Source organism: Paenibacillus sp. FSL P4-0081, assembly GCF_000758565.1.
GTDB classification, from domain to species: domain Bacteria; phylum Bacillota; class Bacilli; order Paenibacillales; family Paenibacillaceae; genus Paenibacillus_AQ; species Paenibacillus_AQ phytohabitans.
Window position 1 is genome coordinate 2,249,188 of record NZ_CP009280.1, and the last position, 57,671, is coordinate 2,306,858.

Annotated in this window: 46 protein-coding genes, 1 pseudogene and 1 other annotated feature (2 of these 48 only partly in view); of the genes and pseudogenes, 37 read left to right on the forward strand and 10 right to left on the reverse strand. The window is 51.9% G+C overall.

The annotated features are described in order from the left end of the window. The 5 genes from P40081_RS36270 to P40081_RS09555 all read right to left on the reverse strand — a co-directional run. Positions 1 to 1,035: the 5' portion of a diguanylate cyclase domain-containing protein gene (locus P40081_RS36270; protein WP_052421739.1), read on the reverse strand. It extends 570 nt beyond the left edge of the window; the window shows 1,035 of its 1,605 coding nt (coding positions 1-1,035); it begins with the start codon at positions 1,033 to 1,035; the stop codon falls past the left edge of the window. 564 nt (positions 1,036 to 1,599) lie between these two features. Continuing rightward, positions 1,600 to 2,772 carry an ABC transporter permease gene (locus tag P40081_RS09540; protein WP_042135038.1) on the reverse strand — a complete coding sequence of 391 codons (1,173 nt, stop codon included), beginning with the start codon at positions 2,770 to 2,772 and terminating at the stop codon, positions 1,600 to 1,602. Next, on the reverse strand, positions 2,769 to 3,470 hold the full coding sequence (locus P40081_RS09545) for an ABC transporter ATP-binding protein (protein WP_042135040.1): 702 nt from the start codon (positions 3,468 to 3,470) through the stop codon (positions 2,769 to 2,771). The genes P40081_RS09540 and P40081_RS09545 overlap by 4 nt, the downstream gene beginning before the upstream one ends. Next, the gene (locus P40081_RS39750; protein WP_042135041.1) at positions 3,467 to 4,978 is read right to left on the reverse strand and encodes an efflux RND transporter periplasmic adaptor subunit; all 1,512 of its coding nucleotides are present in this window, start codon (positions 4,976 to 4,978) and stop codon (positions 3,467 to 3,469) included. The genes P40081_RS09545 and P40081_RS39750 overlap by 4 nt, the downstream gene beginning before the upstream one ends. Before the next feature lie 54 nt (positions 4,979 to 5,032). Next, positions 5,033 to 7,681, reverse strand: a complete 2,649-nt coding sequence (locus tag P40081_RS09555) for a hypothetical protein (protein ID WP_052421740.1) — start codon at positions 7,679 to 7,681, stop codon at positions 5,033 to 5,035. 271 nt (positions 7,682 to 7,952) lie between these two features. After that, positions 7,953 to 8,240: a binding site (T-box leader), on the forward strand. Between the two features lie 58 nt (positions 8,241 to 8,298). Between P40081_RS09555 and pheS the strand changes: the two genes are divergently transcribed. The 9 genes and pseudogenes from pheS to P40081_RS09605 all read left to right on the forward strand — a co-directional run bounded on the left by pheS (position 8,299) and on the right by P40081_RS09605 (position 24,066). Then, a complete protein-coding gene (pheS, locus tag P40081_RS09560) occupies positions 8,299 to 9,333 on the forward strand; it encodes a phenylalanine--tRNA ligase subunit alpha (protein WP_042135043.1) in 1,035 nt (344 codons plus the stop codon). Positions 9,334 to 9,668: 335 nt separating this feature from the next. Next, complete coding sequence (gene pheT / locus P40081_RS09565; protein WP_042135045.1) at positions 9,669 to 12,113, forward strand: phenylalanine--tRNA ligase subunit beta; 2,445 nt, start codon at positions 9,669 to 9,671, stop codon at positions 12,111 to 12,113. Positions 12,114 to 12,316: 203 nt separating this feature from the next. After that, a complete protein-coding gene (locus P40081_RS09570) occupies positions 12,317 to 14,482 on the forward strand; it encodes a cell division protein ZapA (RefSeq protein WP_331281730.1) in 2,166 nt (721 codons plus the stop codon). A gap of 1,461 nt (positions 14,483 to 15,943) precedes the next feature. Further along, on the forward strand, positions 15,944 to 16,936 hold the full coding sequence (locus P40081_RS09575; RefSeq protein ID WP_042140900.1) for a sugar-binding protein: 993 nt from the start codon (positions 15,944 to 15,946) through the stop codon (positions 16,934 to 16,936). Beyond that, positions 16,933 to 18,366 carry a sensor histidine kinase gene (locus P40081_RS09580; protein ID WP_042135048.1) on the forward strand — a complete coding sequence of 478 codons (1,434 nt, stop codon included), beginning with the start codon at positions 16,933 to 16,935 and terminating at the stop codon, positions 18,364 to 18,366. The genes P40081_RS09575 and P40081_RS09580 overlap by 4 nt, the downstream gene beginning before the upstream one ends. 30 nt (positions 18,367 to 18,396) lie before the next feature. Continuing rightward, positions 18,397 to 19,977, forward strand: coding sequence for a helix-turn-helix domain-containing protein (locus tag P40081_RS09585; RefSeq protein WP_042135050.1), 1,581 nt, complete (start codon positions 18,397 to 18,399; stop codon positions 19,975 to 19,977). A 238-nt stretch (positions 19,978 to 20,215) separates the two neighbouring features. Then, the gene (xylF, locus tag P40081_RS09595; RefSeq protein ID WP_042140901.1) at positions 20,216 to 21,271 is read left to right on the forward strand and encodes a D-xylose ABC transporter substrate-binding protein; all 1,056 of its coding nucleotides are present in this window, start codon (positions 20,216 to 20,218) and stop codon (positions 21,269 to 21,271) included. 88 nt (positions 21,272 to 21,359) lie between these two features. After that, positions 21,360 to 22,871, forward strand: a complete 1,512-nt coding sequence (locus P40081_RS09600; RefSeq protein ID WP_042135054.1) for a xylose ABC transporter ATP-binding protein — start codon at positions 21,360 to 21,362, stop codon at positions 22,869 to 22,871. A 2-nt stretch (positions 22,872 to 22,873) separates the two neighbouring features. Next, positions 22,874 to 24,066 (forward strand): annotated as a pseudogene (locus tag P40081_RS09605) (sugar ABC transporter permease). Positions 24,067 to 24,183: 117 nt separating this feature from the next. Here P40081_RS09605 and P40081_RS09610 read toward each other — a convergent pair. Then, positions 24,184 to 24,576 (reverse strand): cupredoxin domain-containing protein, encoded by a 393-nt coding sequence (locus tag P40081_RS09610; protein WP_042135057.1) that lies wholly within the window; start codon positions 24,574 to 24,576, stop codon positions 24,184 to 24,186. A gap of 311 nt (positions 24,577 to 24,887) precedes the next feature. Here P40081_RS09610 and P40081_RS36275 point away from each other — a divergent pair, with 311 nt between their 5' ends. Then, positions 24,888 to 25,943, forward strand: a complete 1,056-nt coding sequence (locus tag P40081_RS36275) for a GGDEF domain-containing protein (protein WP_052421741.1) — start codon at positions 24,888 to 24,890, stop codon at positions 25,941 to 25,943. 120 nt (positions 25,944 to 26,063) lie between these two features. Here P40081_RS36275 and P40081_RS09620 read toward each other — a convergent pair whose 3' ends face one another. Further along, positions 26,064 to 26,411, reverse strand: a complete 348-nt coding sequence (locus P40081_RS09620) for a phage holin family protein (protein ID WP_039308415.1) — start codon at positions 26,409 to 26,411, stop codon at positions 26,064 to 26,066. A 152-nt stretch (positions 26,412 to 26,563) separates the two neighbouring features. Here P40081_RS09620 and P40081_RS09625 point away from each other — a divergent pair, with 152 nt between their 5' ends. The 7 genes from P40081_RS09625 (at position 26,564) to P40081_RS09655 (ending at position 34,838) form a co-directional block, all read left to right on the forward strand. Further along, the gene (locus tag P40081_RS09625; protein ID WP_042135061.1) at positions 26,564 to 28,930 is read left to right on the forward strand and encodes an endonuclease MutS2; all 2,367 of its coding nucleotides are present in this window, start codon (positions 26,564 to 26,566) and stop codon (positions 28,928 to 28,930) included. 24 nt (positions 28,931 to 28,954) lie between these two features. Continuing rightward, a complete protein-coding gene (locus P40081_RS09630) occupies positions 28,955 to 29,374 on the forward strand; it encodes a DUF350 domain-containing protein (RefSeq protein WP_039308413.1) in 420 nt (139 codons plus the stop codon). Positions 29,375 to 29,511: 137 nt separating this feature from the next. Next, positions 29,512 to 30,060 carry a hypothetical protein gene (locus tag P40081_RS09635; RefSeq protein WP_042135063.1) on the forward strand — a complete coding sequence of 183 codons (549 nt, stop codon included), beginning with the start codon at positions 29,512 to 29,514 and terminating at the stop codon, positions 30,058 to 30,060. 78 nt (positions 30,061 to 30,138) lie between these two features. Further along, positions 30,139 to 31,356 (forward strand): MFS transporter, encoded by a 1,218-nt coding sequence (locus P40081_RS09640; RefSeq protein WP_042135065.1) that lies wholly within the window; start codon positions 30,139 to 30,141, stop codon positions 31,354 to 31,356. A 265-nt stretch (positions 31,357 to 31,621) separates the two neighbouring features. Beyond that, positions 31,622 to 31,876, forward strand: a complete 255-nt coding sequence (locus P40081_RS09645) for a DUF7660 family protein (RefSeq protein WP_042135067.1) — start codon at positions 31,622 to 31,624, stop codon at positions 31,874 to 31,876. 575 nt (positions 31,877 to 32,451) lie between these two features. Next, positions 32,452 to 34,119: a DcuS/MalK family sensor histidine kinase gene (dcuS, locus tag P40081_RS09650; protein ID WP_081969894.1), complete on the forward strand. Its 1,668-nt coding sequence runs from the start codon at positions 32,452 to 32,454 to the stop codon at positions 34,117 to 34,119. Then, the gene (locus P40081_RS09655; protein WP_042135068.1) at positions 34,116 to 34,838 is read left to right on the forward strand and encodes a response regulator; all 723 of its coding nucleotides are present in this window, start codon (positions 34,116 to 34,118) and stop codon (positions 34,836 to 34,838) included. Before dcuS ends, P40081_RS09655 begins: the two co-directional genes overlap by 4 nt. A gap of 52 nt (positions 34,839 to 34,890) precedes the next feature. Here P40081_RS09655 and P40081_RS09660 read toward each other — a convergent pair whose 3' ends face one another. Further along, positions 34,891 to 35,724, reverse strand: a complete 834-nt coding sequence (locus tag P40081_RS09660; RefSeq protein WP_042135070.1) for a MurR/RpiR family transcriptional regulator — start codon at positions 35,722 to 35,724, stop codon at positions 34,891 to 34,893. A gap of 178 nt (positions 35,725 to 35,902) precedes the next feature. On the opposite strand from P40081_RS09660, the gene P40081_RS09665 reads away from it, so the two are divergent. The 4 genes from P40081_RS09665 to P40081_RS09680 are packed head-to-tail and all read left to right on the forward strand — an operon-like array spanning position 35,903 to position 40,171. Next, on the forward strand, positions 35,903 to 36,781 hold the full coding sequence (locus tag P40081_RS09665) for a DUF8171 family membrane protein (protein WP_042135072.1): 879 nt from the start codon (positions 35,903 to 35,905) through the stop codon (positions 36,779 to 36,781). Then, a complete protein-coding gene (locus tag P40081_RS09670) occupies positions 36,774 to 38,522 on the forward strand; it encodes an ABC transporter ATP-binding protein (protein WP_042135073.1) in 1,749 nt (582 codons plus the stop codon). Before P40081_RS09665 ends, P40081_RS09670 begins: the two co-directional genes overlap by 8 nt. Beyond that, on the forward strand, positions 38,509 to 39,342 hold the full coding sequence (locus P40081_RS09675; RefSeq protein ID WP_042135075.1) for an energy-coupling factor transporter transmembrane component T family protein: 834 nt from the start codon (positions 38,509 to 38,511) through the stop codon (positions 39,340 to 39,342). The genes P40081_RS09670 and P40081_RS09675 overlap by 14 nt, the downstream gene beginning before the upstream one ends. A gap of 34 nt (positions 39,343 to 39,376) precedes the next feature. Beyond that, positions 39,377 to 40,171: a PHP domain-containing protein gene (locus tag P40081_RS09680; protein WP_042135077.1), complete on the forward strand. Its 795-nt coding sequence runs from the start codon at positions 39,377 to 39,379 to the stop codon at positions 40,169 to 40,171. A gap of 106 nt (positions 40,172 to 40,277) precedes the next feature. Here the strand turns inward: P40081_RS09680 and P40081_RS09685 are convergent, their stop codons facing one another. Continuing rightward, a complete protein-coding gene (locus P40081_RS09685) occupies positions 40,278 to 40,736 on the reverse strand; it encodes a hypothetical protein (RefSeq protein ID WP_042135079.1) in 459 nt (152 codons plus the stop codon). A gap of 179 nt (positions 40,737 to 40,915) precedes the next feature. On the opposite strand from P40081_RS09685, the gene P40081_RS09690 reads away from it, so the two are divergent. Continuing rightward, positions 40,916 to 42,475 carry a flavocytochrome c gene (locus P40081_RS09690; protein ID WP_042135081.1) on the forward strand — a complete coding sequence of 520 codons (1,560 nt, stop codon included), beginning with the start codon at positions 40,916 to 40,918 and terminating at the stop codon, positions 42,473 to 42,475. Between the two features lie 135 nt (positions 42,476 to 42,610). Here the strand turns inward: P40081_RS09690 and P40081_RS09695 are convergent, their stop codons facing one another. Beyond that, complete coding sequence (locus P40081_RS09695; protein WP_042135084.1) at positions 42,611 to 43,849, reverse strand: NAD(P)/FAD-dependent oxidoreductase; 1,239 nt, start codon at positions 43,847 to 43,849, stop codon at positions 42,611 to 42,613. A gap of 187 nt (positions 43,850 to 44,036) precedes the next feature. On the opposite strand from P40081_RS09695, the gene P40081_RS09700 reads away from it, so the two are divergent. The 15 genes from P40081_RS09700 to P40081_RS36280 all read left to right on the forward strand — a co-directional run. Further along, on the forward strand, positions 44,037 to 44,270 hold the full coding sequence (locus P40081_RS09700) for a hypothetical protein (protein ID WP_039308384.1): 234 nt from the start codon (positions 44,037 to 44,039) through the stop codon (positions 44,268 to 44,270). A gap of 68 nt (positions 44,271 to 44,338) precedes the next feature. Next, positions 44,339 to 44,734, forward strand: a complete 396-nt coding sequence (locus P40081_RS09705; protein WP_042135086.1) for a spore coat protein — start codon at positions 44,339 to 44,341, stop codon at positions 44,732 to 44,734. A gap of 206 nt (positions 44,735 to 44,940) precedes the next feature. Continuing rightward, complete coding sequence (locus P40081_RS09710) at positions 44,941 to 45,441, forward strand: Lrp/AsnC family transcriptional regulator (RefSeq protein WP_039308379.1); 501 nt, start codon at positions 44,941 to 44,943, stop codon at positions 45,439 to 45,441. Positions 45,442 to 45,454: 13 nt separating this feature from the next. Next, positions 45,455 to 46,645, forward strand: a complete 1,191-nt coding sequence (locus P40081_RS09715; RefSeq protein ID WP_042135087.1) for an aminotransferase class I/II-fold pyridoxal phosphate-dependent enzyme — start codon at positions 45,455 to 45,457, stop codon at positions 46,643 to 46,645. A 254-nt stretch (positions 46,646 to 46,899) separates the two neighbouring features. Then, positions 46,900 to 47,094 (forward strand): aspartyl-phosphate phosphatase Spo0E family protein, encoded by a 195-nt coding sequence (locus tag P40081_RS09720; RefSeq protein WP_052422177.1) that lies wholly within the window; start codon positions 46,900 to 46,902, stop codon positions 47,092 to 47,094. 88 nt (positions 47,095 to 47,182) lie between these two features. Next, a complete protein-coding gene (locus tag P40081_RS09725) occupies positions 47,183 to 47,779 on the forward strand; it encodes a hypothetical protein (protein ID WP_042135091.1) in 597 nt (198 codons plus the stop codon). Positions 47,780 to 48,064: 285 nt separating this feature from the next. After that, positions 48,065 to 48,754 carry a TetR/AcrR family transcriptional regulator gene (locus P40081_RS09730; protein ID WP_052421742.1) on the forward strand — a complete coding sequence of 230 codons (690 nt, stop codon included), beginning with the start codon at positions 48,065 to 48,067 and terminating at the stop codon, positions 48,752 to 48,754. Positions 48,755 to 48,786: 32 nt separating this feature from the next. Then, entirely contained in the window at positions 48,787 to 49,683 is an 897-nt protein-coding gene (locus P40081_RS09735) for an alpha/beta fold hydrolase (RefSeq protein ID WP_042135092.1), read from the forward strand. Then, a complete protein-coding gene (locus P40081_RS09740; protein ID WP_042135094.1) occupies positions 49,680 to 50,627 on the forward strand; it encodes a phosphotransferase enzyme family protein in 948 nt (315 codons plus the stop codon). The genes P40081_RS09735 and P40081_RS09740 overlap by 4 nt, the downstream gene beginning before the upstream one ends. A 141-nt stretch (positions 50,628 to 50,768) precedes the next feature. Then, complete coding sequence (locus P40081_RS09745; RefSeq protein WP_063779827.1) at positions 50,769 to 51,533, forward strand: class I SAM-dependent methyltransferase; 765 nt, start codon at positions 50,769 to 50,771, stop codon at positions 51,531 to 51,533. 140 nt (positions 51,534 to 51,673) lie between these two features. Then, positions 51,674 to 52,240 carry a cob(I)yrinic acid a,c-diamide adenosyltransferase gene (locus tag P40081_RS09750; RefSeq protein ID WP_042135096.1) on the forward strand — a complete coding sequence of 189 codons (567 nt, stop codon included), beginning with the start codon at positions 51,674 to 51,676 and terminating at the stop codon, positions 52,238 to 52,240. Further along, positions 52,237 to 53,343: an RluA family pseudouridine synthase gene (locus P40081_RS09755; protein ID WP_042135098.1), complete on the forward strand. Its 1,107-nt coding sequence runs from the start codon at positions 52,237 to 52,239 to the stop codon at positions 53,341 to 53,343. The genes P40081_RS09750 and P40081_RS09755 overlap by 4 nt, the downstream gene beginning before the upstream one ends. A 430-nt stretch (positions 53,344 to 53,773) precedes the next feature. Continuing rightward, positions 53,774 to 54,139 (forward strand): arsenate reductase family protein, encoded by a 366-nt coding sequence (locus P40081_RS09760; protein ID WP_042135100.1) that lies wholly within the window; start codon positions 53,774 to 53,776, stop codon positions 54,137 to 54,139. Between the two features lie 798 nt (positions 54,140 to 54,937). Beyond that, positions 54,938 to 55,411, forward strand: coding sequence for a chemotaxis protein CheW (locus P40081_RS09765; protein ID WP_197074344.1), 474 nt, complete (start codon positions 54,938 to 54,940; stop codon positions 55,409 to 55,411). A 144-nt stretch (positions 55,412 to 55,555) separates the two neighbouring features. Continuing rightward, positions 55,556 to 57,671, forward strand: the 5' portion of a protein-coding gene (locus P40081_RS36280; RefSeq protein WP_081969896.1) for a response regulator. The gene runs 1,106 nt beyond the window's last position; the window shows 2,116 of its 3,222 coding nt (coding positions 1-2,116); the start codon lies at positions 55,556 to 55,558; the stop codon falls past the right edge of the window.

Genomic DNA, 57,671 nt, shown 5'->3' on the forward strand with positions numbered 1-57,671 from the left:
AATCTCACGCGATACCAGCATGAATTGTGCAGGGAAAGCCCGGCTTCCCGGAATAGGTGTGACTTTGGTCTCCAGCCATACCCAGTGCCCTTCTGCCGAACGCATACGCAGCTCGGAAATCCGCGGTGAAGCCTGAACGACACTCTTCAGCTTGGCCCAGGAGATCTCGGCTTCGCGGATATAATTGGAGAGAGGGGCGCCCTTGCTTGGAACATACCCAAGTACACTTGAATGTGATGGGGATGCGTACAGGATCAGGCCATTGTGATCGGTCAAAATAATGAAATCGGACATGGTTTCGCCGATCAGCTGGTATAGTGATTTCTCTTCCAGCATTTCATTCTGCAATGAGATGAGTCTGCGGCAGAGATAAATAATAACCAGGACCAGCAGGAACAGGAATACTGAATAGACGGCAAACAGCGAGCTTTTCAGATTCTTGAACTCGAGAATAACCTGCCGGGCATAGCTGTCAATCAGACCCTCGGCGGTATCCAGCGTCCCCCTTACCTGGGTGAGCTGGGTATGAACGGCCAGCGGGGAGTAGGCCGCGGGGTTCCAATCACTCTGGACCCGCTGCGAGATCAGTTCCCTTCCGCTATCCTTCCAGAGCTCTAGTGAGGTCTCGAACTGCTCCAGCTCACTTCTCAGCTCACCCAGCAGCAACTCACTCTGCTTCATTCCATTGTATGGACTCTCTACAGAATCCAGATTATAACGGGCAGTACTGACCCGCTGCTGCGCCTGGGCATTATTGTCCTCGAACTCCTGCGAGAGCACACTGCGCTGCGCATCGGTTATATTGCCGCTGAGCGAAGTCTGAAGCGCGATGGCAGACTGATGCAGATCACGGTCGGCATTCAGCACGAGCTCGGAGTTCTGGTATACATCACTGTATAAGGAATCCGATAGTTTATTCATCGTATAATTCAGATATAACAGGGAGGCAACGCTGACGCCAACCAAAAGAACGGAGATGGATGTGAATAATAGGATTAATCTGCGTGTACTTGTGATTTCGGAAAAAACTGCCACTGTCATCCTCTCCCCGCATAGAACTTTGCGAATCTCATTGGTGTACCTTGGGTGCATGCGGAATTTATCCTTATGCGGCAAATGGCTGTTTGCTGGCATGATAAAGAGAGTTTATGTTAGCGAGTCCTAAAAGCAGGGGAAGAAGGAGGGAAATGAAAGAAAAAATCCCGGTTTAACCGCGGTTTCTTTTCACCAGTATATAGGACTACCTTCATGCAGAGCAATTGCTGAAAAAAATAATAAGCCTCATCATCTCCTGCTGCCGGGTTTACGGGTCGTCAAGCGAACCGGGAAACCGGGAAGGAAATTGCTTGAGACATATAACGTGCTACTTATACGAAGATTTATGTATAACTGACTACTATAAGTATTCTACCCTTGAGACCTATTACCCACATTTATTGCAAACGATACCCTCCCGGGATCAATTAAAAGTTAATTTTGCTGAAACAGCTCCAGTTTACCCGGAGGGGTTGGATGGAACAGGAAAATCCGCCAGCCTCAACCAAATGTGAGACGGACGGATGGAGTAAATAAGATATAAGGCTCGTTAATACAGGAATGCTAATCGTTTCGCAGCGCGTAGATAGGCCGCATTCTGGCTGCCTTGTTAGCAGGGATCATTCCGAAGATAACTCCGATGATCAGGGAGAATGTGAAGGAGATCAGGACCATGTTCCAGGATGTCGCCACATTCATGGTTGTATATTTCCCCACGGCCCAGCTGGCACCAAGCCCCAGCCCGACTCCGATCAGGCCCCCTGTTCCGCTTAAGACTACAGACTCAATCATGAATTGCATCATGATGTTGATTTTTTTGGCCCCGATTGCCTTGCGGATTCCGATCTCCCGCGTCCGCTCGTTAACGGAGACAATCATGATATTCATGATTCCTATGCCGCCGACGAACAGGGAAATGCCGGCAATGCCGCCAAGTGCCATAGAGAGCGTATCACTGGTCTCGTTTACCGTTTCCAGCATTTCCTGAGAATCGAAGACAGAGTAGGAGTTCTCCGCACCGCTGAATTTGGCATCGAGCGTAGACTCCAGCTCGGTTTTTACATCCTCCACATTATCGTTGGAAGTAGTTGTGATGGTAATCGAGCGGACCCCCTTACTCTGCAGGAACCGTTCAGCGGTTGAAATAGGAATCAGAATCTTCTCGTCGCTGGAGCCGCCGCTGGTTGAGCCTTTGCTCTCCAGCAGACCGACGATTTTGAAGCTGCTTCCGTTGAGCTGTACCTTTTGGCCCACAGGGTCATCCGTGCCGAACAGATCCTCAGCCGTATCTGTTCCGATCAAGGCTACCTTTTGACGGTAATCTGTATCAATCTCCAGCAGAAACCGTCCGGATTGCACATGGAAATCCTGGACTTCCTCATAGGCAGGTGTTATCCCTTCAACGGATACTGAAACGTTCTCGGTCCCATTCTTGGCGGTAACATTCCCCGTGATTACGGGAGATACATTCTCCACCCCTTCAATCTCTCCAAGTGCCAGAGCTTCCTCGTAGGTTAAGGAAGTCGTTGCCCCGCGTCCCATAATGTTAACCGTCAGCTGGTTGGTTCCAAGAGAGCTTAAGGATTCCGTAATCTGCGAAGTCGTACCCTGTCCTACCGAGACGAGGGCGATTACGGAGGATACACCGATAATGATGCCCAGCATTGTGAGGAAGGCTCTGATTTTACTGCTGAGAATACTTTTAAAAGCCATTTTCATGCTTTGATACAACATCATGAGTGGGACACCTTCCGATCCTCAACGAGATCCCCGTCCTGAATCCGGATAATCCGTTTGGCCTGCTGGGCGATTTCAAGGTCATGCGTGATTAGAATAATAGTATGTCCCTGTTCATTAAGCGCCTTGATCATCTCCAGAACTTCCTTGCCTGTCTTGGAATCAAGCGCACCAGTCGGTTCATCGGCAAGCAGGATAGGGGGAGTGCCGGCAAGGGCGCGGGCGATTGCCACACGCTGCTGCTGACCCCCGGACAGCTCGGACGGACGATGATCAATTCTGCTCTCCAGGCCTACCCTGACCAGAGCATTGCGGGCAACCTCTCGGCGTTCCCGGTGAGACATTCCCCGGTAGATAAGGGGCAGCTCCACATTCTCTACTGCCGATAATTTCGGCAGCAGATTGAAGTTTTGAAAGATAAAGCCGATTTTCTCGTTGCGGATCTGGGCCAGCTTGTTGTCTGACAGCTTGCGGATTTCCTGGCCGTCCAGGAAATAATCACCTTCATTAGCAACATCCAGGCATCCCAGCATGTTCATTAGGGTCGACTTGCCCGAGCCTGAGGGTCCGATGATCGCAACAAACTCACCATAATCGATGTTGAAGGTCAGGCCCTTGAGTATCGCCATTGATTCTCCGGCCATTGTATAGCTGTGCTGCATGTTCTGAACCCGGATTAACGGTTCGGAGGTGCTCATCGTCCGCCACCGCCTCCGGAGAAGCCGCCTCCGCCGCCCGTCATTCCGCCCCCAGCACCGCCGCCAGTGAAGCCGCCGGTCATTCCGCCGCCGCCGAAGCCGCCGCCCATACCGCCTTGCATCTGTGTCTGCTGGGTGGAAGTGTTGCCTGTAGAGATCACAGTTGGAATGATCACTTCATCACCTTCATTTAAGCCGCTCACGATTTCGATGCTGCTCTCATTGTGGATGCCTACCTCTACGGCAACCCGTTTCTGGCCGGATGCTAAGCTTGCCGCGGTTCTGCCGCCGGATGCGCCACCCGGGAACTCGCCTCCGCCGTAGCCGCCACCACCACCGCCGCCGTAACCGCCGCTGCGCATGCCCCGGCCGCCGGTCTGGCCTTCTCCGCCTTGCCATTCACCGCTTGGAGGGCCGCCTGCCACATCACCGCTCGGAGCCTGACCGCCCGCCGCATCACCGCTAGGAGCTTGCCCGCCTGCCGCATCACCGCCCGGAGCCTGACCGCCCGCCGCATCGCCGCCCGGAATCTGGCCGCCCGCCGCACCGCTGTCCGTTGCCGCAGATTCTCCGCCTTCGGTCACAGGTACATTCACGTAGTATTTGCCGTTCACTTCGGATACCGCCTCGATCGGCACGGTCAGAATATCATTTTTCTCTTCAATGGTAATCGCCACTTCTGCGGACATGCCGACCAGTACTCCCTCAGAGTTATTCAAGCCTACAGTGACATTGAACAGGGAGACGCCGTTTGAGGAGGTTCCTTCCTTGGCGATATCAATAACCTTGCCGGCAAACTCTTTATCCTCAAGCGCATCCAGCGTAATCGTTGACACCTGATCCAGCTTGATCTGAGGAATATCCAGTTCATCCACCTGTACAGTTACGCTCAAATTAACGTAGTCAGTCATGGTGAACAGCTCTGTACCATTCTGAGCCTGTTCGCCGTCCGTAATATTTACAGCTGTAATCGTTCCGTCGATAGGAGCCGTTAACGGATCTGGCGGAACCATATCCTCATAGATGGCAGCAATGGAATCCTGTTGATCGGCAATATCGCTTTTGGCTTTATCAATAGCTGTTTTTGCCGATTCCAGCTCTTCATCTGTAGCATTATTCATCGCGATCGTTTTGTAGTTTTCCTGCTTGTTCGTAAGCTCGGTTTTGAGGTTCTCCAGCGATTTGTTGGCTTCCTTCAGCTTGTCGTCGAAATCGCCCGCCACAAAGGTAATCAGCACATCGCCTTTTTTGACGACATCGCCTTTTTTAACCATGACTGTATCCACTTCACCGGCTTCTTTGGTGCGGATGCTCTCACTGTTGATTGCCGAAACGGAACCAGAGCCGGAGACACCAACGAGGATATTTCCCTTGGTCACCGTTGAGGTGTTCATGGGAGCGGCATTGACCTGCGGGTTCTGATCCGGCCATAATACATAGCCCAGAATACCTGCAATAGCAATAACAACAACGGCTGAGGCGATAATCATTTTCTTCTTCTTTTTCATTCCGATCCTCCATCTTACTCAAATAATATAAGGGGCCAGGTGTACCTGAGAATCCTAAGAACCGCTTGCTTCGGTGCTGCCATTGCCTGCGGCCGCTGTAGTGCCGGTATCCGTAGTTGAAGCTGCTTTGGTCACAACATCGACGGAGTAGACCTGTCCGCCAAGCTCTGTCCGCTGGCCTTGGAATTCGTCGTACAGAGTGAGCTTGTAAGTGCCTCCGCTTAAGTTCTTGAACAGTGAGTTGGTAATGGTCGTTGTGTAGGAGCCATAAGTTCCTACTGCCAAATCCGTTCCAAGGGACAGCGTTTTCTCGAAATATTGTCCATACGGGTCAGTAATGTGCAGAATCAGCTTATGGTCGAATGCTCCCATCTGGTAAGTTGTATCACGCGAGAGATTGTAGTTAAATGCCAATGCAAGACTGGTAGTGCCTGATGTAATGGTGCCTGTAGAATTTGATATGGCCAGCGTGTAAGGATACAGGGACACAGAAGTCAGGTTACCAGCAGGCGTAGGCACCACAGGAGCCAGTGTCAGTGCTGATGTATTCACATAAGCTGTAGCCGCGGTTCCGGCTGAAGTCAGCTTACCGTCTGCAATCTCCTGGCTGACATACAGCTGGAGGCCGTTTGTGTCCACGGCAGCCGGTATATTAGCCCAGAAGTTAACCAGAGTCTTGCCTGCCGGACTTGTGGAACTCTCCGACTGGATCGCAGTTGCCTCGAAATACTGTCCGTCTGCGGTTTTGAATTGTCCATACAGCCGGGAGAGGTCAGTCTGCCGGGTTTCTTCACTGTTCATTTCTACTTCACTGTATATGAGGTTATTGCTGGTTCCGCTGTATACAAGGGTTGAACGTTCCTTCACACTGGCTTTTTTGCCGGTCGATGTAATCTTGAACGATTCACCCACAGCCAGAGGCGTAATACCGCTGCTAAGCCCATCCGTTGTGCCAAGGGAGAGGAACTGGGTAGTGCTGGTGCCGGAAGTTTCTTGAAGAATGATCTGGGCCTGGCTGAAATCGAGCGTATAAGGCACGCGGGCAAGAACCGAGACTTGCGTGCTGGCTCCAGGAGCAAGAACCGTGCTGGTACTCTCCGTATATAGCTGTGAGGACGAGCTCAAATCCGTCAGGTCCACTTTCAGCACACCGGTAAGTGCAGGCAGAGTAATTGTTTTGGAGGAATGATTGCTGATGGTGACCTTAGCCTGTACGATATCTTCGCTGCCCCACGGCAGACGCTGCAGGGAATTCAGTGTGACGCCGAAGGTGCCGTAGCTGTTGGTAATGCTGTTCTCTGTAGTGATATGAGTGTTGCCCGCCAGGGAATAAGGGATTTTGAAATAGGCTACAGGCAGTATTACTTTACTTGAACTGGTGCTGGTCTCACTGCTGCCATTGCTGCTGTTGCTGCCGGTGCTACTGGTGTTACTGGTGCTGCTGCCCGCAGGGGCAACCATTTGCAGTTCGAGCGTATCCTGAGCCAGCTCAAGCGGAACGCTGGCGGTTAGTTCAATCAGCTTTTCTTCCAGCGGCTTCAAGGTAAGGGAGCTGAACGCAGTCGTTGTTACCGGGAAGGTATAACCTTCAGCGGATTTGACAGCAAGCTCATACGCAGGCAAAGTCACTGCTTTGGTGCCGGCATTTTTAAGGGTGAGCTGATAACTCCATACGGCATTGCCATTGTCTGCATGCACACTTGCGTCCGCGAGCTTCATGTCTACAATATTGCTGTCGATGGAGATCTTCTTGGTATAGCCGGCCGCCACGGTGAAATCAGCTGTACCCGCAGCAGGAAGGGAATAGGAGGAGACCGGAAGATAGAGCTTCAGCCCTTCATCCAGCTTGGCGATCTGCAGTGTCATCTTGGTGACGTTCATGTAGGAGGGAATCTCAGTCATATAGTAGAGCGTCTTCTTCTCCTGGGGCTGAACCTTGTATTCAGAGCTGCTGTCATCCAGCGCTAGCGTGAAGGTAGAGCCGCCCGAGGATTTCAGGTACAGGCTGTAGCCAGGGTCTGTGAGTACTTTGGTGCCCAGATTCGTTATACTGAGTCCAACCTTGGCATAGACCTTGCCGTTATATTTGTAGATTTGTGCAGACTCAGCTTTGGTGTTGACCGGTATGCTGCCAAGTTCAACTTTGCGGGTCTCACCCGTAAGGGCGGACAGCGAGTAGTTAGAAGGAACGGTAAAAGTGCCTATGCGCTGTTCATAATTGGCGGCACTGAAGTTCCAGCCGTACATGTTTACTTTAAGCCCTTTGGCCGAGGCGGCTGTTCCAATATTCGCATAATATGTAATGCTGGTGCTCTGCTTAGCAGCGATCTTTTTGACAGCACTGTCTGCGCTGACCGGGATTCCCTTAATGATGCTGCCGCCGGCAGTCACGATTTTGGAGAAATAATTGACCATATTGACGCTGCTGCTTGCATTGTTAGTATAGGTGAGTGTATAAGTAAGAATATTTCCGCCGGTTTGGCTCTGAATGCCTACATTGCCCAGCTTCACACTAAGCGTGGTGCCGAGCTTGATTGCGCTGAGGCCTGTAAGACTGGAGACTTCCGTTACTGTGGCAGCTGTTTTGGCAGTGGTTGTACTGGCCGAGGCAGCAAACGCCGTGGTTCCCGCGCTCCCCGCGAGTTGACTTGCAGCAAATGTACTGAGTAACAGCAGAACAAATGCTTTTCTTCGTTTAAGCATGAATTTCCCTCCCTGTATAAAAGCCGATACTATCCAAAAGCCGCCCTGTTCTAATGAGGACAGCCAGGCTTATCTCAAAAGGGAAAATATCAAATTCGGCTGAACGTTCGCTGAAAAAAAGCCCCCAAAACCGCGCTGAAGCTTAAAGGAAGCTTAAAGGAAGATAAAAATTAACCTAAAATTGTGCAACTTGTCAAAAGCGCCGTTATTGCATATAATAAATAGACATATCTTCCGAACTGGAAGATCGAATGTATTTGACACAATCCGCATAAATGCATTGATGGAGAAGAGTACGCAGTGCCTGGCTTACAGGGAGGAAGCGCCGCAGATTGAGAGCGTTTCTAAGAGAGCAGAGCTGCCGAAGTTCACTCCGGAGCAGTTCCCTGAATTCCATTCAAGGCTTCCTTGAGGGACACAGTAGGGGATACCGGCCGCAGACCGTTATTTCTGTTAAAGTGAGACAGGTCTCCGCCGGTCCGAAAGAGGGAATATTGCTCTTAAGGGAAGCGTCGCAGCCGTCTAACAAGGGTGGTACCACGGTCTTTTCGTCCCTTTACCGGGAGGAAAGGCCTTTTTTTGTTGACAATACGAGATTTAAGGGGGCAGTACAAAGCATGAAAGAGAAATTGGAAGCATTGAAGGCCGAGGCATTGGCTAAGCTGCAGGAGGTAACCGATCCGCAGATTCTGAATGATTTGCGCGTCAAATACCTTGGCAAAAAAGGTGAGCTTACGGAGGTTCTGCGCGGTATGGGCGGACTCAGCGCGGAAGAACGCCCGGTGATCGGCCAGGTGGCCAATCTGGTGCGCAGTGCCATTGAAGAGGTAATCGGCTCTAAGCAGGAAATCTTCCAGCAGCAGGAGACACAGAACCGCCTGAATGCGGAGAAGGTCGATGTGTCGCTGCCGGGCCGCGGCCTGCCGCAAGGCGGTATTCATCCGCTGAACCGCGTAATTCAGGAGATTGAGGATATTTTCATCGGCATGGGCTACCGGATTGAAGAAGGTCCGGAAGTAGAGACAGACTACTATAACTTCGAGGCTCTGAATCTGCCGAAGAACCATCCGGCCCGCGATATGCAGGATTCCTTCTATTTAACAGAAGATCTTCTGATGCGCACACAGACTTCTCCGGTGCAGGTCCGCACCATGCAGGCTATGAAGGGCGAAACTCCGGTCAAAATCATCTGTCCGGGCAAAGTATTCCGCCGCGATGACGACGATGCGACCCACTCCTTCCAGTTCCATCAGATTGAAGGCCTGGTTATTGGCCGCAATATCCGCATGAGCGACCTGAAGGGCACCCTGCTGCAGTTCATGAAGGAGATGTTCGGTCCTACAGCAGGCATCCGCCTGCGTCCGAGCTTCTTCCCGTTCACCGAGCCGAGTGTTGAGGTAGACGTGAGCTGCTTCAAATGCGGCGGCGAAGGCTGCCGTCTCTGCAAGCAGAGCGGCTGGCTGGAAATCCTCGGTGCCGGCATGGTACATCCGAATGTGCTGCGGATGGGCGGCTACGACCCTGAGATTTACAGCGGCTTCGCTTTCGGCGTAGGCGCAGAACGGATCGCGATGCTGAAGTATGGCATCGATGACATCCGCTACTTCTACACGAATGATATGGGTTTTGTGAAGCAGTTCAAGGGGATTTAGAGATTTGGCGGGTGTGCGTGGTGCGGGATTGGAAGGGTTGCAGTAGATTTTGAGTTGCTGTTTCTATACCTGTTAAAAATGAACCGGAGGGGAATTTTGGAACTGTAGGAGCGGTAGCGTCCGCCTTTGTGTTTGGATTTCTACCGCGAATAGCGGTTTGAATCAGGAAATCCAAACACAACAGCGGCCGGAAGTCCAAATATTCCTTGCAGGGGCACTATTAACAGAGAGTTTTGAAGCAGGAAGGAAAGATCGTGCAGCGGCTTACTGGCAAGCGCGTCAAGCACTGACGGCATGGAGATAAATACATCTGAAACAAAAGGAAGTGTGCGAAAATGAAAGTATCAACCGCCTGGCTGGCTGATTATATATCGCTGGACGGGGTGACCGCTGATGAACTCGCGGACAAAATCACTACCGCCGGCATTGAGATTGACGGAGTTGAACGCCGTAACAAAGGGATTTCCGGAATCGTAACCGGCTATGTGAAATCCAAAGAAAAACATCCGGACGCCGACAAGCTGAACATCTGCATCGTGGATGCCGGACAGGGCGAGGATCTGCAGATTGTCTGCGGTGCCAAGAATGTCGCAGCGGGACAGAAGGTTCCGGTCGCACTGGTTGGCGCTAAGCTGCCCGGACTGGAAATCAAGAAAGCTAAGCTTCGCGGCGTGCTGTCGCAGGGGATGATCTGCTCGGCCAAAGAGCTGGGGCTGAACGACAAGCTGCTGCCCAAAGAGCTTCAGGAAGGCATTCTCGTATTGCCTGAGAATACGGAAGTCGGCCAGGATATTCTGAAGGTGCTTGGCCTGAACGATGAGATCCTGGACTTCGATCTGACCCCTAACCGCTCCGACTGTCTGAGCATGATCGGTGCTGCTTATGAAGTGAGCGCAATTCTGGGCCGTGACCTGCAGCTGGCAGATCCGGCGGCAGAGCTTGTGGAAGCAGGCGGACGGGCAGCGGATTCCATCACTGTCAATATTGAAAATGAAGAATACTGCAGCCATTATGCAGTGCGTTATATTGCCGGAGTGAAGACAGCTCCATCCCCGCTGTGGATTCAGAACCGCCTGATGGCGGCCGGGGTACGCCCGATCAACAACATCGTCGATATTACCAACTATGTGATGCTGGAATACGGACAGCCGCTGCATGCGTTTGACGGCGATCAGCTGGCAGGCGGAACGATTGGTGTACGGTTCGCTCATGAAGGCGAGCTGCTGACAACACTTGACGGCCAGGAGCGCAAGCTGGAGCCGCAGATGCTTGTCATCGCTGACGGGTCAGGAGCTATCGGCCTGGCTGGCGTTATGGGCGGATTATCGACTGAGGTTACTGCAAATACCGTCAATATCGTATTGGAATCCGCCAAATTCGACGGCGGGACTGTACGCAAGACCTCGCGTCAGCTGGGTCTGCGTTCTGAAGCTTCCCAGCGCTTCGAGAAGGAAGTCGATCCGAATGCCGTCATTCCTGCACTTAACCGTGCAGCTGCTCTAATCGCCCGCTATGCCGGCGGATCTGTGCATGAAGGTATTGTTCAGGCAGGCAGTGCCTCTGCCGGGGAGAAAGTACTGACCCTGTCGCTGGAGAAGCTGAATCAATATCTGGGTACCGAGCTGTCTTTGCTGGAAGTGAAGACCCTGTTCGGCCGTCTGCACTTCAAGTGCGGTGATGCTGCCCAGGGAATCGTTGAAGTTCAGGTTCCCACGCGGCGAGGCGACATCAGCTATGATGTGGATCTCATAGAAGAGATTGCCCGCCTGTACGGATATGACAACATCCCGACAACCCTAATTGAAGGGACTACTACACCGGGGGCACTCACCAGAGAGCAGTTCCTGCGCCGTGAGCTCCGCCGCCTGCTGGCTCTTGGCGGGTATCAGGAGGTTATGGGCTATTCCTTCATCCAGCCGGAACAGAGCAAGCTCTTCCCGGCACTTGCGGACGGCAAGCTCTCCGTGAAGCTGGCGATGCCGATGAGCGAGGAACGCAGCGTGCTGCGTACCAGCCTGCTGCCGCAGCTGCTGGACATTGCCCTCTATAACACCAACCGCCGTCAAGGCGATCTGGCGCTGTTCGAAATCGGCAATGTTTTCTTCACCGATGAAGAAGTGCTCACCCGCCAGCCCGGTGAACTGCCGGTACTTGGACTGCTGCTGAGCGGCACGCGTGCTGCCAAGCAGTGGAACGTAGCGGCTGAGCCTGTAGATTTCTTCGATCTTAAGGGTGCGCTTGAAACTGTATTTGCCCATCTTGGCCTTACGGACCGCATAATCTATGAAGGGGATGCTCCTGAAGGCTACCATCCGGGACGCTCTGCTTCGGTCTACCTGCTGCAGGCTGAAGGCCGCGATAAGATCGGTACCATCGGACAGCTGCATCCGGAACTTCAGCGCCAGATGGATCTGGAGGATACTTATGTAGCTGAAGTGCTGCTACAGCCGCTATATGATGCGGCGCGTGCCCAACTACAGTACAGTGAGCTTCACCGCTTCCCTGGGATGGAACGGGATATTGCGGTAGTTGTAGACGCAGAAGTTCCTGCAGGGCACCTGATAGCTTCCATCCGTGAACATGGCGGAACACTGCTGCAGAATGTGCAAGTGTTCGATGTCTACACCGGCGGCAAAATGGAAGCTGGAAAGAAGAGCGTAGCCCTCTCGCTGCTGTACCGTCATACGGACCGTACACTTACCGATGAAGAGGTTGTGGAAGTGCATGACAGAGTCGTTTCTGCTCTGGAGCAAACTTTTGGCGCAGAATTAAGAAAATAGCAGGAATTGTGCAAAGCCGCAGCGAATCCATTTAGAAACCGATTCGCTGCGGCTTTGCTGTACCCTTGTGAAGTACGGAGTCCGGTTTAAATCTATGAAATGAACACGTTTTTTTTGCCAAAGGTTAAGGAATAACGCTACAATAGCAGTAAGGAAATCAGCTTAGAATCCGCACACATACAAAGGAGGGCACAACTGTGGCTATGGACCGGACTCGTGTCGCCGTGGAGATATACGGAACTTCCTATAAACTTGTCGGAAGCAGCACTGAATATATGAAGCAGGTTGCCCGTTATGTCGATGAGCATATGCGTGCAATATCCAAATCACATTCCAGACTGGATACCCCGCGGATCGCGGTGCTTGCAGCTGTACATATGGCAGAGCAGGCTATCCAGGTTCAGGATTTCAAGAATGAATTGAATATGCTGACCGGTGAACGTACCGAGCTGCGCGTGGAGGTGTCACGCCTTCAGGAGGCGCAGCGCGAACGGCAGGAAGAATACGAGAAGCTTGAAGCGGCTGCCAAGGAAGAAGCGGCGCGGCTGATTGCCGCCGTGGAAGAAGAACGCGCAAGGCATCTGGAGCTGCAGGAGCAGGAGCGCCAGATGCACGCACAGCTGCTGGAGGAAGAGAAGCAGGCTGCTGCTTCCAGCCGCGGGCAGCTGACAGATGAACTGCAGGCGCGCGAAGCGGAGCTGAAAGCGCTGCGGGAGACTTATGAAGCAGAGCAGGCTGTAAGCCGTGAAGCTGCAAGACAGGAGCTGGAAACGGCTGAAGCGTTACGGCTGCAGCAGCTTGAAGAGCTGAAGGCTGCTCATCTGCAGGAGCTGGAGCAGCTCCGGGAGAGACTGACCCGTGAGAAAGCGGAGACGTTGGCAGGTCTGGAGCAGGAGCTGATCCAGACCCGGGAGTCTATGGGCAGTGAGATTGTTGAGATCCGTACCACCTTGAGCAAGGAGCTCGCCGATACCAAGGCAGCGCTCACCAGTGAGCTCAGCGGAGAGCGCGAAGCGCTTGAGAAGGAGCTGGCCAAGAATAAGGAGCTGCGGCAATCCCAGGGGACGCAGGAGCACAGGCACAAGCAGCAGCTTCAGGAGCTGGAGAAGCAGCTTGGTGAGCTGCGCGGCGGAACCGGGCAGCTGCAGTCCCGGCTGCGCGCGGCGGAAGCCGGGCTCAAGGGCGAGCGCGATGCGCGCCTGACGCTGCTCGCGCAGTACGAAGCTGTGCTGAAGCGGGAAGAGCAGCTTGGCGAAGAGCTGCGCCTTGCGGCAGAGCAAGGGCAGCAGCATAGCGCAGAGCTGGAGGAAGTGCGCCAGCGTTACGTGCAGGCGCAGGATGAAGCGGCGGGACTTAACAGTGCGCTGCAGGAAACAGCGGACAAGCTAAGTGCAGCACTGGAAGAACTGCAGACTGCCAATGAGCTCAGCGGTCTGCTGAATGATGAGCTGGAGGGGCTGCGCCAGCGTTATGAGCTGACGCAGGAAGAAGCGTCGTCTCTCCGCAAATCTCTGCGGGAGACGACGGATAATCTGAGCCGGACACAGGCGGAATTTGACCGTACCGCGCTTGAAGCAAGCTCCTGGCAGGAGCTGGCGAACAAGCATATGGAGGATATCGGCGAGCTGGAGATGAACCTTCTGGAAGCCGGGGAGAAATCGGCAGCGCTGCAGCGTGAAGTCGAGACCCTCCGCGGACAGGCGGATGGAATGGTGCAGCAGCTTGACCTGGAAGCCCAGCTTCGTGCTGAGGCAGAGCAGGAAGCTGCCCTTCATCAGGAAGCGGCAGAGGCAGCCCATAAGGAACTGGCGGCGCTGCGCGGCCGCTACGAAGAGCTGATCGCCCAGTATGATGAAATTCTGCAGGATGGCGAACAGCTGAAGGAACGTTATGAGCTGCTGGAAGCCGAAGGCGAGGAAGCTGCGCGGCGTCTGGAAGAGCTGTACGAGGCGGGCCGCGAAGCTGCCGCAGCGGCGGCGGAGCAGCAGGAAGCGCTCCGTGAGACCAGGGAGTACGAAGCTTCATGGAAGCAGAAGTACGAAGAGCTGCAGCAGCGCGAGCAGCAGTGGAGCGAGCAGGAGGCGAAGCTGCGTGAGGAGATTGAGATCTGGCAGCAGGAAGCCGGGGACGCTGAAGCCCAGGCGGAATCCGTGAGCCGCTCGCGCAGCGAGACCGCGCAGCAGCTTGGGGAGATCGGCGAGAGCTACGAGCTCGTCCAGGGCCAGTTGCGTCTGGTTCAGGCCCAGTTCGAGCTGCAGCAGGGTGAGCTGGACAAGCTCTCCCAGGAGCACCGCAGCCTGCAGGCGGAATATGCCAAGCTGCAGAGTGAATATAATGAATGGATTCAACTGATCGAACAGGACAGTTGAATGGCGGATGCATTAACGAAAGAGCTGTTTTAAGCAGGGTGCTGCTTGGAACAGCTCTTTTGCTGTTTAGGGGGGAGTCCCACCGAGTCCACCTGAAGTGAATGGTAAGGAGAATCAAAGCAACCTTGATTTCTTCAGAAGCGGACCAAAGGGCGGGAATGAAGAGCCAAAGGGCACCGGAATCCGCAAGTAGATAGGCGGCAGGCTAAGTAGATGAGCCGAATGTATGCGAAAAACCGGGTACAATGCGCCTCCGAGAGCGTAGACGAGCCGAATGTGTGTGAAAAACCGAGTACAATGTGCGTCCGAGAGAGTAGATGAGCCGAATGTATGCGAAAAACCGAATACAATGCGCCTCCGATAGATTAGATGAGCCGAATGTGTGTGAAAAACCGAGTACAATGCGCCTCCGATAGAAGTAGATGAGCCGAATGTATGCGAAAAACCGAATACAATGTGCGTCCGAGAGAGTAGATGAGCCGAATGTATGCGAAAAACCGAATACAATGTGCGTCCGAGAGAGTAGATGAGCCGAATGTATGCGAAAAACCGAATACAATGCGCCTCCGATAGATTAGATGAGCCGAATGTGTGTGAAAAACCGAGTACAATGTGCGTCTGAGAGAGTAGATGGGGCGAATGTATGCGAAAAACCGAATACAATGCGCCGCCGAGAGGGTAAACGAGCCGAATGTATGCGAAAAACCGAGTACAATGCGCCTCCGATAGAGTAGATGAGCCAAATGTATGCGAAAAACCGAATACAATGCGCCTCCGAGAGGGTAAACGAGCCGAATGTATGCGAAAAACCGAATACAATGCTCCTCCGTGAGCGTAGACGAGCCGAATGTATGCGAAAAACCGAATACAATGTGCGTCTGAGAGAGTAGACGAGCCGAATGTATGCGAAAAACCGAATACAATGCTCCTCCGTGAGCGTAGACGAGCCGAATGTATGCGAAAAACCGAATACAATGTGCGTCTGAGAGAGTAGACGAGCCGAATGTATGCGAAAAACCGAATACAATGTGCGTCTGAGAGAGTAGATGAGCCGAATGTATGCGAAAAACCGAGTACAATGTGCGTCTGAGAGAGTAGATGAGGCGAATGTATGCGAAAAACCGAGTACAATGTGCGTCTGAGAGAGTAGATGAGCCGAATGTATGCGAAAAACCGAATACAATGCGTCTCCGAGAGGGCAGAAGTGCCCCTGAATCCGCCGGAGGTAGACGGTGGAGGGGACTGAGGAAATCACAAATCCCTTTTGACTCTCGTAATGGGCAAGTGGAGATAAGCCAAACACTGGTGTGCCGCTTATTCCGTCATCGGGCGGGTTTGGCCGCGATTAGGCAACTCCCGCAATTAATGATTATGAATGTATAGGTTTCACATAATAAGCTATTCATAAATTAAATATTGCAACCGTTTTCAACTCGGGGTAGGATGTTGATTGAGGTGAGCATGATGGATAAAAAATGGGTCAGCGGCGCGGGGGTTATTGTGCTTTTTCTGCTGCTGGCATATCTGTTTATAGACTTTGCCAATCATTCAAGCCGGATGGGCAATATTGTCAATGAATTAAGCGGGCATCCCGGCGGGGATAATTCCGGCTATCATATTGTGCTGATCGAGCAGGAGCGGTACCATCCGTACTGGGAAATGGTCGAGAAGGGTGCCAAAGAGGCTGCTGCAAAATACGGGATTGATATCGAGTTCACCGGCCCGGTGCGCAATAACATGGAGGAGCAGATCAGCCTGCTGGAAAAAGCGATTGCCGCACAGGCGGATGCGATCATCGTGCAGGGGCTGAACGACGAGAAGTTCACCCCCGTAATTGATAAAGCCGTGAACCGGGGGATTCCGGTAATCACCATTGATACAGACGCTCCGGCGAGCAGGCGGCTGGCTTATGTTGGGACCGACAATGTTGCAGCCGGCGAGGCGCTGGGCCGGATGGTGGTGCAGACGACCGGCGGTAAAGGGAAGATCGGCGTGATCATCGGCAGCGAGCTGGCCAAGAATCAGGTTCAGCGTCTGAACGGCCTCAGTAATATTGTGAAAAATTACAGCGGCCTTGCAATTGTGGATGTCCGCAGCTCCAACATCTCGCATATGGAGGCAATCCAGCAGGCAGCCGATATGCTGCGGCTTCATCCGGAGATTGATGTGATGGTCGGCACCAGCTCAACCGATGCGCTGGGAGTACTGCAGGCCTCCAAGAGCCTGAAGCGTGTTCCGATGACGATTATTGGCTTCGATAACCAGGCAGAGACCCTTGCTGCCATCAGCCGCGGGGATATCACGGCCACAGTGGCACAGCAGCCTTATCTTATGGGGGCTACGGCCGTGCGGCTGCTCCATGAGCATTTTCAGGGATTGCAGCTGGAGTCCAAATACTTCACCGGCGTGAAGGTGCTGGACAAGTCTAATGTGCAGGAGGGAGAGAGCCTATGAGTATCCGCCATAAGCTGCTCATCTGCATTCCGCTGCTTGTGCTGCTGATGAGCTCTGTCTCTTTTGTGCTTTTTGAGAGCGGAAAGAATGTGCAGGAGAGCTACCATCTGATGATGAACCGGATCATGCTGTACAAGGAAGTATCCTATGAAGTAGGGGAGAATATGCGCTCTCTGAACCGCTTCATTATGCAGGTGGACGCGGACAGCTTCCCGGAGGTGCAGAAGCATCTGAGCGCTGTGCAGGAGCTGCGGGCGAAGCTGGACGGAATGGCGACCATCGGGGGAAGCGGCCTTCCGCTGATGAACTACAGCCATATCATTGATACGTTTCTGGAGCAGGCCGGGCAGATGATTACAGAGATTGATGGTCAGGACTCCAACACACTGGCCGGTGCCTATATCGAGGCGGAGCAGACGCAGCGGTTCATCCGCGAGGAAGCACAGGAGCTGGTTGACCTGGAACTGGACCAGTACAAGCCGATCTATGCGGAGATCATGTCCACGACGGCCAAGCTGAACCGGCTGGGGAGCCTGCTGGTAATTACCGCTGCGCTGCTTAGTATCTGTATGGCGATCTGGCTGTCCGGGAGCATCACAGGACCTATCCGCCGCCTCGTGGCCACCGCCAAGCAGATCTCCAAGGGGAGGATGGATACGAAAGCGCCGGAGAGTGTTAACAACGATGAGATCAGCATCCTGTGCCGGGCTTTTAACGGAATGATCGATAATATCCAGGAGCTGATGAAGGAGAATATCAAGAGCGTGGAGAAGGACCGGCTGGTCAAGGAGCTGGAGCTGAAAATGCTGCAGAGCCAGATCAATCCGCATTTTCTGTTCAACACACTGAATTCTATCGCCAAGCTGGCGTATCTGGAAGGAGCGGCAAGGACCAGCGATCTGACGGTATCGGTATCCCGCCTGCTCCGGTATAACCTGCAGAAGCTTGACCAGGCTGTACCGCTGCGCGAGGAAGTAGAGCATGTGAACGAGTATATTAACATTCAGCGGGCCCGCTTCCGTGACCGGATCGCTTTTGAGATGGATATTGATGAGCAGGCGCTCGGCGGAATGATTCCCTGCCTGACCCTTCAGCCGATCTTCGAGAATGCTTTTGTCCACGGGCTGGAGCAAATGGAGGAGGGGGCGGTGCTGTCACTGTCGATCCGCTACCGGAGCGGACTTGTAGAGATTGAGATCAGTGATAACGGTGTGGGCATGAACCGGGAGACTGTAGCGAGGCTGATGGGATCGATCGAGGAAGAGGCCCCGCAGTTCAGCGGCAAAGGCCAGTCCACCGGACTGGGGACACATAATGTGTTCAAACGTCTGCATCTGTTCTTTGACGGGCAGCAGCTGATCGAGATTGACAGCAGTGAAGGGCAGGGGACGGCGGTGCTGTTCAAAGTACCCTTCCGCACGTCTGCCTGAGCCGCAGGTGAGAAAGGAGATAGATTTACTATGTACAGACTGCTGATCGCCGATGATGAGGCGCTGGAACGGGAAGGGCTGGAGCTGATGATCCGCCATATTTTCCCGGATGGTTTTGAATTTCTGCATGCCGAGAACGGACGGAAGGCTATTCAGCTCGCGGAGGAGCACCGGCCTGATATTATCTTCATGGACATTAAGATGCCGGGCATTCAGGGACTGGAGGCCGTACGGCAGATTCTCACCAAGCTCCCTTCCGCGCAGATCGTGATGATTACCGCTCATGATTACTTCTCCTACGCCAAGGAGGGGCTGCTGCTGGGCGTGCGGGATTATCTGCTGAAGCCGGCCAGACGGGACGAAGTGGCGGATGTACTGAAGCAGCTGATGGCGGTGATCCAGGAGGAGAAGCGGCGCAGGAATGAGCAGCTGGAGCTGCAGGAGAAGCTGGCCCACCTGCTTCCGCTGGCGGAGAACGAGCTGACAATGATGCTCATGCTGGAGCATGTGCAGGACCTGGAGCTGGAACAAGTGGCCGGTCTGCTGGAGCTGCAGTGGGCCAAAGGCTATGCGATGGTGCTGTCATTCCCGAGGCATTCTAGCGCAGCTTGGGAAGAATTCCAGCAGGGCAAGCGGGAGATCTATGAGGCGGTCAAGCAGGTTGCCAGAGCAGGGCTCGGCTGCCTGTCCGGACCGCTGATCGGGCATCAGCTGGCGTTGTTTATTCCCTTGCCGCCGGGGCGGACCGGTTACTCACAGCGCGTCAGCTCCATGGATTGGGGGGAGCGGCTCCGCAGTCTGATAGAGCAGCGGTTCGGTCTGCCGGTCAGCATAGGCATCGGCTCGATCCGCGAGGGCTGGGACGGGCTTAGCCGATCCTACCGGGAAGCGGTCCGTGTCTGTGCGGATCACCATGATTCCTTCAGCGTGCACCACTATGATGATATCCTCCAAAGCTCCGGGCAGACGGCCGTATCCCTGGATGAGGAGAAGCGGCTGCTGGATGCACTGTTGCAGCGGAGCAAGCAGGAAGCCATAGAACGCTTCGGAATTCTGTATGCTGCTTTCGAGCAAGGCGGCGGGCGGCCGCTGCCCGAAGTGCGGGGAGAGGTGACCGGGCTCCTGCTGTTCCTCGCCAGAGGCGTTCACTCCGCAGCCGGAGCGGAGATCCTGGCCTCCTTGCATACAGCAGAGGATCCCATATCGCTCAGACTGAGCGCAGAATCCTGGCTGGAGCGGCTGATCCACAGTCTGGAGCAGGAACAGGAGCATAACCGTTCCCATGTCCATCAGCGGGCGCTGCTCTACATCAGCCAGAAATATAAAGAAGACATATCTATGGAGCAGACGGCTGAATATGTGAATTTAAGCCCGCATTATTTCAGCAAATTGTTCCGGCAGCATGCGGGTGAAACCTTCATTGATTACGTCACACGGCTAAGAATCAACGAAGCGAAGCGCCTGATCACCGGAGATCAGCTGAATCTCAAGGAGATTTGTTACGAGGTAGGCTATAAGGACCCGAATTACTTCAGCAGGGTCTTCAAAAAAGCGGCCGGCATGACGCCAAGCGAATTCCGGCAGCAGCATGAGAAGCAGGGTCCTTGCTGACAGAGCAAGGACTTTTTTGTGCTCCGGCCCCGGATAATCCTATGAAAGCGGCCGGGAAGAATTACATTACAGGAGAGGAGGATGGAATGCAGGCGGAGAGCAAGAAAGTGCTGGGAATAGCGGCTCCTGCGGCGGATGATCCATGCTACACTTTTTTTGTAAGCGCAATCAAATATGCGGCTAATGAAAAGGGGCGAAGGGCAGAGTGAGAAAATACGGAAGAGCAATTTCACTGGGGATGGCAGCGTTAGTGCTGGCAGCGTCAATGGCGGGCTGTGGGGTGGTCTCAAACGGTGATAATCAGAAGAAGGAGACATCCGGCGCTGCGAAGGACGGGGACAAAATTGTCATCGGCATGTCGATGGATACCTTGAAGGAGGAGCGTTGGCAGAAGGACCGGGATATCTTTACGGCAAAAGTGGAGGAGCTTGGCGGTGAAGTGAAGGTGCTGGCTGCAAACGGCGATGATGCTACCCAGTTAAGCCAGGCGGAACAGCTGATCTCCCAGGGTGTGGATGTGCTTGTGGTTATTGCCCATAACGCGGAAGCAACGGCTCCGATCGTAGAGAAGGCTCACAAGGAAGGCATCAAGGTCATTGCCTATGACCGCCTGATCAATAATGCCGAGGTAGACTATTATATTTCGTTTGATAACGTGCGTGTCGGAGAGTTCCAGGCGCAGGCGGTCATTGATAAGGCTCCTAAAGGCAATATCGTCTATATCGGCGGTGCCGATACGGATAACAACGCCCATATGTTCAAAGAAGGGGCAATGAATATTCTGAAGCCGCTTGAAGAGAAAGGCGACATTAAGATTGTCTACGACCAGTTCTCCAAGGACTGGAAGCCGGAAGAAGCGCTGAAAAATATGGAGAATGCGCTGACCGCGAACAATAATGATGTTCAAGGTGTGGTAGCAGCCAATGACGGGACTGCAGGCGGTTCGATTCAGGCGCTCACGGCTCAGGGCATGGCCGGTAAAATACCGGTATCCGGCCAGGATGCTGACCTTGCTGCGGTACAGCGTATCGCTGAAGGCACGCAGCTGATGACGGTCTACAAGCCGATCAACGCGATTGCAACCAAAGCTGCGGAAATGGCAATAGCAGCTGCCAAAGGCGAAAGTATTTCGACTGAAAAATCAGTTAACAACGGTAAAATTGATGTTCCTTCTGTGCTGCTCGATCCGCTAGCGGTCAATAAGGATAACCTGGACGTACTGATCAAGGACGGCTTCCACAAGCTTGAGGATGTCTACAAGAACGTTCCGAAGGACCAGTGGCCGAAACAATAAGGGCGGCCTGTCCGTCAAGCAGATGCGGCGCCTGTGGCGTTACCGCATCTGCTTGCAGGTTTAAGGGCCGGAAGGAGGAGCGGAAGGCATGAATGTACTTGAAATGGTAGAGATCAGCAAGACATTCCCCGGTGTTAAGGCGCTGGACCATGTGAACTTCAAGGTCAGGCAAGGGGAGATTCACGCCTTATGCGGCGAGAACGGCGCTGGTAAATCCACGCTGATGAAGGTATTGAGCGGACTATACCCTGCAGGGACATACGGCGGGGAAATCCTGATCAATGGGGAGAAAAAGTCTTTTCATAGAATAACGGATGCGGAGAAGGCCGGTATCGCGATTATTCACCAGGAGCTGGCACTCGTGAAGGAAATGACGGTCGGCGAGAATATCTTTCTGGGGGCAGAGCCGGTGAAGCGGGGGGCGATCCAGTGGAATGAGCTGTACCATCAGGCTTCGCTATGGCTGAAGAAGGTCGGGCTGAATCTGTCTCCGGACACGAAGATCGGCAATCTCGGCATCGGCCAGCAGCAGCTGGTCGAGATCGCCAAGGCACTCTCCAAGCATACCAAGATTCTCATTCTGGATGAACCGACGGCAGCTCTGACCGAGAGCGAGGTGTCTATCCTGATGGGCATTCTGAACCAGCTGCGGCGCGAAGGGGTAACCTGTGTCTATATTTCACACAAAATGCCTGAAGTGTTCGCACTGGCTGATTCCATCACCGTGCTGCGGGACGGGCGGACGGTAGCTACACTTGACCGCAGTGAGACAGATGACGACCAGATTGTATCCCTAATGGTTGGCCGTGAACTCACGGAGCGTTATCCGCGCGTGGAGCATTCGCCTGGGGAGAAGGTGCTTGAGGTCAGAGATTATAATGTATGGCACCCGGAGAAGCGCCAGCAGAAGGTGCTCCGCGATATTGAATTCAGCCTTCGTCAAGGTGAGATACTGGGTATTGCCGGGCTGATGGGCGCCGGACGCACGGAGCTTGTCAGCAGCCTCTTCGGCGCCTATGGGGGCCGGGCCGAAGGAACGGTGCTGATTGAAGGCAAGGCCATTAAGATCCGTTCCATAGCCGAGGCGATCAAGGCGGGGATTGCCCTGGTTACAGAAGACCGTAAACGCCAGGGGCTGGTCATGGGGATGGATGTCAAACGTAACACCACTTTAGCCACACTGGGCAAAGTCGCAAGGCTGGGGGTCATCAATGAGAATGAGGAAATTAAGTGGGCAGACCGGTACGTGCAGGATCTGAAGACGAAAACAGCTTCGCTGGAAACGCTGGTAGGCACACTGTCCGGGGGGAACCAGCAGAAGGTGGTTATCGGCAAGTGGCTGATGTCAGACCCCAAAATCCTGATTATGGACGAACCTACCCGGGGCATCGACGTCGGGGCGAAGTACGAAATATATAATTTGATGAATCAGCTGGTAGAGCAGGGCGTTGCCATTATTATGATCTCCTCGGAGCTTCCGGAGGTACTGGGCATGAGCGACCGGATTCTGGTGATGTGTGAAGGACAGTTCGTACGGGAATATGATTGGCTGGAAGCGACGCAGGAGAATATTATGCTGGCCGCTACGGGAGGTAGATAGAGATGCAGCTGCAAAAAGAGCTTAGGGAACCTGAAGCGGTTCCGGCAGCCGGAGGATCGCGCTTACGCGGCTTGTTCGGCAAAATGGATATGCGTGCCTATACGATGGTGGGTGCATTAATACTGATCTGGGTGCTGTTCGGAGTACTGAATCCGACCTTCCTGACTTCGCGGAATCTGTCCAATCTGTTCACGCAGATGTCGGTGACCTCCATTCTGGCCATCGGCATGGTGCTGGTCATTGTGGCAGGGCATATCGATCTGTCTGTCGGCTCCATCGTCGGACTGACCGGCGGCATGGCAGCTATTCTCAGCAACTGGCTGGAGCTGCCGGCTATTGTAGTCATTCTTGGCACACTGGCCGCAGGTGCGGTACTGGGTCTGATTCAGGGCTGGCTGGTGGCGTATAAAATGATCCCCGCCTTCATTGTCACCCTCGGGGAATGATGGTGTTCCGCGGGGTGCTGATGGGCGTGACCGAGTCGATGACCATTCCGGTATCCGACCCGGTGCTGGCCTTGCTCGGCAATGCTTATTTTGCCCCGGGCTTCGGGATCATCCTTGGTGTGATCGCAGTAGGACTGCTGCTCTGGAGTGCGTTCAATAAACGCCGTTCCCGCAGGAAATACGGCTTCGAAATCGCCCCGCTGGGCCTGGACGTCGCCAAGGTGGCCGGACTTGCCCTGCTGGTGGTGGCTTTTGTAGCCGTGATGAACAATTACAAGGGCATTCCGTTCCCGATTATTTTCGTAATTGTCCTGGCGGTCATCTTCTATTTCCTGTCAACCAAGACGACCTTCGGCCGTCATATCTATGCAATAGGGGGCAACATTGAGGCGGCACGCCTCTCCGGTATTAACATCAAGCGCAAATCCATGCTGATCTTCGTGTTGAGCGGATTGCTGGGCTCGATCGCCGCCATCGTGCTCACCTCACGCCTGGCCTCGGCCACCATCACTGCAGGTAATATGGCTGAGATGGATGCTATCGCCGCTTGCGTCATTGGCGGCACTTCCCTGATGGGCGGAGCCGGCACAGTCATCGGTGCCATTATCGGAGCGCTGGTGATGACCTCGCTGGATAACGGAATGTCGCTGATGGGACTGGAATCCTTCTGGCAGTATGTCGTCAAAGGCTCAATCCTGGTCATTGCCGTCTGGCTGGATATTTCCAATCGCAGCAAGGGTGTGAAGTAACGGCAGCTTCAGCCGGTTAACAACTTTCAGCAGAACAACCAAAAAGCCGGTCAAGGACAATGGGGTCAGTCCCACAGTTGTCCTTGGCCGGCTTTTTTGCTATGCGTATAGAGCTGCCTATTCAACGATAATCTTGGCGCTCATTCCGCTGTGGCCGGAGCCGCACATGATCGCGCAGGTGACCTCGAAGGTTCCTGCCTCCTCGGGGAGAATCACCATGGAGGAATCTTTGGCATCCAGCCGCAGCTTCATCTCAGGCACAAGAATGCCGTGGTTGCCGCTCTCGTTTTTGAAGATGATTTTGACAGGTACGCCCTTCTTCAAGTGGTATTCTTTCTGGTCAAAGCTGTAGTTGGTTGCTGTAATGACGATTTCTTCTTCCGCCGTAAGATTGGTGTCAGCAGCCGGGCTGTTAGCGCTGTCAGAATTGCTGCTGCCCCCGCCGGCTCCGCAAGCCGTAAGCAGTAGTGCAAATACAATGGAACAAAGAATAGCCGCCTTCCTGATCATAAGCATCCTCCTAAAAGGTTCGTGATGAATTGTGATAACAGATGACATTAGCATAGCTCAAATCCTGATAGTTGTCTTGGATAATCTGTGAGAAATTGTTTGACCGGAAGCTGACTCCAAACTTTGTCGAAAAATGCAAAAATATGATGCAAAAACAATTAAAATTTATTATAATTAAAGCTATTATAATTTTAACTTTTATATTATTTGGTTAGAAGTAGGGGATCCACATTATTTTAGCCCACGAATCGCAAAGTTCGGAGAAATGGCACCGCAGAATATTAACCGGATACTGGATTATTGTGCTCTGTATGCTGGCAGCCCAATTTATTTTTATGCTGTCCTCCCATTCCACTGAGACTAAGACCATCCTCATCCCCAGTAAGGGCCACTTGTTCATCGCCTGTAATCTGATGATCATTATAGCTATGGCTTCCGCCGAGATTTGGCTGCGTAAGATGCAGCATTATCATAAGCAGGCCGTTGTGATCTGCGGATTCATCGTTTCTTATCTGATGTATTTTGTGCTGGAGCCTTTTGTAGACGGTGCCCAGATGACACTTATGATGCCGATTATGATTGCCCTGATCTATTTCGACCAGCGGCTGCTATACTATCTCGGGGTATTCAGCACGCTATTCTATAGCGGGATTTATTTCGGGCTGGAGCGGCCGCTGCTGGACAAACCGCTGCTGGAATTTCTGATGGTGGAATGTGTGTTTATTGTGTTCGCCGTGATGGCGCAGGCTGTCATTGTCAGGGCCCGTGAGACCCGCGAATATCTGGAACAGTTGACCAAGTCGGAGCAGGGGCTGATGGTGGAACGGGCGATTTCCGACAAGCTGCTGAAGATCGATGCGCTTACCGGCCTGTACAATCACAAAACCTTTCATGAATATCTGGACTCCCTGCTGGAGCAGTGCGAGAGCAACGGGCTGAGGCTGCAGCTGGCGCTGTTTGATATCGACAACTTCAAGCGTGTTAATGATACGTACGGACACTGGGTCGGCGATCTCGTGCTTAAGGAGGTGGCAGCAAAGGTGAATGGTCTGATCGGGCTGAATGATTTCGCGGCGAGATACGGCGGGGAAGAGTTCGCGGTGATTTTTACGGATAAAAGCTTTCAGGAAGCCTATGCTGCCGTCGAGGAGATGCGGGTAGGTATAGCCGCTATGGAGCATCCGTATGCCGGAGGCAAGCCGATTACGGTCAGTATCGGATTCTGCGATTATCAGCTGGGGGACGGCAAGGAAATGCTGTTCCGTAAGACGGACGAAGCGCTGTACAGCGCCAAGCGGGGCGGTAAAAATGCTGTCGTCACGGCTGCTGTCACCCATGGCGATGATCCGGTTGTGTCCTATGCGTAATTTTTAGTTATAAAAATTTTTTAATTACAAAAAACCCCCAGTATCCGGTATAATCCGGGGATTGGGGGTTTCGTTGTGCGCTGAAACGGATACCGTCCCCTAAGGGTGGTTCAGCCGTTTCTACTTGGCCGCTTCAAACGGAGTGGATACCGGCAGGAAGAGGTCGATAATACCAATGACCAGGGCTGCGAGCAGCGCTCCGAGAATGGTGACACTGACTCCGCTCACAATGAACTGGGCAATCCAGATCACCAGGGCACTGACCAGGAAGCCGACGATACCGCGGCCGAAGGGTGTTGTTTTTTTGCCGAAAATGCCCTCAACCACCCAGCCGAGCAGAGCGATAACCAGCGCAAGCACAAGCGCGCTCCAGAACCCCCCGACCGTGAATTGCGGGACAATCCAGCCGACCACCATCAGAACGATTGCCGCGACCACGAAACGTACCACATGACCTAAGAATCTCACCTAACTAACCTCCTTTGGCGTTCGCGTAAGGATATGTGCGTTGTTATTGTGGCCCGCAGCCGCTTTTCTATGCCCAGAAATCATACCCAAATAGCGAAAATGGGCTAAATTAGGTATAATGTAACCATCTATGAAGGGAGCTGTGACAGTAATTGGACGACAAAATTTTGCATACGCTTGAATATCGCAAGATTTTAAATAAATTGATGCAGTATACGCAGACACCGATGGGACGGCTGACTGCCGAATTGCTGAAGCCCTCCGGGGATTTCGAAGGAGTGAAGCTGCTTCTGCAGGCTACGGATGAGGCTGCTAATGTTGACCGGCTGAAGGGAATTCCTTCCTTCCGCGGTGTGACTGACATCAAGCCCGCCCTGAAACGCGCTTCGATCGGGGGAATGCTGGGCACCACTGAACTGCTCTCTGTCGGCAACACGATCGGCGGAGCCCGCAGAGTGAAGCGGTTCCTCGGGGCGATGCACGAGGATGAGAAGATCCCTACCCTCTTCGCCCAGAGTGATCTGCTCTCGGAGCAGAAGCATGTGGAGGATGCCATCCGCCTGTGTATCGACGAGAATGCGGATGTCATGGATTCGGCCAGTACAGAGCTGGCCTCCATCCGCCGGGAGCTGCGCGGCGGCGAGACCCGCATCCGCGAGAAGCTGGATTCCATGATCCGCTCGTCTTCGGTATCGAAGATGCTGCAGGATCAGCTTGTGACGATCCGTGGTGACCGGTTTGTCATTCCGGTCAAAGCGGAGTACCGTGCCCATTTCGGCGGCATTGTTCATGATCAGTCCGGCTCCGGGGCGACGCTGTTCATTGAGCCGGAATCGATTGTGGCGATGAACAACAAGCTGCGCGAGACACGGCTGCGCGAGGAGCGGGAGATCGAGATTATCCTGCACCGCCTGACGGCACTTGTCGGCGATATTGCCGAAGAGATGGCTTATGATATCGATATTCTCGGCGAACTCGATTTCATCTTCGCCAAAGCGCGCCTGGCACGCGACATGAAGGCTACCCAGCCGCGTATGAATGACCGCGGCTACCTGCGTCTGCGCAAAGGGCGCCATCCGCTCATTCCCGCAGAGCAGGTTGTGCCGCTGGATGTGGAGCTGGGCAACCAGTACACCTCGATTATCGTGACCGGCCCGAACACCGGCGGTAAGACAGTTACCCTGAAGACCATCGGTCTGCTCAGCCTGATGTCGATGTCGGGACTGTTCATTCCGGCAGAGGAAGGCAGCCAGATGTGCGTCTTCGATGCGATCTATGCCGACATTGGCGATGAGCAGAGTATTGAGCAGAGCCTAAGTACGTTCTCCAGCCATATGACCAATATCATCTCCATTCTGAAGAGAATGACGCCGAAGAGTCTGATTCTGCTCGATGAAGTTGGAGCAGGAACGGATCCGGCGGAGGGATCGGCCCTGGCGATTGCCATTCTGGAGAATATCCACCGTACAGAATGCCGGATGGTGGCAACTACGCATTACAGTGAGCTGAAGGCTTATGCGTATGAGCGCAAAGGCGTCATCAATGCCAGTATGGAGTTTGATGTGGCCAGTCTGAGTCCTACCTACCGGCTGCTGATCGGTGTGCCGGGACGAAGCAATGCGTTCGCTATTGCCGAGCGCCTCGGCCTGCCGAATGCCATTCTTGAGCATGCGCGCGGCGAAGTCAAGGAAGAAGACATGCGCGTCGAGCACATGATCGCTTCCCTGGAAGAGAACCGCCTCACCGCAGAGAATGAGCGTGAACGGGCCGAGGGCCTGCGCCGCGAAGCGGAAGAATTCCGCAAGCGGCAGCAGCTGGAGCTGGAGAAGCTGGAAGGCCAGCGCGACAAACGCCTGGAGAAGGCAGAGAAGGATGCCAGCGATATCCTCGCCAAGGCGCGTAAGGAAGCCGAGGAGATCATCAGTGACCTCCGCCGCCTGGCAATGGAGGAAGGGGCGTCCGTCAAGGAGCACAAGCTGATTGAAGCGCGCCGGAGACTGGATGAAGCGGAGCCTGCACCGCGTAAGAAGGTTATTGCCCGCAGCAGCACCAAGGCGCCGCGGAAGATTCAGCCCGGGGATGAAGTCAAGGTGGCTAATGTGAATCAGAAGGGCCTTGTTGTAGAGCTTAGCGGTGCCAAGGAAGCCGTGGTGCAGTTCGGCATTATGAAGATGAAGGTCAACCTTGCTGATCTGGAGTTCCTGGCCTCTGCACCGGATGCGCCTCCGCCGGCTCTGCGCCGGGCTACGACAGTCAAGCGTACGCGGGATGAGAATGTCCGCACCGAGCTCGATCTGCGCGGGGCCAATCTGGAAGAGGCCATCATGGAGACCGACCGCTTCATCGACGAAGCGTTCCTCGGCAACCTTGGGCAGATTTCGATTATCCACGGCAAAGGCACGGGGGTATTGCGGACGGGGATACAGGAATATCTGCGCAAGCATAAGCATATCAAAAGCTACCGGCTCGGGAATTACAACGAAGGCGGCGCGGGTGTAACCGTGGCTGAACTGCAGTAGCGTCCGGCAGAAAGAGGGAGAAGTATGCAAGATAATATTGATCTTTTGCTGGATCATCCGCTGGGAGCGCTGCTCGGCTACTTCACTGTGGCCATATTGGGTCTGGTGGTATTCCTGTCCTTCTTTGAAATGGTGACTAAATATAACTGCTGGGAAGAAATCCGCAAGGGGAATGTGGCCGTAGCGATGGCAACCGGAGGCAAGATCTTCGGCATCTGCAATATTCTGCGCTTCAGCATTGAAGCGGGAGCATCGATCTATGAGACGATGAAATGGTCGGTTGTGGGTTTCCTCCTGCTGCTGCTGGCGTACTTCCTGTTTGAATTTCTAACCCCCGTCTTTTCGATTGATGACGAGATTGCTGCGGATAACCGGGCCGTGGGACTGACAGCACTGCTGATCTCCGTTTCATTGTCCTATGTCATCGGCGCCGCTATATTTTGATTTAGGGAGCAGGAAATTATGAAGATTCTGGTTCGGGTTCTGTTCATTTCCGCTCTGGCGTTTATAGCGGCCGGGATTATTTATTTAATGTTGCATTGAAAGTGAACCTAATGTGAGGAACGAAGGAGATTATACAGATGGAAACGACAATATGTCCTTGGTGCCATACCGAGATTGTATGGGATGAGGAGTTTGGCCCGGAGGACACTTGTCCTCATTGCAATAATGAGCTTAGCGGTTACCGCACAATTACAATAGGCGCTGACGATCTTGAAGATGAAGAGCTGGACACTGAGGACGCTTCCGTACAGGAAGAGGTCAGCGACGAGGATCTGTGGGATGACGACGGTGACAAGGATAGTGTGGTTCCCATATTTAATACGCTAATCCAGTTCGGTGATGACTATGATCTGACGCGTTATGAGCAGAGTGTCGCCAGCTTGCTGGCCGCGCAGCTGGAAGCACCGGAATGTCCGCAATGCCATGAGCTGATGCTTCACTCCGGCACTCAGCAGGTAAGCGGATTTACCCCGGCAACGCCGGAAGCGCTGGGCGGCGGACCGGTACTGAAGCCGCCGTTCTCGCTGAATCTGTTCGTATGTCCTTCCTGCTTCCATGTGCAGCACAGTCTGGCACAGGAAGACCGCATTCAGCTTGTGCGCAATCTCAGCACTGCATCGGAGTAAGCCTCGGATTCATGCTTTCCCTGTAATTTGGACATGTTATGTTTACATGAGATGTCCAGAATAGCAGGGAGGTATAGCATGAGGAGGTTATTACGGAACCAGGCGGCGCTGCTGCTCGCTGTGGGCGGGCTTTACCTGCTGGCTACGGTGCTGGCAGGTACTTTTTTGAACGTATATTTGTGGAAAAGCCGGCAGAACTTCGCCATGATCGGCTGGTTTACGGTTGCCCAGCAGCTCGCAGTCGGACTAAGCTTCTGGCTGGGCGGCAAATGGGTGAAGGAGCATAACAAAATGAATGCCCTGCGGCTGGGAATTGCCGTTTCGGGCTTTTTTTATTTGCTGGTGCTCTGGCTGCGCGGAGAAGCGGTGCATTATATCTGGCCGCTGGGACTCATTCTCGGTCTTTCCATCGGGTTCTACTGGCTGGCTTTTAATATTGTTTTCTTTGAGATTACCGAGGCGGACAACCGCGATTTCTTCAACGGCTGGATGGGACTGCTGGGTTCGCTGACGGGCATTGTAGGTCCGTGGGTGTCGGGTAGTCTGATCTCCTTGTGGCATGGGGACAAGGGCTACCGTATTGTGTTTATCCTGTCCCTGTGCATCTATGGAGTGGCTGCTGTACTCAGCTTTGGGCTGGAGAAGCGGCCGCGCGGCGGAACTTACCTGTGGCTGGAGCCCTGGCGCGAGCTTAGCCGCAAGGAGAGTCCCTGGCGGCCTGCTGCGGCGGCGCTGCTGTTCCAGGGAGTACGGGAGGGCGTATTCTCGTTCCTGATCGGACTGCTGGTCTATATTGCCGCCCGTGAGGAGAGTAAGCTTGGGCAGTTCGCGCTGATTACCTCGGCAGTTTCTTTGATCAGCTACTATGCGGCCGGCAAATGGTTCAAGCCTGGAACCCGCTTCAGGGGGATGCTGGCAGGCAGTCTGCTGCTGGCCGTTTTCATTCTGCCGCTTCTGTGGAAGGTGAATTACGCCACGCTGTTAATTATGGGTATTGGAACCTCGCTGTGCATCCCGCTCTACATGCTGCCGATGACGTCTACCAGCTTCGACCTGATGGGTGTCTCTGAAGAGAGTGCCGGCAAACGGGTGGAGCTGGTTGTGCTTAGAGAGCTGAGTCTGATGACCGGGCGGCTGATGGGGCTGCTTGTGTTCATTGCTGTGCTGTCGGTCAATCAGTCCCCGCAGGCTGTCACTTGGCTTATGCTGCTGCTGGGAACGGCTCCGCTGGGGGGCTGGCTGGTGCTGCGGCGGTTGCTTGATTTAAATGTTCACAAAAAGAACAATGTTAACTGATTTGCTGACGCACTTAAATCAAGGGGATTTTCATCAAGTGATTTAAAAACCATTGTGTTTGGAAAGATGATGCAGGAAATATATGAACGTTGGATTATCGAAGATTATCCGCATTTAGAATTGCCGGTACTGAAAAATACCAGTACAATGGGTTACTAAAAAAATGGTTGAAAGTAAAAATGGAGTAATATAACAAAAAAGGTGTAAATTAAATTGAATGGAAATGGACGATGGAATTAATCTTGCGATACAGTAGGAGGGGAACATGGAATTATATAATGAAATAAAAAAAGTTAGTGATAAAGATCTTTTTACAGAATTTATTGGTATGTTAATTAAGGATTTTAAATTAAACCCTGATGTTTGGGAAAATAGAGACATTGAGAGTTTTCTCGAAGGAATAAAGTCTTGGGTAGAGGATATGGAAGGTTATTATGAAAATAACAATTTACAAATACCTCAAGTTATAGATTGGAACTTTCTTGCGAATTTATTTTATGTCGGGAGGGTGTATGAATAATAAGTGCTAATAAATGTCTGTTTAATCTTGATTGGCTCACAGCCTTTCAAGGTACTTCTTTGGTGGAGTCTATCGATTACCGAATGATGGATTGAAAAGATATGTAAAATATATAGACTTAGCACCAGATGGTTCAATAGTATCGTTTGAGGAAGGTAAGGTGAAATCTGTGGATGATTGGAGAAATATAAAAATACCAGGTATTGTATCGATACGAAAGTGTGCATGAAGATGATTTTGAAATAGCTGACCCATATGATTTTTAATAAAACTGAAACCTTAAATGGCTTCCGGTCTATCAAGGTTTCTTTTTGCCTATTTGTCGTAAGGTCAGTCACCATGATGGCCTTTTTTTGTTATCGTATATCCAATCTTTTTTCCTAGCGAAGCAGTGAGAGGATATAAATAACTAATTGAAACTTCTGTAAGTCATCTAAAAGATTGAAAGATAAATTCCCTTCATGTACTGTTATTAGATCGGTAAATTCAGAATAGCGTGATCCAGTTTTCTAGCTTACCTTAAATAATTCTAGTCTTTGTAGCAGTTCATTGAAGATGAGGAGGCATGGGCATCCTTGGCCAAGAAAAAAAGCTATAGCCTAAGGACAACGGTAGCGGTGATGGTATCTGCTGTTGTAGTCCTGGTGCTGCTGGTCTTATATATTATATTCCGCAATCAGATTATTCCCCAGACCCGGCATGCGCTGGAGGATAAGGCCATTACGATTGCCCGCACGATTGCCCTGATGCCGCTGCTCTCAGAGGGCTTAAGCGAAGGGAACAGCAAGGGGATTCAAGCCTACACCTCCAAGATTACACGCCGTAATGATATATTGTTTGTAGTGGTGATGGATATGAACAGCATCCGGTATTCGCATCCGGATGCCTCCAAGGTAGGACTGCCCTTCGTGGGAGGCGGGCAGGAGGCTGCGCTGCGCGGACAAGAGAGCATCTCCGAAGGAACAGGGACGCTCGGGAATTCGTTGCGGGCATTCGTGCCGGTCTATGACGGCAGAGGGCATCAGCTCGGGGTCGTAGTAGCTGGACTGTCAATGGACAGGGTGCAGCGTCTGGTCAGGCAGAATGAATGGACGATTATTGCCATTCTGGTCTCAGGCGCGCTGTTTGGAGCCGGAGGCGCCTTTGTTCTGGCGAAGAGGATCAAGCAAATGATGTTCGGTATGGAGCCTGCCGATATTTCCAGACTCCTGCAGGAACGCAGCGCCATGCTGGAATCCATTCGCGAGGGGATTATTGCGATTGACCAGGAAGCGCGCATTACGCTTATCAATATGGAGGCGCACCGGCTTCTCAAGGCGGCAGGGATCAACGGCGCCGTTGTAAACCGGCAGATTGCCGATTATTGGCCAGAGCTGCGTCTGGAGCATGTGCTGGCCAGCGGGGAAGGCAGGCAGGACCAGGAGCTGGAGCTGGGCGGTATCTCCCTGCTCGTAAGCAGCCTGCCGGTCCGCGTAGGCGGCGAGATTGCCGGAGCCATCGCTACATTTCGTGACAAGACTGAGCTGGCAGTTCTGGCCGAACGGCTGTCGGGTATTTCTGTCTATGCAGACGCCTTGCGGGCAGGTGCCCATGAATTCATGAACAAGCTGCATGTGATTATGGGCATGACGCATATGGGCTTATATGACGAGCTGCAGCAGTATATTCTGGGAACGGCAAATAACTACCAGCAGGAGATCGGGGCCATCACGAGACAGATTAAGGACCCGGCTATGGCGGGTTTTCTGCTGGGTAAGCTGAGCCGGGCGCGCGAGACGGGAATTGAACTGCTGCTGACTGCGGACAGTTATCTGCCGGAATCGGCAGATTCGCAGGTTATTCATGAGCTGATTACGATTGCCGGGAATTTGCTGGACAATGCGATGGAAGCGCTGGGCGGCCCGGGACCTGATGAACACAGCAGCGATGTATACAGCAGAGATGTACACGGCAGAGATGTACACAGTAATAAGCGGATCGGGCTTGCTTTTCACTATGAAGAGGGAAGGCTGCTGTGTGAGGTTAGCGACAACGGCCCGGGGATTCCGGAGGCACTCCGGGAGCAGATATTCGTCCAGGGCTTCTCATCCAAGGGGGAACACCGGGGAATCGGACTGTATTTGGTCAGGAAGAGTGTAGATAAACTGCAGGGACATCTTCAGATTGCCGCCTGCGGCGGCGGGCAGGGAACCACGTTCATCGTTGATGTGCCATATGCTGCAAAGGGTGAGGAGAGCCAATGAACATTAAAGTGCTGATTGTAGAAGATGACCCGATGGTAGCGAAATTCAACCGCCATTATCTCGAACAGGTCCAGGGCTTCGAGTTCGCGGGCTGGGCGGCTTCAGGAGATGAGGCCTTGAAGATGCTGGCGGAACAGGAGATCGATCTCCTGCTGCTGGATATCTATATGCCCGGTACCAGCGGGCTTCAGCTGTTGTCCACGCTCCGGGAGCAGGGAAGCAAGGCGGATATCATTGTGATCTCCGCCGCCAGCGATAATGCAAGCATCCGCAAGGCGCTGCAGAACGGGGCTGTGGATTACCTGATCAAGCCATTTGAGTTTGCCCGTTTTCAGGCGGCTTTGTCGGCATACCGCGAAGACTTTCGGTTAATGCACAAGGAGCATCTGAGCCAGGAACAGCTGGATAAGCTGCTGCGCCATTCCGCTCCGGAGGCTGAAGAAGACAAGAGTGGGGCGCAGAGCCTGCCCAAAGGTCTTACCGAAGGCACACTGGAGAGCATCTGGGATACGATTAAGCAGCTGCAGAACCCGGTATTCTCCACTGAAGATATCAGCAGCCAGGCGCCGATTTCGCGGATTTCCGTCCGCAAATATCTGGCTTTTCTGACCGAGGCAGGCATTCTGGAGATGGAGCTCAGCTACGGCGCGGTAGGCAGACCGGTATATATGTACAAGGTGAAGCCGGAGGGGAAGGACTATATAAGTAGATATTTATAAGCGGCAAGCGTGTTAGCGGGGACCTTCGGGTCCTTTTTTTATTATTGCGGGTTCAGGTACGCGGAAGCTTCCCTCCATACTGCGCCCGCAGCTGCTGGAGCTTGTCAAGATTGCTCAGGTTATGATCCCGGTTGACCAGTCCTACACCGAGAATCAGATTCTCAATGATATAAATAGGGCCGACCATTGAATGAAACTCCCAAACCTCGCCTCTTCCGGCATACAACACGATATCTGCATCCTGTGAACGGGGATATACAAGTCTGTCAGTGATCAGAATGACCTGATAAGCTGCCTCCCGTGAATGGTCCAGAATCACCTCGATTTCAGGTAACAGCTGCACAAATCCAAAAACCAGTACCACATCCTGTTTGTCAGCATGCATTAGGGTCTCCAGCAGCTCATGGCCGCTCGGAGCCATCCGCTTCATCTGAAGACCAAAGCGCGCCATCCGGTAGATCATCAGTTCAGCCAGTCCGCCGCAGGGGCCGGGACAATAAACATATACAATCCGTGCAGCAGACAGACTGTATACCGCGGACTGCAGCGACGTCTCATTCAAATAACGGTGTGTCTCCTGCAGATGGTGAAGGGAATTATTCAGCAGCAGCTGGGGGAGTGAACTATCATCGGATCGCTCCATTGCGTCACGCATTTTAACCGAGGGCGTAGATTCGAACCGGAACCGTAGCCGGTTTTTGAAATCCTTGGCATGCTTGTAGCCGGCTGCTTTCCAGAAACGTGAGACGGAGGCGATGCTCAAATGGAGCTCGTCAGCAACTTCCTGCTCTGTCATATAGACAACCCGCTGCTCATTCTTCTGGATAAAATCGGCGATGATCCGCTGGTTGGGTGAGAACGGGCGGTGATTCCAGTCTTTATACATATGCGTTTCCTCCGGATGTGCTCTTTTTACACAATATAACGCTTGAAGATGTTGTAAATATTTTTACAGCGTTAAAAATTCTGAAAAAAATATTACTCCGGCTTAACAAATGGAAAAACCTGTGCTGACATGGCCTTTTTATAATAAAGATAAATTCCTGTAGGGAGGCCAACTGTTTATGAGCACGTTAAAGACCCGCTACACGCTGACCCAATCTCAAAAAATGATGATTTTTGTGCTGTCGATGTCGCTGTATGGTTTGTCTAATATGTTTACGGAGCTGGTGCCTAGCATCCAGTTGGGTCCGGTTGAATTGTCGATTGAATATTTCGCTTTCATTCCTCTGACCTTATGTATGCTGTTTCACCCGTTGTATGCAGCTGTTGGAGCGGCTGTCGGCGAAGTGATCTTTGGTGAGCTGATGCTGGGTCAATTCGGCGGACTGGGCGAACTGGAGAAATTCATTACCTTCTCTCTTGCGATGTATACAGCCGGCCTTATGGTATCCGATCCGAAGAACCGTAGACAGGTAGGCGCAGCCGCAATTACCGGAGTGGCGATTCACCAGTTTTTTAGCTCAGCGGTAGATATCTTGAAGGTATGGGTCGGTGTGGAGGAACTGGAAGCGGTTAAGGGTCTGGCGGAAAGTATCGTCATCATCGAAGGTGTCGGATTTCTGAATGATGTGCTGTTCTCGGGCATTCTGTTCGCCCTTCTGCCTACGATGTATCTGGTTCCCCGCTTGTACGGCAAGATTGAGCCGCTGCTCGGCATGAAGCCGCGTGAGCGGAATATGAAATATGCATCCGGGGTCTGGCTGTCGCCAAAGCTTGTCATTTCAGGTACGATTCTGATCATGATTGCGCTAGGTTCTGAATTGTTGTCGGAATCAGGCTGGAACATCGGTGATTTTGAATTTGCCTGGGCTGAGTCAGGTGAGGAAAAGCTGATCTGGCTGAGCATGCTGGTTGCCGTCATCATTGCGGTTGTGACCATTCTATCGCTAATCCGGCGTGCTGCACGCAGGCGTCAGGAAGGAGGACAGGCAGATGCATGAACTGGTCCTGGAGCTTAGAGGAGTGTCCTTTACTTACCCGGGGGCGGAACAATCTGTACTGCGGGATGTATCCCTGCAACTGGAGAAAGGGGATTTTGTTGCCGTTATCGGCAGCAACGGATCCGGCAAATCCACACTCTGTAAATGCTTCAATGGATTAATCCCGCATTATTACACAGGAGATTTCGCCGGAGAAGCGGTGATTTGCGGTCAACCGGCGGAAGGGCGGAGTGTCGCTGAACTATCCAGGCATATCGGTTATGTCTATCAGGACTTCGAGAACCAGCTGGTGCGTCCGACCGTGCTTGATGATGTTTCTTTTACCCCGCTGAACTATGGTTTTGCGGACTACAAGGAACGGGGAGAACGGGCGCTGGCGTTGACCGGACTTAGCGAACTGAGAAATGAATTTATCTGGCAGCTTAGCGGTGGGCAAAAGCACTTGCTGGCTCTTGCGGGAGCACTGGCAATGGATCCGGAAATACTGGTCATAGATGAGCCGGTAGCCCAGCTTGATCCGCAGCATGCACGTCATATCTATGATATCCTGCGGCAATTGAATGAGCTGCACGGGAAGACCATCGTAGTCATTGAGCACCATGCCGAATTTATAGCAGAATACTGCAGGAACGTTATCCTAATGGATAAAGGATCCATACGCTGGCAGAAGCCGGTACGTGATGCTTTGTCCTCTGTACAAGAATTGCTGGAACTTGGCATTTATCCGCCGGATGTGACCAGAGCTGTCTGGATGCTGGAGGAGAATGACCGGAATGCAGGACAGTTCCCTTTGACCCCTGAAGAGGGGCTTGACCGGATGATCCGCCGTAAAGGGCCGGCTGGGCAGGCCGGGTCCGCCTATCCAGTCTGCGGGCAGATCCCCACAGGCGTAGGAGATGTGGATTCTATCGTTAAAATGAAGGATGTTCACCTGTCGTACCGCACGATTCACAAGACACTTCATCCTGTTCTGAACGGGGTAAAGCTGGAGCTCAAACACGGGGAATCGGTTGCCCTTATCGGTAACAACGGTGCAGGGAAATCATCCTTAATGAAACTGATTTCAGGTATTGCCAGACCCTCCTCAGGAACGGTTAATGTGAAAGGCATAGAAGTCAATGGTGTGCCGCCCGAGCGCCTGTCCGGTACGGTTGCTTATGTATTTCAGAATCCGGAGGATATGTTTATCGAGGATTCTGTACGTAAAGAAATCTCCTATTATCTGAAGGCCCGGAAGTTAGCGGATACAGACCGGAGAGTAGAAGAGATGCTCCAGGCGTTCCGGCTTAGTGAGCTCGCTGAGCGGGATGCCCGTCTGCTGAGCGGCGGCCAGCAGCGGCGGGTATCCCTGGCAATCGGTGCCGCTGTCCGCCCTGCAGTTATGCTGCTTGACGAGCCCACCGCGAATCTGGATATTTCGACCAAGCAGGAAATGGTTAGCGTTCTTGAGACATTGCGGAGCCATGTGGAGACGGTGGTAATCGCCACTCATGATATGCAGCTTGTGTCTGAATGGGCCAGTAGAATTATTGTTATGCATCAGGGACAGATCATTGCTGACGGAACGAAGGATGAAATATTTGCTGACGGAATGCTCTTGAGGCGTGCCGGATTGGCAGAGACACAATTAATGAAGCTAAGCCGCATACTCGGCCTGCCGCGCATTTGCTGCAGCCTGGACGAGTTTGTGAGCCAAGTGGAGCTACAGAAGGAGGTGGCCGGAATCTATGGAGGCTGTTAAAAAAGCGCTGGACCGGATCTCTGTAGAACAGATCAAGCTGGAATTACTGGGGACCGCGTATAACAACAGCGCTACCTTTCTGGGCAGGCTTGACCCCCGGACACTGCTGTTATGGTATTTGTTTTTTGCCATCGTGCCCTGGTTTGTGCATAACCGGACAATCTTATTAGGAATGTTCGTGTTCATGGTCATAACAACTGTCCTGTCACGGGTTAGTCCGCTAATCATCTGTATCCTGTGCCTTGGCCTGACCGGCCAGATCGGCTGGATGTTCGTGCTGACGCTTTTTTTCGGAGGGGGGAGTGAATCCCTGCTGCCAATGTTAACGCTGACGCTGAAGCTTTCTGTCATTTCACTGGCGAGCATCACTGTATTCTCCAGTCTGGATCCCGAACGGCTTAGTGACGGACTTTTATCCTTAGGCATACCTGATGCCTTTGCATTTAGTTTATCTTACGGTTATCGTATTCTGCCTACTTTGCTGGAAGAATTCCACCAGATATTGTTGTCCTTCAGACTCAGGGGGCAAAGACCGCATCGTCACGGGGTGTTCTACTGGAGAACAGCTGCGTATTACTTGCGGATTGTGGTGCTGGTCTTCTACCCGCTCATGCTCAATACAGCCAAACGGTCGCGAACCACGATTGAAGCACTGGAGACACGCGGATTCAGCTACGGTCTCAGCAATCCGAAGGTGAAGAAGATCAAGCTGTCCTATTTGCGGATGAAGAGGCCGGACTGGGCTTTTTTATCCGGTTCAACGATTTACATTATACTGCTGTTCTGGTTTGGAACCCTGTACCCTGAGCTGGTGTATTAACCTAATCTGCAAACTTAAAAGGAGCCTAACCTATATGAATATTGATCTGCACACACACGGCAAATTGTCCAAGAAATCAGCATTTTCCCCGGCGTATTTCGCAGAAATGATGTCGGAAGCTAAAGTGAACGGACTGCAGGCAGCCGCTTTGACAGAGCATTTTAATACTTCTAATTTCTTCGCAATGTACGAGGCACTGGATCAGATGTATCCGTATAACGGACATTACTATGATGTGGACGGGCTGAAGCTGTTTCCGGGAATGGAAGTGGATATTGCCGAGACAGGCCACATCTTGCTGATCGGGCTTAAGGAGAATGTTCTTGCTGTCCGTTCTTTGCTGGAAGATTACACTGCTCAGGGTAGCTTTATTCCTTTCTTGAGACTGCTGGATCTGGCGGATGAATTCAATCTGTGGAAAATAGGGGCCCATCCGTTCCGCACCTCTACTCCACTTCATCAATTGGACCCTCAGCTGCTTAAGCGGCTGGATGCGTTTGATTTCAATGCTAAAGACATTTACGTGCAGGGGGCTGAAGCCTACAAGAACCTGATTACGCCATTTGCAGAGAAGCTTGGCGTTCCTGTGGTTGCCGGCAGTGACAGTCATCAATGCCTGCAGTATGGCAGCGTAATGAACCGGCTACATGTATCCTGCTCTACAGTTGAGGAATTGAAGGAGGCTATTAAGCAGGGGGACTATGAGATGAAGCTTTCACCGTGTCTCCATACCAAGGTGAAGGCTTCGGTCATGATGAAGAAGCTGCTGAAGCAGCTTGCCGGCGAAGCGCCTTCCAGAGATGAAGCGGAGATTGGCTATCTGGCTTAAAGCGGCCCTAAAATACTATGAAGTCATGTCCGGACTCCTCCGGCCATGACTTCATAGGTAATGTCTTCTATGCTTCCGGGGATGATTTACGCTACGCCTTGCGGTTTTAAGCAAAAGCCAGATTCAATGCCTGCGGATGGAAGGAACCCATAATTTTATAAGCTTTTAAATGCGGATTGTTCATATCATTATCGTAAATAATCATATGCTGCCTGCCCTTGAGAATGATATCAAACCGCTGCTTCCGGTCAGCCTGTACGATGGTAATATAATAGCTGTATTTGTTGTCTGTGCTTACATTCCGCGCTGATTTCATTAACCGGACGTCGGCGAAATCATCACATATTTGTTTGATGGCCTCCGGCTCCGTAACCACAATATCCTTCTGTTCACCGGGAACAGAGGACAGACGGGTAATTTCAAGGGAGGCGATATCCTCCAGCCGGATGGTTCTGGCCACCACTTTTTTGAAGGAAGTGTAACGGTTTGCTGTATAGGTCATTAGAGAAACACCAGCTGCGGTCAGGATGGCGCCGGCAAGCATATATTTTTTGCTTTTGTCCATGGTTCAGTTCCTCCTAGTCATACGATTGTGTAAGTCCCAATTATAAAACTATAAACATCCGCACGCAAATTCACTTACTTTAGTTACTTAATGATTTCTTTAATTACGTAAGCTTCCAAGGACAGCCCTTTTGCGGATATGATAATTGTGAAAATATGCACAAGGGGGCAAGCGTTACTATGAAAAAGAGATATGCAGCGACTCTTATACTCGTTCTTTCCGTTATGCTGGTTATCGCAGGCTGCGGTAACAACAATGCTAACGGCAGTGTGAATGAGAGCAAGGGTAAGAACAGCGCAACCACAGAGCCTGCAGCAACCACTGCACCTAAAGAGACAGCCGAAGCCGTATCGGGAGCATCCGAAGCGAGCTATACACCGTACGATCAGTTAAAAGATAAATATGATATCATCATTGTCGGCGCAGGCGGTGCCGGAATGTCGGCGGCGCTGGAAGCCAAGGCTAACGGCATGAACCCGGTTATTTTGGAGAAAATGCCGGTTGCCGGCGGTAACACCACCAAATCCTCCTCGGGTATGAACGCTTCGCAGACGAAGTTCCAGAAGGAGCAGGGCATCGAGGATACCAATGATCTGTTCTATGAAGAGACACTGGCAGGCGGCCATGATACGAACAACAAGGAGTTGCTCCGCTTTTTCGTGGACAATTCCGCAAGTGCCATTGACTGGCTGGATTCGATCGGAATCCGTTTGAACAATATTACGATTACCGGCGGAATGAAAGAGAAGCGCACCCACCGTCCGGAAGACGGCTCAGCAGTCGGACAATATCTGGTTGCCGGACTCGTAAGAAATGTACAAGAGCAAGGGATTCCCTTGTTCGTTAATGCGGATGTGAAGGAACTTACAGTACAGGATGGCAAGGTGAACGGCGTCAAGGTGCTGTTCAACCAGGCCGATGAGAAAACAATTACCGGATCAGCAGTGATCGTAACAACCGGCGGATTCGGCGCTAATATGGAGATGATTACCGAAGTCAGACCTGACCTCGAGGGTTATGTGACCACGAACCAGATCGGCAGCACAGGCGACGGCATCCGGATGATTGAACAGGCTGGCGGCACAACGGTAGATCTGGATCAGATTCAGGTACACCCGACTGTACAGCAGGAGAAATCCTACCTGATCGGTGAAGCGGTCCGGGGCGAAGGTGCAATTCTGGTGTCCAGCGAGGGCAAACGTTTCGGCAACGAAATGGATACTCGTGATAAAGTGACAGCTTCCATCAATACACTTCCGGAGAAATCAGCGTATCTGGTGTTTGATTCCGGCGTGAAATCCCGCGTCAAAGCGGTGGACCAGTACATCAAGATGGGTGTAGTCAAAACAGCGGATACCATCGAATTGCTGGCAGAACAAATGAACGTTCCGGCAGATCAGCTGAAGAAGACCGTAGATACCTGGAACAGCGCAGTGAAGAATAAGTCGGATGCGGAATTCGGCAGAACAACAGGCATGGATAATGATCTGTCCGGCGCACCGTATTACGCGATCCAAATCGGCCCGGGAATTCACTACACCATGGGCGGTGTGGTGATTAACACCAATACAGAGGTCTTGAACAAAGACGGCAAAGCGATCACAGGACTTTTTGCAGCAGGTGAGGTAGTCGGCGGATTACACGGCCAGAACCGGATCGGCGGGAATTCTGTAGCCGAGATTATTATCTTTGGACGGCAGGCAGGGATCAAATCTGCTGAATTTGTAAAAGCACAATAAGCTATTATTCCATATTGTCAGCTTTATTATAAAAAGGGATGCTCCGCAGCCATCAGGCTTGCGGAGCATCCCTTTCCTGCGTGTCCTTGCTGCTGCTCCTGCCGGATGCAGCAAGGCTCCCGCAGGCTCAGCTGCTTACGCCTGAATTGCCGGAGACGGCGCAGGCTTCGTTGTACGGGTCAGCGAGAACAGCTCCAGCTCGGGGCGCACCTTGCCGGCAAGGGTATCTGCGAGCAGTTCGGCCGCGATCATGCTGTAGACGGTTCCGTTGCCCCCGTAGCCTTCAATGAAATAGCAGTGCGGGTACTCCGGATGCGGCCCCATATAAGGCAAGCCGTCACGGGTAGAGCCGAAGACCGCTCCCCAGGAGTATTCAGCCTCTATTCCCTGAAGCTCCGGGAACAGGGCCACAAGCTCCTCCAGCAGCCGCTGGCATTGGGAGAGCACACGGACATCGCGGCGCTCGGGACTGGTGAGCTGTTCATCCTTGCCTCCGGCAATGATCCGTCCGTCCGGTGTGGTCCGGAAGTACAGATAAGGCCGCGCTGTTTCCCAGAGCAGACTTTGCTCATGCCATTTGGGGAAGTCCGTAAGAGGCCTCGTCATGATGGCATATGTATTGATCAGCTCCGCGCCCCGGTCCTTTTTCATATCCTGCGTTTCATACCCCATGGCAAACACAACATTTTTCGCAAAAATCCGGCCATTCGCTGTATGGCAGACCACGCCGTCAGCACTATATTCGTAATTAAGGGCTTCGGTATGCTCATAGACCCGGACTCCGCCGGAGTGGGCTTTATCGATCAGGCTGTGCACGGTCCGGAACGGATTGGTCTCGGCATCGCCCCGGGAGAAGAGCGCAGCCGGTTTGGAGAAGGAATAATGCGACCGTACTTTATCCTCATCCCAGAATTCAGAATCAAATCCATGCCGGATCAGGTTTTCATTTTCCAGCTTCAGGGCGGGTACATCTTCAGGGACGCTGGCATACAGCAGACTGCTGCGTTCTATGATCTGCGGATCAATATCCAGCTTGCCCGGCAGGTCGAGAATCGCGCGGACGCCCTGCTGGCACAGCTTATAGAACAGCACGCCGTTCTCTTCCCCGAAGGTATTCATGCAGGCGGTCAGCGACTTGTCGTTCGCGATCTGCAGCAGTCCCGTATTGGCGTGGGAGCTTCCGCTGCCCACTGCTCTTTTATCGATGAGAACGGTATCCGCTCCGCTGAGGGACATACGGTAGGACATCGTCGCCCCGCCCATGCCGCCGCCTACAATAAGACAGTCACAGGTAATATCTTCATTTAGTACCGGATACACCGGCGGTTGAAGCAGTGTATTCTCCCAGGGCAGCTGCCCGCTGATGAGTTTCATGGTATGGTCGCTCCTTTATATAATCCAGGTAAGGTATTGTTTGCAGTTTGGCAGCCGCTCATGCGCGGTATATAAGGTGTTAATCCGATTTTTGCAGAAGCAGCTTTGCGCTTATTGGCACATAAAGTGTTCTGCTCTGCGGCATACTAAGGAACGCTTGAACATCCAGAAGGAGGGAATACTGAACATGCAATCTAACCAAATGCAGGCGCTTAGCGGAAAAGAACTGGAATATATCGCAGATTCCATTTCCAACGAAGATTTGCTGATTAAGCAGCTGGCCGCTACAGCCGGAACCACTCAAAACTCCACGGTGCAGGGAATCTGTGTACAGCAAATTCAAAGTCATACCCACCATATGGATATGCTTGTACAGCTGCTGCATCAGCACCAGCAGTATGCACCAACCCAGCCGCAATAATTATTACTGGCCGCAACACAAATTTGATGCCGGGAGGCATATCCCACAAACTTTAAGGAGGTTTTACTGTGTACGCACAAAACGGAACGCCATTCATGGCAGATGAGGATTTACTGAACACGGTTTTGGCTGATTTGAAGCGGACAGTCCGTGAATATACAACAGCAGCTACAGAATCGAATTGTCCTACGGTACGCCGGGTATTCAATGATCTGACGATGGATACGCTCAGACTTCAGGGAGAGCTGTATAACCAAATGTCACAAATGAACATGTATACTGCTCCGGGGAAAGCTCTGCGTCAGGATGTAGACAAGCAGATTCAGACTGCACAGCAGACCCAGCAGAAATGCCAGCAGTTCGTGCGTGAGAAGACAGGCGGAGCCGGTGCCTACAATCAGGCCTCCAATGTTCCGCTGCATCAGGCCAATGTCCAGCACAATAACGGTTCTTACTATATGTAACCCTCACGCGGGGCGGATGAAGCATAGGACTGCCGTCCGCTGGTGTAGAGAAACACAAATTAAAAGATCCATTGTAACCCCGCCCAGGCGGGGTTATTTTGTTTGCAGAACTGTCATTTTCGTGTCATATTAATACTAAACTCTTTTCGCAGGCGCTCTGCCCTGATGCAGGGGTACCGGACTGGCGAACTATCCGGAGGGAAGGCATGAAGGAAATGAATGATTTGAAGAGGAAAGTGCTGGAACTGCTCAAGGAGGACGCGCGAAGCTCTACAGCTTTAATGGCAACCCTGCTTGGTGCGGAAGAAGAAGATGTCAAAACCGTAATTGCACAAATGGAACAGGATCATGTCATCGTGAAATATGCGACTGTGGTTAATTGGGATAAAGTGGACGATGAACGCGTGACTGCGCTGATCGAGGTTCAGATTACACCGGAACGCGGCCGGGGCTTCGAAGGCATTGCCGAGCGGATCTATCTGTATCCGCAGGTCAAATCCGTCTATCTGATGTCCGGCGCATACGATTTGCTGGTCGAAGTGGAAGGCCGCAATCTGCGGGAGGTCGCCAATTTCGTCTCCGAGAAGCTGTCGCCGATTGATGCGGTACTCTCTACCAAAACTAACTTTACGCTCAAAAAATACAAACAGGACGGTATCATTTTTGAAGAGCATGAAGAAGACAACCGTCTGATGATATCTCCGTGAAGGATGTAATGCCATGATTACGAAGTCGATGAATTCCTATTTGGCCCCGCTGGTCCAGCAGATACAGCCCTCGGGCATCCGTAAGTTTTTTGATCTGGCGGCAGGCAGCAAGGATATTATTTCACTGGGTGTCGGGGAACCGGATTTCAAGACTCCCTGGCATGTCAGGGAAGCCTGCGTCTACTCGCTGGAGCGCGGCTTCACCGGTTATACCTCCAATGCCGGCATGCCGGAGCTTCGAGAAGGCATTGCCGAATATCTGCAGACCCGCTTCGCGGTGCAATATGATCCTGCGAACCAGATTATCGCCACCGTCGGCGGCAGTGAAGCGATAGATCTGGCGCTCCGGGCCTTGATCTCACCGGGAGACGAGATTCTGATTCCCGAGCCTTGCTATATCTCTTATTCACCGATAACAGCAATCGGCGGCGGGATTCCGGTCGGTATTGAGACCTTCGGAGAGAATAACTTCAAGCTTACGGCGGCAGATCTGGAAGCCAAGATCACCCCGCGCTCCAAGATTCTTATTCTCTGCTATCCGAGCAATCCGACGGGTGCGATTATGAGCCGTGAGGATTGGGAACCGATTGCCAAAGTGGTAGAGAAACATGATCTCATAGTAATTTCCGATGAAATTTATGCTGAATTGACCTATGGAAGCAATCATGTAAGCTTTGCCTCCCTTCCGGGCATGATTGACCGGACCATTCTGGTCAGCGGCTTCTCCAAAGCCTTCGCCATGACCGGCTGGCGGATGGGATATGCCTGCGGTCACCCGGACCTGATCTCCGCGATGCTGAAGATTCACCAGTACACAGTCATGTGCGCGCCTTCGATGGGCCAGGTGGCTGCTCTGGAGGCATTGACCAATGGAATGGAAGAGAAGGACCGGATGGCGGATTCCTATAATCAGCGGCGCCGGCTGATCGTCAAAGGGCTGCGCGATGCCGGGCTGGACTGTCATGAGCCGCAAGGCGCGTTCTATGCTTTTCCGAGTATTCAGCGCACCGGGCTGACCTCCGATCAATTCGCCCAGCGCCTGCTTCTGGAATATAAGGTAGCTGCGGTTCCGGGCAGTGTATTCGGTCTGGGCGGTGAAGGATACCTCCGCTGCTCTTATGCAACCTCGGTATCCCAGCTGAACGAAGCAGTTGAACGGATTGGGGCATTTGTCTCACAGCTGGCCCGCGAGCGGGCAGAGTAATGCAAACAGAATGAAGTAAATTGAACTATAGCCGATCACTCTTCTATATGGTATTATTTTACTCTAAGGACAAGAAACACCTGTAATACACTTACATGGAGGTCTTATTCTAGAATAGGGCGCAGAGTCCGGATAGGAAGAATTCAGTATCAGGTATCCGGATATCACGCAATAATACATTAGGAGGGATGATTGTGCTGAGCGCAGATTATTACTTACCTTCCTATGGCGGGGAATGTAGTTCCGGAAGCGGGATACATCCTCCCAGGGGTGATGCAAATGCACGCAGGCTCTCGCTGGAAAATGAAATACAGGTCCTCCGCAGCAGAATGGAACAGCTCTTTATACAGGAGAATTCCTTTACCTCAGATAATGTAATTGCCATCAGCAGCTTGCTGGACCTGAAGATTAATGAGTATATGAGAGGCCGCCACCGTAAGAACGATTAACCGGCTGATTTATATTGAAACGGACATCTCCCTTTGCGGGAGGTGTCCGTTTTTTAGTGCGCCTCACAGTCGCACCGTGTAGGTGATTATGATTTTCGTAATTGGAAGCTATCCATCCGAAGGACAGAACTATTCTTGTATCAGGAATCCCTTTGAATCCGCCGAAAGTGGGCGGTATGGGGAAAATAAAGGGATAAATCCCTTTGAATCCGCCGAAAGTGGGCGGGATGCTGAAAATAAAGGGATAAATCCCTTTGAATCCGCCGAAAGTGGGCGGGATGCTGAAAATAAAGGGATAAATCCCTCTGAATCCGCCGAAAGTGGGCGGGATGGGGAAAATAAAGGGATAAATCCCTTTGAATCCGCCGAAAGTGGGCGGGATGGGGAAAATAAAGGGATAAATCCCTTTGAATCCGCCGAAAGTGGGCGGGATGGGAAAAATAAAGGGATAAATCCCTTTGGATCCGCCGAAAGTGGGCGGGATGGGGAAAATAAAGGGAAAAATCCCTCTGAATCTGCCGAAAGTGGGCGGTATGGGGAAAATAAAGGGATAAATCCCTTTGAATCCGCTGAAAGCGGGCGGTATGAGGAAATTAAAGGGATAAATCCCTTTGAATCCGCCGAAAGCGGACGGCATGCGGGAAAGAGGAGCACTTCACAGTTTGCACGCAAAAGGAGGAAATGAGAAGCTCTGGCGTGTGATTTCGCCGAAGACTGCCCAGTAAATAGTCTGAGTGAAGCATCGCGATGTGGCCTTAATATCTACATAAGCTGCACTGGCTACATTGGCCGCATAAGCTTCAGATTGATTCACCAGTTAGGGTGAGTTTGTACTGAATATATGAATGAACTTATTTGCTGGATGCTATAACTTTTCTGCGGCAAAGCAGGTCTACTCTTTTAATTTACATAAATATCCTTTCACAGTATAATGAATGAACAGTCATTCATTATAAGGGAGATGGGAATCGTGAGTGATAACAGCAAGAGTGATAACAGCAAGAGTGATAACAGCAAGAGTGATAACAGCAAGAGCGACAACGGCAAATTGCTGGAACGTAAATTCATTGAGGGCTTTGAGCTATTGGCTCCGGACAAGGCGATCCGGCAGATCATTTATCATGCTGTCGAGGTCTTCTCCAGGAAAGGCTATGCCGGGACCAAAATCAAGGATATCGCCGCCAGTGCAGGCTTCAGCCAGGGGTATGTCTATATGTATTTCAAATCCAAAGACGATATCTTCACCAGAATTGTTGAGCTGGCTTCGGACGGAGCAGGAATATCGGTGCAATATGCAGCAGAGCTGGACGGAACCCCGCTGGAGCGGATTACCTGGCTGACCGAGGCATTCCTGTCGCAAGGCAGTATTGCCTTGCAGCACTTCCGGCTCATTCTTCTGCAGACGGCAACCTCGGAAGCTATTCCGGAGGCGGCTAAGCTTGTTGCGAAGGAGAAGATTATGAAGCCATTCGAGCATCTCGTTCCCTTGATCATCGCCGGGCAGGAGGCAGGGGAGATTATCCAGGGTGATCCGGTGGAAATCGCCGTCGCCTATTTCTCCTTCATCCAGGGGCTTGGTATAGCGAGGATACAGACCACAGCTGCCGCTCCTTTTCCCTCAACCGAACTGGTTCTGCGCTTCATGAAAAGAGATCATTAGCCCATCCCATATCCGAAAAGGTGGAATTAGCCATGGTCAAGGTATTTAAAAGTGATGCCGGCAAGGAACAGGTTCTCCGTTCCTATGATGAGCTGCTCGGGGACTGGGGGACGAAGGTTCGGGAGCTGGATATCGAGACTCCTTACGGGACAACACATTGTATAACGGCGGGAGAGGCCGGTTTGCCGCCCCTGCTCCTGTTCCATGGGGTAGGCGATAATTCGGCGGTGATGTGGCTGCTGAATATACGGGAGCTGTCCCGGCATTTCTGCTGCATTGCGGTGGATACGCTGGGAGGGCCTGGGAAGAGCCTGCCGGGTGCCAGGTTCAATAATCAGAATTTTAATCAGGTAGATTGGATTAACAGCGTAGCTGATGGATTGAAACTGGAACAATTCTATGTGGCAGGTGTATCGAATGGAGCGTACATGGCCTTCAATTATGTGATTAACGAGCCTGGACGAGTTCTTAGGGCAGTCTGTATGGAAGGCGGGATGGTCACGGCTCCGTTAAAAAGCATGATCCAGACGCTGCTGATGATGTTCCCGGAAATCATGGTACCTACGCGCAAAAATCTGCTTAAGGTATTTAATAAGCTCAGTTCGCCGGAATCACGACTTGTAGAAAAACATCCTAAACTGGCCGAGCATGTGGTGCTGCTCATGAAGAATCATAACCAACAGGCGATGTTTATCCAGAGAACTGAGCTCTATGACAAGGCCCGCGCGGCTATAGTCAGGGATAAGCTGTATTTTCTGATCGGGGATTACAAGCTGCAGCATAAGAAGGATTTTATTGGCATACTTCAGGACGGGGATTTCCGCTATAAGGTGATCGGGGGCTCAGGCCATGGCATCAATATGGAACAGCCGGAGCGGGTCAACCGGGAGCTGATACAGTTTTTGCAGGGACAGGGGGGAGTGCGATGATTCCAGAGAGTATCCGGCAGCAGGTGTTCACAGAGCTCGGCTGTCCTCCTGAAGCGGTCAAGCATCTTGGAGGGTATAATGACAATGTATTTGAGCTTGAACGGGCAGGAGCCGAGAATATCGTCGTCAAAATACTGGATCACAGCGTGGTCCCCAAGGAACACATTTTGCCGGAAATGGAATGGCTGAACTACCTGCAGGAGAGTGAAGTGAGTGCGATCCGCCCGCTGTGCCTGGAGTCCGGGAAGTATATTTACCCGGTGTCAGAGCCTTTTTATTATATTCTGTTCCATAAGGTTAAAGGTACACATGTGAATCGGGAAGATAAGACGGTTTGGAATCCGCTGTTATTCGAGCACTGGGGAGAGGCGATGGGAAGGCTGCATTCCTGTGCCCGGAGCTACCAGGCAGTCCATCCGCATCCACATGGGCAGGAGAATATAATTCTGCTGGCGGAGAGGATAGAAACAGACGCTCTTTTGTTGCAAAAGTGGAAGGTATACCAGGAAGAATTCAGCCGCCTTGGCACCTCCGGGAATGAATTCGGCCTGATTCATGGCGACCTTCATCCGCATAACTTCCTGGTGCATGACGGCTCGCTGACAGTGATAGATTTCGGGGATGCGGAATATCACTGGTTTGCGTATGATATTGCCATTGCCGTCTATCATATGGCCCAGACTGTGCCGGAAGATGCGGGCAAGAAGGACGCTGTGCTGGCATTTTATCACGCTTTTATGGAAGGCTACCGCAGGGGTAACACAGATACCGGGTTCATGGCTCAGATCGGCTACTTTATAGATTACCGGCATCTTTATTCGTATACCTATCATATGGTGCACACAGATCCGGGCGCGCTTACGGACGGCCAGAAGGCATATCTTGCCCGAATGAGGCGGACGATCGAAGCCGGGGAACCTTGCCTGGGGTTCAGGCTGCTGTAATGCTTGTACGTCCCGGGGCGGAGGAGGAGGTGGACCCGGGGCCCGATGGAGGACTCCTGCGGCAGGGATATAATGAATACTCACGATGATTCTAAAGGTACGGGCTCTTCTGCAGCGTACCGGAAAAAGAGGATGATATTCATGTTACAAGCCGATATACTGCGGGACCCCTATACGTATGATGAGCTGAAGCTCGAAGGAACGGGAGCCGTTAATCCGGAGAGCGGGCGTAAGTACCCGTTGAAGCAGGGCTTTCTCGCCTTTTTGGGAGAAGCGGATGCCGAGGGCAGCAACAAAAAGTACCTTGAGCTGTACAACCGGATAGCCCGTTTCTACCGGCTGTCCAACAAAGCTTATTTCGCCCTGAAATTCGGCGGGGAACGAAGCTACAGAGGACAGTTTCTGTCTTCGCTTGAACTGCGGGAAGGTGACCGTGTGCTGGAGACCTCGGTGGGCAGCGGCGATAATTTCCCCTATCTGGGTGTACAGGCAGAGCTGTACGGACTGGATATCTCCAGCGGAATGCTGAAGCAGGCGGTGCGCAATCTGCGGCGCTGGAAGCTTCAGGGACATCTGTTCCAGGGACAGGCGGAGAAGCTGCCTTTTAAGGACAACGTCTTCGATTGTGTCTATCATGTCGGCGGTATCAATTATTTCAGTGATCCGGGAGCTGCGGTACTGGAGATGATCCGGGTGGCGAAGCCGGGCACCAGACTGATGATTGCCGATGAGACAGAGAAGCTGGTAAAGGGAACGTACGGGAAGGTGCCGGTGGTTAAGGGGTATTTTCAGCAGGGGGAGGAGTTGCCGGGGGTGCTTGGACTCATTCCGCAGGATATGCTGGAGATCGAGTATAAGGAGGTATGCAAAGGCCTGATGTACTGTATTACTTTCCGGAAGCCGTAGGCGGGGTGGGGATCGGGTACATTCCATATTAGCTCATTAGGGAGTTATTTACATGTCAGAAATGCTGATCTTTGTTTGCCTACATACATAAGAACGATTACACTATTACTATGTGATTTGCAACTTAGGAGGGAAATACTATGGCGATCTATACGCGTACGGGGGATAAAGGGGAAACCTCAGTCATCGGCGGCCGTGTGGGCAAGGACGATGTCCGCGTCGAGGCTTATGGCACCATAGACGAGCTGAACTGTTTTGTCGGCCAGGCACGGAGTCTGATGGAGGATGAACGGTTCGCGGATGTTAGGGAGCAGCTGCTGGAGATTCAGCATGAGCTGTTTGACTGCGGTTCGGACCTGGCGTTCGTGAAGCTGAGCGAGAACAAATATAAGGTGAAAAGCGAGATGGCCGCGCGTCTGGAAGGCTGGATCGATGTGCTGCAGGCGGAGAATCCGGTACTGGAGCGCTTCATTCTGCCCGGCGGAAGCCAGCTGTCCTCGGTTCTGCATGTCTGCCGGACGGTCTGCCGCCGTGCGGAGCGCCGGGCTGTGACCCTGGGACGCAGTGCAGATATTAACCCGGAGGCTGTTGTCTATCTGAACAGACTCTCTGATTATTTCTTCGCGCTGGCCCGTGCCGCCAATACACGGCTGGAGGTTGCTGAGGTAGAGTATGTGCGCAGCAAAAAGGTGTTCCGGAACAAATGACCAGCTACTATCCGCCGATTACCTATATTGTGCCGCCGGATGAAGACGGCTGGCTGCTCAAAACCATCCTGCAGAAGCGGATGGATGTCTCCCGTAAGCTGTTGTCCCGTCTGAAGATGACAGACCTCGGGATTACGCTGAACGGAGAGCGTGTCTATATCAGCGTCAAGGTAAGCAGCGGTGACCGTGTAGAGATCCGGATGGAGGAAGAAACGTCAGAGGATATCCTGCCGCAGCCGATTCCTTTTGAGATTCTATATGAAGACGGCCATCTGCTAGTCGTGAACAAAGCCGCGGGGATCATTGTCCATCCGACCCATGGCCATTACACGGAGACGCTCGCGAACGGAGTGGTGCATTACTGGGCGGAGAAGGGGGAGCGGGTCCGCTTCCGCCCTGTCCACCGGCTGGACCAGGAGACCTCCGGTGTACTGGTCATTGCCAAGAACCCGTACAGCCATCAGCATATCTCCGAGCAGATGATCGCCGGGACGGTGGACAAGCGGTATGCTGCTTTTGTGCACGGGGTTCCCGCTCTGCAGAGCGGCGACATCGCCGGTCCGATCGACCGCGACCCGCTGGAGCCGCACCGGCGGATTGTGACGCCGGATGGTTATCCTTCCTTGACCCGGTACGAGGTCAAGGAGGTCTATCCGCGCGCGGCTTCGCGCGTGGAGCTGAAGCTGGAGAGCGGGCGCACCCATCAAATCCGGGTGCATATGAGCTCGATCGGCTGCCCGCTGATCGGTGACGGCATGTACCGTCACCCTTTGTATGCCCGCGGGCAGGCGGCAAGCGGGCTTTTTCCGCCGGGCAGCGGAGAGCGGGAGGCCGGGCTGGTGCTGCCCGGCGGCGAGACGCAAGAAGCCAGGCTGACGCTGCCGGGCGGAGAGAGCAAAGAGGCGGAGCTGTCGTCCGTGGAAGCGGCGCAGCTGGCAGAGATCGCGGAGCTGGACGCGTCCATTCCGCGCCAGGCGCTGCATGCGGTGCGCCTGTCCTTCCGGCATCCGGTCACGCATGCCGATCTGGTCTTCGAGGCTCCGCTGCCGCCGGATATGGCGCAGCTGCAGGCGAAGCTGCGTGAGACTGGTGCAGGGCAATAACTGTCTCAGCAGCCTGGCCGTGATATAAGGGGATGCTGAAGATTTCGCTGGCGGGTACAGCCAGGCGCCAGCGTGAGATTGTGAAATAAGTGCGAGACTGCACTTATTCTTAGCTGTTTCGCCACTCTAAATCCAACAAGTGGAAAAAGTACAACTAATCTAAGAGGTTTGGCCGAAAAGTATCGAATGCGCTCAAATTAAGTGTTGAAAATCCAACTAATTCCTATTAAGCTGCTAATTCACGCTAAATAAATGTACAATTTCCATCTATTTAGATTAAAACGGGAAAATTCCACTGTGGGGATTAGCCGTGGCTGCAGAGAATGTTTGACTTCCGGCCCATCCGGCCCGTGAACGCGGCTGCGCCGGCAGCCCTAATAATCAGCGTACTGCAACATTGCCGCTGCGCTTATAATAAAAGGAGAACCATATGAGTCAATTGAAGGTGTATCAATATCCGAAATGCAGCACCTGCCGCGCCGCAGTGAAATGGCTGAAGGAGCAGGGGCATGAGCTGGACTTGCAGCATATTGCCGAGCAGCCGCCCACAGTGGAGGAGCTGCGCGTCCTGCTGAAGAACAGCGGACTGCCGCTGAAGAAGTTTTTTAATACGAGCGGTGAGGTCTACAAGGAACTTAATCTGAAGGACAAGCTGGCCGGTCTCAGTGAAGATAAGCAGCTTGAGCTGCTCGCCAGCCACGGGATGCTGATCAAGCGTCCGGTTGTCACTGACGGCAAGAAGGTTACAGTCGGCTACAAAGATGAGCAGTACGCTGAAGCCTGGAGCAACACCTAAAATTCGGTGCGATCCAGACGATTAATGCAGCGTTCCATAAGATTTCCTTTTTTATTTCTTGTTTAAGCATTGCAGCAATACTGGATCCCATATCATGTTTATGTTTGGCTGCCCTTTCTTGTCCCCTTGCTTCGTATGATCACCGGAGCATCAAAAAGCAGCAAGGGGAAGATAACGGCATACGTACGGAACCTCCAGAATATCCCTTAGAACCAGTCCTAATTCCATTCGGAAAGTTGCAGGATTGCTATTGTAATAGTCTCCAGTCCCCCTGTTCGAAGCCATATACATTTTTGAAATTCTTTCCACACTTTGCCGCGCTTATATTGGATATCTTCCTCCAGCCCAAAGAAATCCCATTCCTTGTTTATGGATTCAGATCCATGCCCTCAAAGACTTATATATAAATTTTGATGCAAATTGTTTGTCTGCATATGAGCAATCCTGAATTTATTGCAAGGGTAATATGTATTTTGTATTAATTTATCAAACAGAAATTAAATAGCATATAAACATGTTATATAACAATTTGGATTTATAGTTAAAACAATATAGATTGTACTTGAGATTTTAGAGTGAAGAATCAGTCGCCACTGCGGTGAATATTTGGACTTCCGGCCGCTGTTGTCTGCAGATTTCATGATTATACTGCTGTTCGCGGTGGAAATCCGCAGACTAAGGCGATTGCTATCGCTCCTTCAGTTCCAAAATCCCCCTTCGTCAATCCTTCCTCCTCCTCAAGTTTCCAAGTTCAATCTATACATAGTGTCAATGATATTGAATGAATGGGGCGAGGAAATGACAGTACGGCGATTATTACCAGTAACGGATACAGAAGAAGTCGGAATTGTTGAGTTTCTGCTAGGCAATGATCTGTATTGTACGTATGTGCAGCAAGTAAGGGAGGTTATTAATACTATTCCGGTTACTCCAGTTCCATTAGCACATCCTTACATGGAGGGGCTGATTCAGTTTCGTGGAGAAGCCATTGCAGTCATAGACCTGGCTAAATGTTTCGGGTATCCTTCTGCAAGGAGAACTGGACAGATACAGGGCAAATATATTATTGCTGAGATGAAGAATAATAAGGCTGCCGCGTTTCATGTCCATGAGGCATTGAGAATCAATCAGTTTAATCCGGCGAAGATGAATCAGACTCTTGAGGCCTTACAAGTGCAGCGCGGGTTTAGTCAGAGGATTGTGCAAGTCGAGGGGAAGCTGCTTGTTCTTCTGGACTTTGAAAAAGTGATAGAGACTATATCTGCTGACTAAGTGTTTGTAAAATATCAAACAAATGTTGAAATATGTGGCATTTTGTCGAACGGTGTATATTGTTCGACATTTTTTGTATATAATCATGTTGATCTTAAAATTGCCAAATACAAACCAATAATGTATTTATAAGGTGGTAGTGAGTTGATTCGTGATTTGATTCTCAGTTTTTGCCTGTTGACGATTTTTACGTTTTTTTTCGAGCACTTTATGATGAGGGTAAACATTAATCTGAGGGTTTTAACAGGCTACACTTGGAAAGTGGGGATATACCAGGGCCTTGTGGGCGTCATTCTAATATATGCTGTTAGTCATCCCTTTAATAATTGCCTGATTGCGGACCTGAGTACCATCCCCATACTCATTGCTGCTTCCATTGGCGGCCCATTCGCATCAGCATTGGCGGCTTTGTTAATTATCCTTCCCCGTCTTATTTATGAGCCATCCATAAAGATGATGATAGTGGGGATTATTGATGTGTCCATCATTTTTATTGTTTGCAATATAACCATCCGCTATATTCACTCCTTCTGGAAGCAGTGGATCATCTTAGTCACCGTGACCAATCTTCTGTTGATATTATTTTATAATTATATTGACAACTCACATTCTTTATCCGCCAGTCTGCAATTTTTGGCCGTGTATGAGGCATCCGGGTTATTTATCGCGGCAAAGTTATTCTATATGTGCAATGCCCAGAGGCTGAAGCAACGGTTCGATGAGATGCAAAGCGATCTGTTAGAGATTCTTCATCTGCAACCTGGATTTATCTATAAATTGACCAGAGAAAATGAAGAATTCAAATATAAAATTGCCGGAGGTGCCTTGTGTGTTGAACTGGGGATTTCCTCCAGTGAACTCGTCGGCAAGACACTTGATAGACTGGATTTATTCCCTGAGGATCTAAGTATTTTTATGAAGATTCAAAAGGAAAAGGCCTGGGCCGGAGAACCGCAGACATTTGAAATATTATTTAAGGAGCATACGCTGCTTATCAATCTGAATCCAGTTTTCTATGACAACATCGTTGGCGCTATCATCGGCTCTGTTATAGATATTTCCCAGCGCATGGAATCAGAGAAGAAGCTTAAAGAGAGTGAGGAGTTATACCGTTCGCTTGTGGAGAGCACCCAGGATTTCATAGTGTGGTTTGATGTGCAGGGACGAATTACATCTGTAAATAATAAAGTGGCCGAGACGCTTCGAATATCGCCTGAGAGCCTGATTGGGACAATGATAACAGAACAGATGCCAGCGGGTGAGCATGTTGAGCAATGGCTCTATTACTTCAGACAGGTCATCTCAAATGGAACGATGGAGAGATTTGAATACAGCTTTAGATCAGCCAGGAGAGAACATCAATATGATGTCACTTTGTCTCCGTTCTTTAACATGAAAGAGGAAGTAATAGGGGTTATAACCACTGGGCATGATATTACCCATGTGAAGAAAAGCAGGGCGGCTGACGAAGCTAATAAGGCAAAAAGCGAGTTTCTTGCCCGCATGAGCCATGAAATACGTACCCCGCTTAGCGGAATCATAGGTCTCACGGAGCTTTTGACTAGACAGGAAATGTCTCCGGTGCAAAAAGATTATTTGAACAAAATTCTCTCCTCGTCCCATACCTTGCTTGGTATTATTAATGATGTTCTTGATCTCTCGAAGATTGAGGCCGGTAAAATTGAACTGCAAAAGGTTAATTTTAATCTGCATCAGCTGATGCAGGAATTATCGGATATTCTTGCCGTGCTTCTCGGATCGAAACAGCTAAAGTTCATTATTGATACATCGGCGGATATTCCGGAGATGCTCTATGGTGATTCTCTGCGCGTTGAACAAATTCTTATCAATATGATAAACAATGCCATTAAATTTACGGATAGGGGGCATATATACGTCAAGGTTGAACCCGTAAGATATGAAGAAGATATTATTCATTTGGAGTTCTCGGTAGAAGATACGGGCATCGGGCTTACGAGCGATCAGATCGATCATCTGTTTGAACCCTTCATGCAGGTCAGACATTATTCCAGACAGATGGGTGGAGGAACCGGCCTGGGACTTCCGATCTGCAAATACTTTGTTGAACTGATGGGAGGAGATATTGAAATCAGCAGCGAGCCGGGACAGGGCAGTAAGTTTTCCTTTACCATTCCCTTTGAATATGCACGACCGGATGAATTGCTTCAGCTGGAGGAGCGGATGGAATTTTCACAAACCAAAGTTCTTGTCATTGAGAACAATGCTGCGGTTAGAAACG

What these genes read in the sequence shown, in the direction of transcription:
- P40081_RS09600 (WP_042135054.1), top strand. Translation starts at nt 21,360, where the DNA reads ATGAATGTACTTGAAATGGTAGAGATCAGCAAGACATTCCCCGGTGTT.
- P40081_RS09555 (WP_052421740.1), bottom strand. Translation starts at nt 7,681, where the DNA reads ATGCTTAAACGAAGAAAAGCATTTGTTCTGCTGTTACTCAGTACATTT.
- P40081_RS09765 (WP_197074344.1), top strand. Translation starts at nt 54,938, where the DNA reads ATGACAGTACGGCGATTATTACCAGTAACGGATACAGAAGAAGTCGGA.
- P40081_RS09630 (WP_039308413.1), top strand. Translation starts at nt 28,955, where the DNA reads ATGCAAGATAATATTGATCTTTTGCTGGATCATCCGCTGGGAGCGCTG.
- P40081_RS09610 (WP_042135057.1), bottom strand. Translation starts at nt 24,576, where the DNA reads ATGATCAGGAAGGCGGCTATTCTTTGTTCCATTGTATTTGCACTACTG.
- P40081_RS09680 (WP_042135077.1), top strand. Translation starts at nt 39,377, where the DNA reads ATGAATATTGATCTGCACACACACGGCAAATTGTCCAAGAAATCAGCA.
- P40081_RS09750 (WP_042135096.1), top strand. Translation starts at nt 51,674, where the DNA reads ATGGCGATCTATACGCGTACGGGGGATAAAGGGGAAACCTCAGTCATC.
- P40081_RS39750 (WP_042135041.1), bottom strand. Translation starts at nt 4,978, where the DNA reads ATGAAAAAGAAGAAGAAAATGATTATCGCCTCAGCCGTTGTTGTTATT.
- P40081_RS09755 (WP_042135098.1), top strand. Translation starts at nt 52,237, where the DNA reads ATGACCAGCTACTATCCGCCGATTACCTATATTGTGCCGCCGGATGAA.
- P40081_RS09700 (WP_039308384.1), top strand. Translation starts at nt 44,037, where the DNA reads ATGCAATCTAACCAAATGCAGGCGCTTAGCGGAAAAGAACTGGAATAT.
- P40081_RS09575 (WP_042140900.1), top strand. Translation starts at nt 15,944, where the DNA reads ATGATGGATAAAAAATGGGTCAGCGGCGCGGGGGTTATTGTGCTTTTT.
- P40081_RS09645 (WP_042135067.1), top strand. Translation starts at nt 31,622, where the DNA reads ATGGAATTATATAATGAAATAAAAAAAGTTAGTGATAAAGATCTTTTT.
- P40081_RS09715 (WP_042135087.1), top strand. Translation starts at nt 45,455, where the DNA reads ATGATTACGAAGTCGATGAATTCCTATTTGGCCCCGCTGGTCCAGCAG.
- P40081_RS09570 (WP_331281730.1), top strand. Translation starts at nt 12,317, where the DNA reads ATGGACCGGACTCGTGTCGCCGTGGAGATATACGGAACTTCCTATAAA.
- P40081_RS09685 (WP_042135079.1), bottom strand. Translation starts at nt 40,736, where the DNA reads ATGGACAAAAGCAAAAAATATATGCTTGCCGGCGCCATCCTGACCGCA.
- P40081_RS09660 (WP_042135070.1), bottom strand. Translation starts at nt 35,724, where the DNA reads ATGTATAAAGACTGGAATCACCGCCCGTTCTCACCCAACCAGCGGATC.
- P40081_RS09690 (WP_042135081.1), top strand. Translation starts at nt 40,916, where the DNA reads ATGAAAAAGAGATATGCAGCGACTCTTATACTCGTTCTTTCCGTTATG.
- pheS (WP_042135043.1), top strand. Translation starts at nt 8,299, where the DNA reads ATGAAAGAGAAATTGGAAGCATTGAAGGCCGAGGCATTGGCTAAGCTG.
- P40081_RS09585 (WP_042135050.1), top strand. Translation starts at nt 18,397, where the DNA reads ATGTACAGACTGCTGATCGCCGATGATGAGGCGCTGGAACGGGAAGGG.
- pheT (WP_042135045.1), top strand. Translation starts at nt 9,669, where the DNA reads ATGAAAGTATCAACCGCCTGGCTGGCTGATTATATATCGCTGGACGGG.
- P40081_RS09710 (WP_039308379.1), top strand. Translation starts at nt 44,941, where the DNA reads ATGAAGGAAATGAATGATTTGAAGAGGAAAGTGCTGGAACTGCTCAAG.
- P40081_RS09675 (WP_042135075.1), top strand. Translation starts at nt 38,509, where the DNA reads ATGGAGGCTGTTAAAAAAGCGCTGGACCGGATCTCTGTAGAACAGATC.
- P40081_RS09665 (WP_042135072.1), top strand. Translation starts at nt 35,903, where the DNA reads ATGAGCACGTTAAAGACCCGCTACACGCTGACCCAATCTCAAAAAATG.
- P40081_RS09725 (WP_042135091.1), top strand. Translation starts at nt 47,183, where the DNA reads ATGATTTTCGTAATTGGAAGCTATCCATCCGAAGGACAGAACTATTCT.
- P40081_RS09735 (WP_042135092.1), top strand. Translation starts at nt 48,787, where the DNA reads ATGGTCAAGGTATTTAAAAGTGATGCCGGCAAGGAACAGGTTCTCCGT.
- P40081_RS36275 (WP_052421741.1), top strand. Translation starts at nt 24,888, where the DNA reads ATGCTGGCAGCCCAATTTATTTTTATGCTGTCCTCCCATTCCACTGAG.
- P40081_RS09745 (WP_063779827.1), top strand. Translation starts at nt 50,769, where the DNA reads ATGTTACAAGCCGATATACTGCGGGACCCCTATACGTATGATGAGCTG.
- xylF (WP_042140901.1), top strand. Translation starts at nt 20,216, where the DNA reads ATGGCAGCGTTAGTGCTGGCAGCGTCAATGGCGGGCTGTGGGGTGGTC.
- P40081_RS09655 (WP_042135068.1), top strand. Translation starts at nt 34,116, where the DNA reads ATGAACATTAAAGTGCTGATTGTAGAAGATGACCCGATGGTAGCGAAA.
- P40081_RS09540 (WP_042135038.1), bottom strand. Translation starts at nt 2,772, where the DNA reads ATGATGTTGTATCAAAGCATGAAAATGGCTTTTAAAAGTATTCTCAGC.
- P40081_RS09580 (WP_042135048.1), top strand. Translation starts at nt 16,933, where the DNA reads ATGAGTATCCGCCATAAGCTGCTCATCTGCATTCCGCTGCTTGTGCTG.
- P40081_RS09545 (WP_042135040.1), bottom strand. Translation starts at nt 3,470, where the DNA reads ATGAGCACCTCCGAACCGTTAATCCGGGTTCAGAACATGCAGCACAGC.
- P40081_RS09635 (WP_042135063.1), top strand. Translation starts at nt 29,512, where the DNA reads ATGGAAACGACAATATGTCCTTGGTGCCATACCGAGATTGTATGGGAT.
- P40081_RS09760 (WP_042135100.1), top strand. Translation starts at nt 53,774, where the DNA reads ATGAGTCAATTGAAGGTGTATCAATATCCGAAATGCAGCACCTGCCGC.
- P40081_RS09670 (WP_042135073.1), top strand. Translation starts at nt 36,774, where the DNA reads ATGCATGAACTGGTCCTGGAGCTTAGAGGAGTGTCCTTTACTTACCCG.
- P40081_RS09695 (WP_042135084.1), bottom strand. Translation starts at nt 43,849, where the DNA reads ATGAAACTCATCAGCGGGCAGCTGCCCTGGGAGAATACACTGCTTCAA.
- P40081_RS09740 (WP_042135094.1), top strand. Translation starts at nt 49,680, where the DNA reads ATGATTCCAGAGAGTATCCGGCAGCAGGTGTTCACAGAGCTCGGCTGT.
- P40081_RS09640 (WP_042135065.1), top strand. Translation starts at nt 30,139, where the DNA reads ATGAGGAGGTTATTACGGAACCAGGCGGCGCTGCTGCTCGCTGTGGGC.